Annotated in this window: 45 protein-coding genes, 2 tRNA genes and 1 pseudogene (2 of these 48 cut by a window edge); 24 read left to right on the top strand and 24 right to left on the bottom strand. The window is 66.9% G+C overall.

The window, feature by feature from the left end:
• Nucleotides 1-382, bottom strand: partial view of a GAF domain-containing protein gene (locus MLJ35_RS14630; protein ID WP_243384936.1) — the start only. It extends 965 nt beyond the left edge of the window; only the first 382 of its 1,347 coding nucleotides appear in the window; it begins with the start codon at nt 380-382; the stop codon falls past the left edge of the window.
• A complete protein-coding gene (locus MLJ35_RS14635) occupies nt 379-903 on the bottom strand; it encodes a hypothetical protein (protein WP_243384937.1) in 525 nt (174 codons plus the stop codon). Before MLJ35_RS14635 ends, MLJ35_RS14630 begins: the two co-directional genes overlap by 4 nt.
• Before the next feature lie 84 nt (nt 904-987).
• Here MLJ35_RS14635 and MLJ35_RS14640 point away from each other — a divergent pair, with 84 nt between their 5' ends.
• Nucleotides 988-1,443 carry a bacteriohemerythrin gene (locus tag MLJ35_RS14640; RefSeq protein ID WP_243384938.1) on the top strand — a complete coding sequence of 152 codons (456 nt, stop codon included), beginning with the start codon at nt 988-990 and terminating at the stop codon, nt 1,441-1,443.
• Nucleotides 1,444-1,642: 199 nt separating this feature from the next.
• Here the strand turns inward: MLJ35_RS14640 and MLJ35_RS14645 are convergent.
• From MLJ35_RS14645 to MLJ35_RS14665, 5 genes are all read right to left on the bottom strand, one after another.
• Nucleotides 1,643-1,719 (bottom strand) — tRNA-Arg (locus tag MLJ35_RS14645).
• A 21-nt stretch (nt 1,720-1,740) separates the two neighbouring features.
• Complete coding sequence (locus tag MLJ35_RS14650) at nt 1,741-2,574, bottom strand: hypothetical protein (RefSeq protein ID WP_243384939.1); 834 nt, start codon at nt 2,572-2,574, stop codon at nt 1,741-1,743.
• Between the two features lie 26 nt (nt 2,575-2,600).
• Complete coding sequence (locus tag MLJ35_RS14655) at nt 2,601-4,019, bottom strand: NCS2 family permease (RefSeq protein ID WP_243384940.1); 1,419 nt, start codon at nt 4,017-4,019, stop codon at nt 2,601-2,603.
• 28 nt (nt 4,020-4,047) lie between these two features.
• Entirely contained in the window at nt 4,048-5,328 is a 1,281-nt protein-coding gene (uraA, locus tag MLJ35_RS14660; protein WP_243384941.1) for a uracil permease, read from the bottom strand.
• Between the two features lie 208 nt (nt 5,329-5,536).
• Nucleotides 5,537-7,051: a putative bifunctional diguanylate cyclase/phosphodiesterase gene (locus MLJ35_RS14665; RefSeq protein WP_243384942.1), complete on the bottom strand. Its 1,515-nt coding sequence runs from the start codon at nt 7,049-7,051 to the stop codon at nt 5,537-5,539.
• A 212-nt stretch (nt 7,052-7,263) separates the two neighbouring features.
• Between MLJ35_RS14665 and MLJ35_RS14670 the strand changes: the two genes are divergently transcribed.
• Nucleotides 7,264-8,496, top strand: coding sequence for a CHRD domain-containing protein (locus MLJ35_RS14670; RefSeq protein ID WP_243384943.1), 1,233 nt, complete (start codon nt 7,264-7,266; stop codon nt 8,494-8,496).
• A gap of 258 nt (nt 8,497-8,754) precedes the next feature.
• Here the strand turns inward: MLJ35_RS14670 and MLJ35_RS14675 are convergent, their stop codons facing one another.
• Nucleotides 8,755-9,861: a right-handed parallel beta-helix repeat-containing protein gene (locus MLJ35_RS14675; RefSeq protein ID WP_243384944.1), complete on the bottom strand. Its 1,107-nt coding sequence runs from the start codon at nt 9,859-9,861 to the stop codon at nt 8,755-8,757.
• A 312-nt stretch (nt 9,862-10,173) separates the two neighbouring features.
• On the opposite strand from MLJ35_RS14675, the gene MLJ35_RS14680 reads away from it, so the two are divergent.
• From MLJ35_RS14680 to MLJ35_RS14690, 3 genes are read left to right on the top strand one after another with little or no spacing between them, the layout of a single operon-like run.
• On the top strand, nt 10,174-11,322 hold the full coding sequence (locus MLJ35_RS14680) for a polysaccharide biosynthesis/export family protein (protein WP_243384945.1): 1,149 nt from the start codon (nt 10,174-10,176) through the stop codon (nt 11,320-11,322).
• The gene (locus tag MLJ35_RS14685; protein ID WP_275976572.1) at nt 11,319-11,798 is read left to right on the top strand and encodes a low molecular weight protein-tyrosine-phosphatase; all 480 of its coding nucleotides are present in this window, start codon (nt 11,319-11,321) and stop codon (nt 11,796-11,798) included. The genes MLJ35_RS14680 and MLJ35_RS14685 overlap by 4 nt, the downstream gene beginning before the upstream one ends.
• Entirely contained in the window at nt 11,795-14,011 is a 2,217-nt protein-coding gene (locus MLJ35_RS14690) for a polysaccharide biosynthesis tyrosine autokinase (protein WP_243384947.1), read from the top strand. Before MLJ35_RS14685 ends, MLJ35_RS14690 begins: the two co-directional genes overlap by 4 nt.
• 96 nt (nt 14,012-14,107) lie before the next feature.
• Here the strand turns inward: MLJ35_RS14690 and MLJ35_RS14695 are convergent, their stop codons facing one another.
• Nucleotides 14,108-15,904 (bottom strand): non-ribosomal peptide synthetase, encoded by a 1,797-nt coding sequence (locus tag MLJ35_RS14695; RefSeq protein WP_243384948.1) that lies wholly within the window; start codon nt 15,902-15,904, stop codon nt 14,108-14,110.
• Nucleotides 15,905-15,966: 62 nt separating this feature from the next.
• A complete protein-coding gene (locus MLJ35_RS14700; protein WP_243384949.1) occupies nt 15,967-17,088 on the bottom strand; it encodes an acyl-CoA dehydrogenase family protein in 1,122 nt (373 codons plus the stop codon).
• 238 nt (nt 17,089-17,326) lie between these two features.
• Between MLJ35_RS14700 and MLJ35_RS14705 the strand changes: the two genes are divergently transcribed.
• A complete protein-coding gene (locus MLJ35_RS14705) occupies nt 17,327-18,457 on the top strand; it encodes a hypothetical protein (RefSeq protein WP_243384950.1) in 1,131 nt (376 codons plus the stop codon).
• A gap of 98 nt (nt 18,458-18,555) precedes the next feature.
• Here MLJ35_RS14705 and MLJ35_RS14710 read toward each other — a convergent pair whose 3' ends face one another.
• The 7 genes from MLJ35_RS14710 to MLJ35_RS14740 all read right to left on the bottom strand — a co-directional run bounded on the left by MLJ35_RS14710 (nt 18,556) and on the right by MLJ35_RS14740 (nt 27,430).
• The gene (locus MLJ35_RS14710; RefSeq protein WP_243384951.1) at nt 18,556-19,689 is read right to left on the bottom strand and encodes a glycosyltransferase family 4 protein; all 1,134 of its coding nucleotides are present in this window, start codon (nt 19,687-19,689) and stop codon (nt 18,556-18,558) included.
• Nucleotides 19,689-20,723: an SDR family oxidoreductase gene (locus MLJ35_RS14715; RefSeq protein WP_420843049.1), complete on the bottom strand. Its 1,035-nt coding sequence runs from the start codon at nt 20,721-20,723 to the stop codon at nt 19,689-19,691. Before MLJ35_RS14715 ends, MLJ35_RS14710 begins: the two co-directional genes overlap by 1 nt.
• Nucleotides 20,720-21,994 carry a nucleotide sugar dehydrogenase gene (locus tag MLJ35_RS14720; RefSeq protein WP_243384953.1) on the bottom strand — a complete coding sequence of 425 codons (1,275 nt, stop codon included), beginning with the start codon at nt 21,992-21,994 and terminating at the stop codon, nt 20,720-20,722. The genes MLJ35_RS14715 and MLJ35_RS14720 overlap by 4 nt, the downstream gene beginning before the upstream one ends.
• Nucleotides 21,995-22,216: 222 nt before the next feature.
• Nucleotides 22,217-24,373 carry a glycosyltransferase gene (locus MLJ35_RS14725; protein WP_275976574.1) on the bottom strand — a complete coding sequence of 719 codons (2,157 nt, stop codon included), beginning with the start codon at nt 24,371-24,373 and terminating at the stop codon, nt 22,217-22,219.
• Nucleotides 24,374-25,555: a glycosyltransferase gene (locus MLJ35_RS14730; protein WP_243384955.1), complete on the bottom strand. Its 1,182-nt coding sequence runs from the start codon at nt 25,553-25,555 to the stop codon at nt 24,374-24,376.
• Nucleotides 25,552-26,316: a DUF2334 domain-containing protein gene (locus MLJ35_RS14735; protein ID WP_243384956.1), complete on the bottom strand. Its 765-nt coding sequence runs from the start codon at nt 26,314-26,316 to the stop codon at nt 25,552-25,554. Before MLJ35_RS14735 ends, MLJ35_RS14730 begins: the two co-directional genes overlap by 4 nt.
• Nucleotides 26,317-26,641: 325 nt before the next feature.
• The gene (locus MLJ35_RS14740) at nt 26,642-27,430 is read right to left on the bottom strand and encodes a DUF2334 domain-containing protein (protein ID WP_243384957.1); all 789 of its coding nucleotides are present in this window, start codon (nt 27,428-27,430) and stop codon (nt 26,642-26,644) included.
• A 205-nt stretch (nt 27,431-27,635) separates the two neighbouring features.
• Here MLJ35_RS14740 and MLJ35_RS14745 point away from each other — a divergent pair, with 205 nt between their 5' ends.
• From MLJ35_RS14745 to MLJ35_RS14770, 6 genes are all read left to right on the top strand, one after another.
• On the top strand, nt 27,636-28,769 hold the full coding sequence (locus tag MLJ35_RS14745; RefSeq protein WP_243384958.1) for a glycosyltransferase family 4 protein: 1,134 nt from the start codon (nt 27,636-27,638) through the stop codon (nt 28,767-28,769).
• On the top strand, nt 28,757-30,472 hold the full coding sequence (locus MLJ35_RS14750) for an asparagine synthetase B family protein (RefSeq protein ID WP_243384959.1): 1,716 nt from the start codon (nt 28,757-28,759) through the stop codon (nt 30,470-30,472). The genes MLJ35_RS14745 and MLJ35_RS14750 overlap by 13 nt, the downstream gene beginning before the upstream one ends.
• Before the next feature lie 221 nt (nt 30,473-30,693).
• Complete coding sequence (murJ, locus tag MLJ35_RS14755; protein ID WP_243384960.1) at nt 30,694-32,070, top strand: murein biosynthesis integral membrane protein MurJ; 1,377 nt, start codon at nt 30,694-30,696, stop codon at nt 32,068-32,070.
• Nucleotides 32,063-33,235 carry a CapA family protein gene (locus MLJ35_RS14760; RefSeq protein WP_275976575.1) on the top strand — a complete coding sequence of 391 codons (1,173 nt, stop codon included), beginning with the start codon at nt 32,063-32,065 and terminating at the stop codon, nt 33,233-33,235. The genes murJ and MLJ35_RS14760 overlap by 8 nt, the downstream gene beginning before the upstream one ends.
• A 203-nt stretch (nt 33,236-33,438) precedes the next feature.
• Nucleotides 33,439-34,560: an O-antigen ligase family protein gene (locus MLJ35_RS14765; RefSeq protein WP_243384962.1), complete on the top strand. Its 1,122-nt coding sequence runs from the start codon at nt 33,439-33,441 to the stop codon at nt 34,558-34,560.
• A 20-nt stretch (nt 34,561-34,580) separates the two neighbouring features.
• Nucleotides 34,581-35,579: an ATP-grasp domain-containing protein gene (locus tag MLJ35_RS14770; RefSeq protein WP_243384963.1), complete on the top strand. Its 999-nt coding sequence runs from the start codon at nt 34,581-34,583 to the stop codon at nt 35,577-35,579.
• A 45-nt stretch (nt 35,580-35,624) separates the two neighbouring features.
• On the opposite strand, the gene MLJ35_RS14775 is transcribed toward MLJ35_RS14770, so the two are convergent.
• Together MLJ35_RS14775 and MLJ35_RS14780 are read right to left on the bottom strand one after the other, a co-directional pair.
• Entirely contained in the window at nt 35,625-36,221 is a 597-nt protein-coding gene (locus MLJ35_RS14775) for a sugar transferase (protein ID WP_243384964.1), read from the bottom strand.
• A gap of 339 nt (nt 36,222-36,560) precedes the next feature.
• Nucleotides 36,561-37,718: a DegT/DnrJ/EryC1/StrS family aminotransferase gene (locus MLJ35_RS14780; RefSeq protein WP_243384965.1), complete on the bottom strand. Its 1,158-nt coding sequence runs from the start codon at nt 37,716-37,718 to the stop codon at nt 36,561-36,563.
• Nucleotides 37,719-37,870: 152 nt separating this feature from the next.
• On the opposite strand from MLJ35_RS14780, the gene MLJ35_RS14785 reads away from it, so the two are divergent.
• Nucleotides 37,871-39,049 (top strand): right-handed parallel beta-helix repeat-containing protein, encoded by a 1,179-nt coding sequence (locus MLJ35_RS14785; RefSeq protein WP_243385022.1) that lies wholly within the window; start codon nt 37,871-37,873, stop codon nt 39,047-39,049.
• A 179-nt stretch (nt 39,050-39,228) separates the two neighbouring features.
• On the opposite strand, the gene MLJ35_RS14790 is transcribed toward MLJ35_RS14785, so the two are convergent.
• From MLJ35_RS14790 to MLJ35_RS14800, 3 genes are all read right to left on the bottom strand, one after another.
• Complete coding sequence (locus MLJ35_RS14790; RefSeq protein ID WP_243384966.1) at nt 39,229-41,184, bottom strand: immunoglobulin domain-containing protein; 1,956 nt, start codon at nt 41,182-41,184, stop codon at nt 39,229-39,231.
• Nucleotides 41,185-41,340: 156 nt separating this feature from the next.
• Nucleotides 41,341-42,696 carry a sigma-54-dependent transcriptional regulator gene (locus MLJ35_RS14795; protein WP_243384967.1) on the bottom strand — a complete coding sequence of 452 codons (1,356 nt, stop codon included), beginning with the start codon at nt 42,694-42,696 and terminating at the stop codon, nt 41,341-41,343.
• A 7-nt stretch (nt 42,697-42,703) separates the two neighbouring features.
• Nucleotides 42,704-43,864, bottom strand: coding sequence for a sensor histidine kinase (locus MLJ35_RS14800; RefSeq protein WP_243384968.1), 1,161 nt, complete (start codon nt 43,862-43,864; stop codon nt 42,704-42,706).
• On the opposite strand from MLJ35_RS14800, the pseudogene MLJ35_RS16270 reads away from it, so the two are divergent.
• Nucleotides 43,824-44,153, top strand: a pseudogene (locus tag MLJ35_RS16270) (formyltransferase family protein); the annotation flags it as partial. The gene MLJ35_RS14800 and the pseudogene MLJ35_RS16270 overlap by 41 nt on opposite strands.
• 78 nt (nt 44,154-44,231) lie before the next feature.
• On the opposite strand, the gene MLJ35_RS14805 reads toward MLJ35_RS16270, so the two are convergent.
• Nucleotides 44,232-46,244 carry a polysaccharide biosynthesis protein gene (locus MLJ35_RS14805; RefSeq protein WP_243384969.1) on the bottom strand — a complete coding sequence of 671 codons (2,013 nt, stop codon included), beginning with the start codon at nt 46,242-46,244 and terminating at the stop codon, nt 44,232-44,234.
• 499 nt (nt 46,245-46,743) lie between these two features.
• Nucleotides 46,744-46,820, bottom strand: a tRNA-His gene (locus MLJ35_RS14810).
• Nucleotides 46,821-46,941: 121 nt separating this feature from the next.
• On the opposite strand from MLJ35_RS14810, the gene MLJ35_RS14815 reads away from it, so the two are divergent.
• From MLJ35_RS14815 to MLJ35_RS14860, 10 genes are all read left to right on the top strand, one after another.
• Nucleotides 46,942-48,435, top strand: coding sequence for a Do family serine endopeptidase (locus tag MLJ35_RS14815; RefSeq protein WP_243384970.1), 1,494 nt, complete (start codon nt 46,942-46,944; stop codon nt 48,433-48,435).
• Nucleotides 48,436-48,527: 92 nt separating this feature from the next.
• Nucleotides 48,528-49,790: a response regulator gene (locus tag MLJ35_RS14820; protein ID WP_243384971.1), complete on the top strand. Its 1,263-nt coding sequence runs from the start codon at nt 48,528-48,530 to the stop codon at nt 49,788-49,790.
• Nucleotides 49,791-49,798: 8 nt separating this feature from the next.
• Nucleotides 49,799-51,121, top strand: coding sequence for a hemolysin family protein (locus MLJ35_RS14825; protein WP_243384972.1), 1,323 nt, complete (start codon nt 49,799-49,801; stop codon nt 51,119-51,121).
• Nucleotides 51,114-51,959, top strand: coding sequence for an NTP transferase domain-containing protein (locus MLJ35_RS14830; protein WP_243384973.1), 846 nt, complete (start codon nt 51,114-51,116; stop codon nt 51,957-51,959). The genes MLJ35_RS14825 and MLJ35_RS14830 overlap by 8 nt, the downstream gene beginning before the upstream one ends.
• A gap of 4 nt (nt 51,960-51,963) precedes the next feature.
• Nucleotides 51,964-52,947 (top strand): phosphotransferase, encoded by a 984-nt coding sequence (locus MLJ35_RS14835; RefSeq protein WP_243384974.1) that lies wholly within the window; start codon nt 51,964-51,966, stop codon nt 52,945-52,947.
• A 45-nt stretch (nt 52,948-52,992) separates the two neighbouring features.
• Nucleotides 52,993-54,969 (top strand): hypothetical protein, encoded by a 1,977-nt coding sequence (locus tag MLJ35_RS14840; RefSeq protein WP_243384975.1) that lies wholly within the window; start codon nt 52,993-52,995, stop codon nt 54,967-54,969.
• A 249-nt stretch (nt 54,970-55,218) separates the two neighbouring features.
• Complete coding sequence (locus MLJ35_RS14845) at nt 55,219-55,593, top strand: response regulator (RefSeq protein ID WP_243288580.1); 375 nt, start codon at nt 55,219-55,221, stop codon at nt 55,591-55,593.
• A 53-nt stretch (nt 55,594-55,646) separates the two neighbouring features.
• Nucleotides 55,647-56,405, top strand: a complete 759-nt coding sequence (locus MLJ35_RS14850; protein WP_243325193.1) for a coiled-coil domain-containing protein — start codon at nt 55,647-55,649, stop codon at nt 56,403-56,405.
• 35 nt (nt 56,406-56,440) lie between these two features.
• Nucleotides 56,441-56,941 carry a chemotaxis protein CheD gene (locus tag MLJ35_RS14855; RefSeq protein WP_243325195.1) on the top strand — a complete coding sequence of 167 codons (501 nt, stop codon included), beginning with the start codon at nt 56,441-56,443 and terminating at the stop codon, nt 56,939-56,941.
• Between the two features lie 8 nt (nt 56,942-56,949).
• Nucleotides 56,950-57,485, top strand: partial view of a chemotaxis protein CheA gene (locus MLJ35_RS14860; protein WP_243384976.1) — the 5' end (the start) only. It continues 1,108 nt past the right edge of the window; 536 of the gene's 1,644 nt are visible here — the first part of the coding sequence; its start codon is at nt 56,950-56,952; its stop codon lies beyond the right edge, outside the window.

The following is a 57,485-nucleotide window of genomic DNA, read 5'->3' on the forward strand; positions in this document are numbered from 1 at the left end:
CCTCCGCCCCTTCGATGCGGTAGATGTCGGAGCCCAGGAGGCGGAACACGCCGCTCATGCCAGTGTGGGACGCGATGCCCGCCAGCTTGGCCTTCATGGACTCGAAGACGGGGCCCCGGGTCTCCGTGCGCTCGTAGACGAGGTGCAGCCGGTACTGCTGTGCGGTCTGGGGATGGATGAGGCCCAGGGTGACCCGCGGGTTCGCGAGCAGGTTCTGATGGGTGCGGTTGAAGAACTGGTAGGAGAGGGCCAGGTGCCCGTCGTCCAGGTACTGGCCCTGGGACATGTAGGCCACATTGGGGGTGCCGTCCGCGGCGCAGGTGGAGACCACGCCGGGGATGACGCCATCCAGGCAGTCGCGGAGGGCGCGGACGGGGATCATGGGCCCCCCGGAGCCCGAGGCGGGGTCGGGGCCGAGGTCAGCGGCGTCCCGGCCTGAGCCCCCGGCGTCGAGTTGAAGAGCACCGAGGGCGTGAAGCTCAGGCCCACCAGCGCCTCGTCGGGGCAGTCGAGCAGGGTCCGGACCATGCCTTCCGTGAAACCGAGGAAGACCAGGCACTGGGCGAAGGCCGCCCGGTAAGCCGTGACGCAGGCCAAGTCGGTGTCGACGAGGGGCTCGAGCCGGGCGTCCTGCCCCTTGATCTGGATGGTGCGGTGCGTGGGGGGCTCGCTGAAGACCACGGCCAGGGCCCCGCTCCGCGTGGCGTCCCGGACGAGGTCCACGGCCTGGGGTCCGGCGAAGAACAGCCGGAGGCGGCCCGGGCCCGGATCCACCCGGCAGCCGAAGGCGCGGCAGAGACTGGGGACGCCCGCGGCACTCGCCGAACCCGCATTGATGGAGAGGCCTCCCGTGAGGAAGCGAGTCAACTCCGGATCGAGGAGGAGGGAGGGAGCGGTCGGCATGGGCGGATGATTTTATCCAATCTCCTTCGGCCGGTGGGGCCGACCAACAGAGGCTGGATTCGCACCCTGCCGCGAGGCTTCCCGATGCTCTGGTATTCTTTGCCCGTGCATCCCGCCCCTGCCACCCGGACGGCGCCCCCCATTGCGCGCTGGCGCCCGCAGCTCGAAACCGGGCTGGAGGCCATCGACCAGCAGCACCGGGAGCTCTTGCAGGACCTGGCCCGGCTGGCCGTTGCCCTCGGGGCCGGATCGTCGGGCGACCTCCCGGACGAGCCCCTGGCCACCCTGGCCCGGCACCTCATCAAGCACTGCCAGACCGAAGAGAGCCTCATGAAGGAGGCGGGGTTCCCTGAACGCGTCGCCCACGCGAACCAGCACCAGGAGGTGGTCCTCCGGGTGCGCGACATCCAGTACCGGCGGATGAAGGGCCAGCCCGTCGGCCGGGAGGCGCTGGCCGACCTGGGGGCCTGGCTCGAGCAGCACATCAGCCAAGCGGATCGGGCCATGGCGGCGTACCTGAAGTCCCTTCACGCGGTCTGAGTCCAGCTAGGCGCACTTGGTGGGCGCCGACCCACTTCACGCTGGACTCGAACTGCCATCGGCTGGCCCCGGCCATGACGGCGCCGGGCCGACATCAAGTCGGCCCTCTGCCTATGGCCTACCGGGCCGCCGATGTTTCTCGACGCTGGACCCCGGCCACGTCTGCGTGGCCGGGGCTGGCCCGAGTCCAGCTAGGCGCTGGTGCGCCTAGCTGGACTCGAACCAGCGACCTGCGGCTTAGAAGGCCGCTGCTCTATCCACCTGAGCTATAGGCGCGCTGGGATAGTCTAGCGGGTCTCAGAAGTGGATCTGCAGCTGGGCCATGGGCGCGGTGACGCGCTTGTTGGTGGCGGGGGCGGGGCCGTCGTTGTTCGGGCCGCCGAACTTGTTGTTCCAGTACTCGAAGCCGGGGCCCACGTAGACCTTCTTCTTGGTGCCGAAGAGGGGGCTGATGTCGAAGAGCAGCGAGAGGTTCGCCAGGGTCTCGGGCTTGGTCTCCACGCCGAAGCCGTCCTTGCCCTTGGCGCCCTCGTAGTTGGCGTAGCCCTTGAACTCGGCACCCACCTGGCCCATCTGGAAGGGGATGCCCCAGGCGGCGGTGATGTAGTAGGTGGTGTCGTAGTCCACGGACCGGCCCACGATGCCGTTGTAGTTCTGCTCGTGGCAGGCCAGGAGGCCCAGGTCGAAGAAGCCGTCCGTCACCTTGAAGTTGAAGGTGGCCCCGGCGACGAGGAAGCGCTTCTTGGAGGCGAAGGCGTTGTCCTTGGCATTGAAGTCGAAGCCGGCGGTGAGGGAGATGTCGCGCACGGGGCCGAAGCTCAGGTCGGTCTTGGTGAGCTTGCCCAGGCTCAGGGAGCCGCGGTAGAGGGCGTAGACCTCGTTGGCCCCGCTGTTCCCGCTGGCGGTGGGGTCGTTCCGGTCGGACATGAGCATGTCCACGTTGAAGAAGTTCGTGCCGTAGGCCCAGCCGCTGACGTGGCCCAGCTGGAGGATGTTCTTCTTCACGGTGCCGTCGATGCCGGGCTCGCGGAACTGGGTGCCGGTGCGGTAGCCGATGAAGGTGTCGCTCCAGTCGGCGGCGCCGAGAGGCAGGGCGGCCGCCACGAGGAGGGCGAGGGCGAGCTTGGTCATGGAGTCTCCGGGGTGGGGCTGAGGTCCTAGGCGGACAGGAAGAGAAGCTTGAGGAGGAAGATGGCCGAGAGCACGAGGATGATCGGGTTGATTTCCTTGAAGCGCCCGGTGGCGGCCTTCAGCACGGTGTAGGCGATCATGCCGAGGGCGATGCCGTTGACGATGGAGAAGGTGAAGGGCATGACCACCACGGCCAGGTAGGCGGGGATGGCATCGGTGACGTCGTCGAAGCGGATCTCCTTGATCTCCGACAGCATGAAGAAGCCGATCATCATGAGCGCCGGGGCCGTGGCCTGGAGCGGCACCATGAGGAAGAGGGGCGAGAGGAAGAGGGCCAGGGCCAGCCAGCCCGCCACCACCAGGGCCGTGAGGCCCGTCTTGCCGCCCTCGGCCACGCCCGAGGCGCTCTCGATGTAGGCGGTGATGGCCGTGGTGCCGAACATGGAGGCGAAGGTGGTGCCCACGGCGTCGGCCATGAAGGCCTTCGACGCACCCGGGAACTTGCCCTCCTTGTCCAGCAGCTTGCCCTGGGCGCCGATGCCCATGAGGGTGCCGATGGTGTCGAACATGTCCACGAAGAGCAGGGTGAACAGGATGATGAAGATGTTGATCATGCCGCCCAGGGATTTGGTCCAGCTCCAGTCGTACTGGAACATCTTCGGCCAGCTGGGGATCTGGAAGAGCGTGCCCTTGGGCAGGTGGGTGAAGCCGCCGCCGAAGGATACGGGCAGCAGGCCCGCCAGGGTGATGGCCAGGATGCCCAGGAGGATGGCGCCCTTCACGCGCTTGGCCACCAGCACAGCGATGAGGAAGAGGCCCACCACGGACCAGAAAGCGGGGGTGAGGTGGCCGTGGTCCCAGAACTTCGCGATGAAGAGGTTGTTCACGTCGTGCAGGCCGAAGAGGGCCGAGGGATCGTTCTTCAGCACCGGGAAGATCGTGTCGGGCTCGAACTTCAGGCCCACCTGGGTGACGCCGGAATCTACGAAGCCGATGATGGCGATGAAGAGGCCGATCCCCACGGAGATGCCCTTCTTCAGCGAGAAGGGGATGGCGTCCATGAACGCCTCACGGACCTTCATGGCGCTGAGGGCGATGAAGACCAGGCCCTCCAGCAGCAGGGCCGTGAGGGCCACCTGGATGGTGTAGCCCATGCCGCCCTGGTTGGCCGGCGCGCAGACGGTGAAGGCGAAGAAGGCCGAGAGGCCGATGCCCGAGGCGAAGGCGATGGGCAGGTTCGCGTAGAAGGCGCCGATGAGCGTCGAGAGGATGGCGCAGATCACGAAGGCCGTGAAGCCCTGCGCTGGCGCGATGCCCGCCACCTTGAGGAAGGCGTTGGGGATCAGGGAGATCACGTAGGCCATCGAGATGAAGGTGGTGGTGCCCGCGAGCACCTCCGTGGCCACCGTGGTGCCCTTGGCCTTCAGGCCAAAAAACCGTTCCATGCGGTACTCCTCGAAAGGGGTGGAGGGATCAGGATTGCGTTTCGGTGTCGTTGCTGAGGCCGAGGTGGTCGAGGCCCCAGAAGAGCAGGCTGAGGATGATGGCCACCACCGTCCCGAGGGCCATGCCCTTGAGCTCCACGGTGCCCAGCTTCACGGCCGCGCCGCTGATGCCACTGATGAGCACCACGGACGTGAGGATCAGGTTGCGGGACTGGGTGTAGTCCACCTGCTTCTCGATGAGCATGCGGATGCCCGCGGCGGCGATGACGCCGAAGAGCAGGATGCAGACGCCGCCCATGACGGGCACGGGGATGCTCCGGATGAGGGCCGCCAGCTTGCCAGAGAAGGAGACCAGGATGGCGATGACGGCTGTGCCGCCGATGACCCACACGCTGTAGACCTTGGTGATGGCCATGACGCCGATGTTCTCGCCGTAGGTGGTGTTGGGCGTGGCCCCCACGAGGCCCGACAGCACGTTCGAAATGCCATCGCCCAGGAGGGAGCGGTGCAGGCCGGGATCCTTCATCAGGTCCTTGCCCACGATGTTCCCGGTCACGACGAGGTGCCCCACGTGCTCCGCCAGCACCACCAGCGCGGCGGGCAGGATGATGAGGATGGCCTGGAGGTTGTAGGTGGGCGCGTAAAGCGTGGGCACCTGGAACCAGGGCGCCAGGCGCACGGACTGGAGGTCCACCACGCCTAGCCCCAGCGAGATCAGGTAGCCCGCGATGACGCCCAGCAGCACGGGGATCACCGCCAGGAACCCGCGCAGGAGGATGGAGGCCAGGATGGTCACCGCCAGGGTGGACAGCGAGACCACCAGGGCCAGCCGAAGCGGCATGCCCAGCACGGCGGGACCGGCCGTGAGCCCGGCCATGTTGGTGGCCACGGGGGCCAGTTCCAGGCCGATGATGGCCACGATGGCGCCCATGGCGGCCGGGGGGAAGATGATGTCGATCCACCGGGTGCCCGCCACGCGCACCACCTGGGAGAGCAGCATGAAGATGAGGCCGAAGACGATGAAGCCGCCCTGTGCGGCGGAGTAGCTGAGGCCCGCCGCCAGCACGGCGAAGACCGGCGAGAGGAACGCGAAGCTCGAGCCCAGGTAGGCGGGGATGCGGCCCTTGGCCACGGCCAGGTAGATCAGCGTGCCCACGCCGTTCATCAGCAGGCAGGTGGCCGGGTTCACCTTGAAGAGGAAGGGCACCAGCACCGTGGCGCCGAACATGGCGAACAGGTGCTGGAGGCTCAGGGGCGCGGTCTGCAGCAGGGGCAGGCGTTCGTCGACGTCGATGGTGCGGCGCTGCATGGGGGCCTCGGCGGGTGTGGACCTTGTGAAGGCACCGCGGGGTGGCGCCTGGCTCCGGGGCCCGGGGAGGGTCCCTTCGGTCCGGAGGCACAAGGACCGGTCGATTGTCCCCTGCCAGGGCGTTTGCAGCCGTCACATTATGTTTTTTCCAGGCGCCGTGCGCGATGGGCCCCGTGCGGTGGCCCGCGGAGACGGGAGCAGGGCGGCCCTAGCGGGAGCCCCGTCCGCGGCCGGTCGGGGCCCCCTGAGGAACCTTTGCTTCCTCCCGGGGCCGCCCGGCGGCCTTCCTCAGGAATTGCTTCGTGGACATGAACTCCAGCATGGCCTCGAAGGCGTCCGCCGGCTGGGGCCGCCCCAGCAGGAAGCCCTGGAGGCAGTCGCAGCCGAGCAGCTCCAGCGCGTCGCGCTGGACCTCGGTCTCCACGCCCTCGGCCACCACCGTGAGGTTGAGGCTGTGGGCGAGCTGGATCACCGCGCGCACGATGGCGTCGGAGGAGAGGGCCGGATCCTCGGATTGCAGCGCGGCGATGAAGGACTGGTCCAGCTTCAGGGTGGTGATGGGCAGGCGCTGGAGGTAGCCCAGGGAGCTGTAGCCCGTGCCGAAATCATCGATGGCGATCCGCGTGCCGATCTCCCGCAGCCGGTGGAGCGGCGCCAGGTCCTCGTGGCCCTGCCGCATGACGAGGCTCTCGGTGAGTTCCAGCTCGAGGCAGCCCGGTTCGAGGCCCGTATCCGCCAGCGCACGGGCCACGCAGGCATCCCAATCTCCGTTGGCGAACTGGAGGACGGAGACGTTCACGGCGAGGATCAGCGGAGAGGGGCTGATGGCCTGCCACCGGGCCATCTGGCCGCAGGCCTCGCGGAGCGCCCACTCGCCGATGGGCAGGATGAGGCGGCTCTCCTCGGCCAGGGGGATGAACTTCACGGGGGGCACGGCGCCCAGCAGCGGGTGGTTCCAGCGCATCAGCGCCTCGGCGCCCGCGAGGCGGCCGTCCATGAAGAACTGGGGCTGGTAGTACATCTGCAGCTCGCCGTTCTGCAGGGCGCTCCGCAGGCAGCTCTCCAGCTCCTGCCGCTCGAGGGAGACCTCGTTGAGCGTGCTGGTGAAGCACTCGATGCGGTTGCCGCCGCGCTCCTTGGCGCGGACCAGGGCGGATTCCGCGTGGGCCTCCAGGATGTGGGCGTCCATGCCGTCGTTGGGGAAGACGCAGACGCCGATGCTGGCGGTGAGGTCGATCTCCCGGGATCCGGCGTGGAAGGGCACCTGGAGGGCCTCCAGGAGCTTCTGGCCCACCCGGGCCGCGGCCACCACATCCTTGATCTCCTGGAGCAGGACCAGGAACCGGTCGCCACCCATGCAGGCGAGCGTGTCGCCCTGGCGCAGGGCTTCCTGGAGGCGCTGGCCGAGGAGCCGCAGCACCTCATCGCCCCCCGGGTGCCCCAGCAGGTCGTTCACGCGCTTGAAGCGGTCCACGTCCAGGAGGAGGACGGCGACGATGTGCCCGTGCCGCTGGGCCACCAGCAGGGCCTGGGACAGCCGGTCCGCGAAGTGCCGATGGTTAGGCAGGCCGGTGACCCCGTCCAGCAGACTCAGCTCAGACACACGCTGCTCCAGGGCCTGGATGCGCCGTTCGGCGTTCCGGAGGCGGCCGATCGCATCGAGACGGTCGATCTTGAGCATGAAGCCCTTGAGATCCAGACCGTGGGAACGCTCGTTCGGCAAATGCACTCCGGATGGCATTCAAATCCTAAGGCACCCGTTCGGATGGCGCCATGGAGAAAGGCTTTTCCGAGGAAAAAAGCGTCGATGAGATCAGGGAAAGATGTGCCGGCCCGGCACCTCCGGAGGGGTCGCTTTCCTCGAACCGGATCTGACCCTCCGGTCGCGGGCGGCCCATGGTGGGGTCCGCGGGAGACCCCGCGGAGGAGTTGCCCATGCGAACCCCCGACCCGGAAGGCCGGTCCCGGCCTTTCACCCTCCTGGCCCTTTCCGCCCTGCTCCTCCTGGCCGCGGCCTGCGGCGGCGGCGGGGGCGGTGGGGGTGGCGCTGCGGCGATGCCACCGCCCCCGCCGCCCTATGTCCGGTACGCCGCGCTGTCCGGGGCCGACGAGGTGCCCGCCAACGCCTCCACGGCCACGGGTGCGGCCGCCTTCTCCGTGAACCCCACCACGAAGGTCCTTACGGGCACCGTGACCACCTCGGGGATTGCCGGGGTGGCCGCCCACATCCACGAGGGCGCCCCCGGCGTGGCGGGCCCCATCATCATCCCGCTCAGCGGCGGGGCCGCCGGCGTCTGGACCGTCCCCGCCAACACGGTGCTGACGGACGCGCAGTACGCCAAGCTCCAGACCAACGGCTACTACGTGAACGTCCATAGCGCGGCCTTCGCCGCCGGGGAGATCCGCGGCCAGATCGAACTCCAGGTGAGCTTCGCCGCCCTCACGGGCGGCCAGGAGACTCCCACCAACACCAGCACCGCCACGGGCTTCGCCTCCCTGGCCGTGAACGCGACGACCGGGGCCATCCAAGGCTCCGTGGTCACGGCGGGGATCACCGGGACCGGCGCCCACATCCACGAGGCGGCCGCCGGCACCGCGGGGCCCATCCTCATTCCCCTGACGGACGCGGGCGGCGGCGTCTGGACCGTGCCGGCGGGGGCCTCCCTCACCAGCGCCCAGGTCGCCAGCTGGCAGGCGGGCAACCTCTACGTGAACGTCCATTCGGCGGCCTTCCCCAGCGGCGAGATCCGCGGTCAGCTGAACGTGGCCGCCCCCGTGACGCAAACGGCCACCCTCTCCGGCGCCAGCGAAACCCCGGCCAACGCCTCGACCGCCACGGGCACCGGGGCCTTCAGCCTCAACCCCGCCACCCTGGAGCTGATCGGCGGCGTGGCCACGACCGGGATCACGGGAACCGGGGCCCACATCCACGAGGCACCGGCGGGGACCGCCGGGCCCATCATCGTGCCCCTGACGGATGCGGGCGGCGGCATCTGGACCGTGCCGGCGGGGACCCGCCTCACCAGCAGCCAGTTCACCAGCTGGCGGACGGGGAACCTCTACGTGAACGTCCACAGTACCGCTTATCCCAGCGGCGAGATCCGGGGCCAGCTGGGCGGTTCCTCCGGCGGAGGGACCGGGGGAGGCACCGGAGGCGGAGGGTACTGAGCGCCCTCCGGTGGGGCCCGGCGTCGCAGAGGGACGCCGGGCCTTTTTCGCTCGGACGGAGCAACCGCCCACCAGGGGGCCGACCCAGGGATGGACGTGGATGCTGAGACGTTGCGCGGGGCCACCTGGTAGCCGAACTGCCGCTCGCAGCGATCGACCCCATCATGGGGCGGGATCGAGGTCATGCCGCTCCCGCGGCTCTCCGAACCGGACGAAGGTCCCACCGCCCTCCAGGGGCCTGGCTGGGGTCGGGGCGGATCATGGGGGCACCCCGTTGCCGGAGAGGGTGTTGTCCGTGATGCTGTTGCCCGAGGACAGGTACTCGAGAATGCCGTTCCGACCGTTGCTGGTCACGGTGTTGCGGGTGACGGTGGTGCCCGCGACGCCGTTCCTCAGGTAGATGCCGTACCCCACGTTGCTCTGGACGGTGTTGTTCTTCACGGCATGGCCGCCGGTGTTGGAGGCCTCGAGGCCGCTGCGGGGGCCCGAGCTGAGGCTGCCCGCGCCATTGCCGCTCATGGTGTTGCCGTCGATCACCACGCTGTAGATGAAGGCCAGGCCGGAATAGGCGATGGGGACCCCCACCTCGATGCCGTCGCCCGCGTTGTTCGTGAAGACGCAACCCGTGATCAGCACGTTGTTGACCGTCTGGCCGCTGTTCGGCTCGATGTCGAGGCCGTCCTCGGGAAGGGTGCCTCCGGTGTTGGCGAAGCGGGAATCCCGGACGACGATGCCGCTCCCCCCGGTGATGGAGAGCCCTTGGCGGCGGTTGTGGTCCGCGGTGACGCGGCAGAGGGTCACGTCGCTGGCATCGGTCACCGTGAACCCGTCGCCCCAGCATTCCCTCGCGGTGACCCCGACCACGGCGATGTGCTGGGCGCCGCCCGTGATCCGGAGTCCCATGCCCTGCTCGCCGGTGGTGCCCGTGTGGGCGCTGCGCTCGCCCAGGAGGGTGCCACCCAGGATGTTCACGTTCGAGACCCCGGACACCCGCAGGATGGTGTAGTTGTCCGCGCTGTTCGGGATGGCCGCCAGGACGGCGCCGCTGTCGAGGGAGAGGGTCATGCCGCTCCGCAGGAGCAGGGAGGTGAGGGCATTCACTCGGTAGGTTCCCGCCGGGACCGAGACCGTGCCCCCGGTGCCGCCGACGGCATCGATGGCCTTCTGCAGGGCGGCCGTGTCATCCGTGGTCCCGTCGCCCTTGGCGCCGTAGGGCGCATCCTTGACGTTCACGACCCGGGAGGAGGTGGGCGTGGGGGCGCAGTTCGCCGTCGGGGGCTCGACCCCTCCCACCGGTCCGGAGGATCCACTTCCGTGGCAGGTGCACAGGAGGAGTCCCCCGCCGACCGCCAGGCCCCCGAACATCCCCTTCCACCCAGGTGGCAGGTCGACCTCTCGGAGAGAGAATCCGGCTAGGCGGCGCCGTCGGATCCCGGGGCCTGGGGGGGGAAGGGGGAGGGGCGGCATGGAGGGTCTCCGGACGGGAACCATATCATCCACAAGCTTGCGCAAGCATGCTGATTTTCCTTGCGAGCTTGTGGTAAATAGCGATATATCTATCAGCTCCTCTCGGAGACTGCCGTGTGTCCACAAGACCCGTCTAGTGCTCGGATTCAAACCGCCGGTTCTGCACTCTCCGCGCCGCGCCAGTCCGCGATTCCAGGCCGAGAGATGGGGATGCGTCCCCGGGCCAAAGCCGCTCCGAAGGTCGCCCCGACCCTCGCTCTGGGGGCCGCCCTTGGCGCGGTCCTGCTGCTCGGCGCGTGCAGGGCGCCGGGCATGAAGCTGCGGGAGCAGCCCTCCCGGCCGGAAACCACCCGGGTCGACGGGCTGACGGTCTCCTTGCAGCCGCTGAACCTCACGACCGTCCAGGCCCAGGAGCGGCCGGCTGGCGAAACGTTCTCACTGGAAGGCCTGCTCGCACAGAATCCTCCGGTCTACCTGGTCGGCCCCCAGGACATCCTGCTGGTCACCGTCTGGGACCACCCCGAGATCACCCTGCCCCTGGGCCAGTACCGGCAGGACACCGCCGCCGGCACCGTGGTGGACGAGCACGGCGATCTGTTCTTCCCCTACGTCGGCAAGTTCCATGTCGCGGGACTTTCCGTGGGCCAGGTCCGGGACAAGCTCGCCGCGCTTCTGAACAAGGTGCTGCAGAATCCGCAAGTGGACGTGAAGGTGATCGCCTACCGGTCGCAGAAGGTCTATCTGGGCGGGGAGGTCCGGAACCCGGGCGTCTATCCCGTCAACGATGTGCCGCTCTCCCTGACCGAGGCCCTGAACCGCGCCGGCGGGCTGCTCCCGACGGCCGACGACAGCCGCATCCTCCTCTCGCGGGGCCAGAAGACCTGGACCCTGAATTTCCAGGCCCTGCTTTCCCAGGGCAACCGGGTGGGTCAGATCCTGCTTCAGAACGGGGATTCACTCCAGGTTCCGCACCTGAACGACGCCCCCATCTACATGATGGGCGAGCTTCTGAGGCCCGGGACGACGCCCCTGGTCCACGGCCAGCTCTCTCTGGCGAAGGCCATCCAGGACTCCGGCGGCATCCAGGGGCAGACCGCGGACCCCAGGTGCATCTACGTGATCCGCCAGGGCTCCTCGCTCAATGCCGTGGATGTCTTCCACCTCGACGCCCGCAACCCGACGGCCATGATCCTCGCCGACCGGTTCCCGCTGCGGCCCCGGGACATCGTCTACGTGGACAAGGGCACGGTGGTGCGCTGGGGCCAGGTCGTGAACCTCGTCCTGCCGGCCTACAGCGGCCTGCTGCAGACTGCCGTCAGCGCCAAGTACCTGGGCTCCTCGTCGAACTCAAGACCATGAAGACTGGCTGTACCCCCGCCATTCACCGCATCCTCGTCATTTGTGAAGGCAACCACTGCCGAGGCCCCATGGCCGAGGCGATGCTGCGCGCCGCCCTGCCTCCCGGCATCCAGGTGGCGTCCGCCGGGCTGAACGCCCTGGAGGGCCTCCCGGTGGATCCCGAGGTGTCCCGGTTGATGGCGGAGGCCGGCCTGGACGTCTCCGGGCACGCGGGCCGGCAGCTGACCGAGGAGATGCTCCTGGCGGCCGACCTCGTCCTGGTGATGGATCTTCCCCAGAAAGCCTGGTGCGAGGCGGCGACCCCCAGCCTCCTGGGTCGGATCTTCCTCCTCGGGCACTGGCGCCCGGAGGGGGCCCGGGAGATTCCAGATCCCTTCCGCCAGGGGGCCGAGGCCTTCCGCACAGCCTTCGAGAACATCCACCTATCCGTGTCAGACTGGCTGCCCCGCTTGGCACACGAGCAGAGGTCTGCATGAACAGCCCCCTCGCCACCGGCATTCGACCCTCCCGGCTGGATCCGGAGGAACCCCGCCCCCGCCCCATGAAGCGGTTTCACGAGCCCGAGGAGATCGGGCTCACCGAATGGCTTGCCAACCTCTGGGAGGGGAAGCACCTCATCCTCGCGGCGCTCGTCGTGTTCGTCGGGCTGGGTGGCCTGTACGTCTGGCAGGCTTCCCCGGTCTACCAGGTCCAGGCCCTGCTGCAGGTCCAGGCCAAGCGAACCGGCCCGTCGGACCCGGCCTTCGCGAAGATGGAGGGCCTGCTCTCGGCGCCTTCGGATACGCCGAGCGAGGTCGAGATCCTCCAGAGCAACCTGGTGCTGGGCCGGACGGTGGAGGCGCTCAGCCTCGATCTTCGCGCCCGCCCGAAGCTGTTCCCCGTCTTCGGCGCCGCCCTGAACCGCGGGAACCCGGAGGCGCCCAAGGTCGACCTGGAGTCGTTCGAGGTGCCGGACGATCTGCGCGGGACGGTGTTCAACCTCCGCGCCCTGGGGGGCGGAGCCTTCCAGCTGGATTCCCCGAAGGGCGCCCCCCTTGGCAAGGGCGAGGTGGGCCAGCCTCTGTCCGTGTCCTACGTGGGGGAACCCCTCAAGCTGGTCGTCCGCTACATGCAGGCCAAGCCCGGGCAGGTCTTCACGGTCGAGCGGAGCTCGGTGACCGACGGGATCGCCTCGCTGCGCGCCAACCTCGACGTGGCGGAAAAGGGCAAGCTCACGAACGTGCTGGGGCTGACCCTCACCAGCACCAATCCGGCTCTCGGCGCGAAGATCTTGAACGAGATCATCGACCAGTACATCCACCACAAGGTCGAGGGGAAGAACTCCACGACCATGAAAACCCTGGAGATCCTCAAGGAGCAGCTGCCCCAGGTGAAGGCCAAGCTGGACGAGTCGGAGAACCGGCTCAACCAGTTCCGGACCCGGACCGGATCCGTGGATCTTGCCCGGGAGGCGGACTCCTACCTCCAGCAGAGCACCAACCTCAAGACGCAGATGTCCTCCCTCCAGCAGAGGCGCCAGGAGCTCCTTCGGACCTATCGGGAGGACGCCGACGTGGTGGCCACCCTCGACAAGCAGATCGCCCAGCTCAAAGCCGAGAACGGGCGGATCGAATCGAAGGTCCGCACCCTGCCGGGGGCCCAGCAGGAAGTGGTGCGCCTGTCCCGCGAGGTGGCGGTCAACACGGAGCTCTACACCGCGATCTTGAACAACATCCAGCAGCTCCGTATCGCCAGTGCGGGCGAGGTGGGAGGCATCACGGTGGTGGATTCCGCCACGGCGGATCCCAAGCCCGTGGCGCCCCGGAAGACGCTGCTCATGGGCCTGTTCACCTTCCTCGGCCTCTTGGTCGGCATCGGCCTCGCCATCCTCCGCAAGGCCCTCAATCCGCGCATCGAGGATCATCGTCTCCTCGAATCCAAGCTCGGGTTGCCGGTGCTGGTGACCATCCCCCACAGCAAGGCCCAGGAGGCCCACAGCCAGGCCATCCGGAACGGCGAGGACGGCCTGCACCTGCTGGCGACTCTCAACCCGGACGACCTCGCCACGGAGAGCCTCCGCAGCCTTCGTACCAGCCTCCATTTCTCCAGGAAGCACGCGGCCGTGAGGACGATCATGGTGACCGGGCCCTCGCCGAACATCGGGAAATCCTTCGTGGCGGGGAACCTCGCCGCGGTGCTGGCCCGGTCCGGAAGCCGGGTGCTGGTGGTGGATGCCGACCTCCGGAAGGGGTCGCTACACCGCCACTTCTGGTCGAAGGACCGGACAGGCGGGCTGTCGGACGTCCTGGCCGGGATGGCGGAATGGGAGACGGTGGTCCACAAGACGCCCGTGCCAAGGCTCTCCCTGATGATGTCCGGCTCCATCCCCATGAACCCGTCCGAGCTGCTGATGACGCAGGCCTTCGACACGTTCCTGGCCCAGGCCTCGAAGGCCTACGACTGCGTGATTCTGGACGCCCCGCCCGTGTTGGCGGTCACCGACTCCCTCCTCATTGGGGCCAAGGTCGACGGCGTCCTGCTCGTGGTGAAGTACGGTGCCCACTCCCTCGACGAGTTGCGGGCCTGCCTCACCCAGCTCGATCGCGCGGATCTTCCGTTGATGGGGTGCGTCTTCAACGATGTCGAGCCTCTCGGCGTCGTGGGCAACTACACGCACTACCGGTACGCCTACCACTACCGGTACGAGTGACGAACCCCGACGGGGCCGTCGCTCGCCGGCCGGGGCCGCGCGGGCCGCGCCATGCGGCGGGCATTCTCCGTGAACCAGGTCGCATGGACCAAGGCGCTACGGGTAATTCGAAGGTTCCCAGTCAGATGACCCATCTCCCGAGCCTGATGGGATCTTCTCGAGCGCTAGGGTATCGATGGCCGTGGCGAGAGTGGATAGCCGAAGATGGTCGAACAGGCCCGCGAGCTCGAGGTCCACGCCAAACGTGCTCTTGATCTGGATGAGCAATCCAATGCCACTCATCGAGTCGCCCCCCAGGTCGAAGAAGTCATCGTCAACGCCGACCGTATCCCGCTTCAGCAGATCGCACCATATCGCCGCGAGGGCCTGCTCGGTCCGGGTGCGGGGCTTTCCGCCTTTTTCGGCGCCAGCGGTCTCGCCGGTCCAGGGTGGCAGGGCTTTCCGGTCGACCTTTCCGTTTGGCGTGAGCGGGAGGGCGTCCATGAAGATGAAATGGGCCGGAACCATGTATCCCGGAATCCGCTCCTTGAGGAACGACCGCAGCTCCCCGGCATCCGGCCTAGCGTCGTCGCGTGCGACCACATATGCGAGGAGTTGCTTGGCCCCGGATTCGTCCGCGCGCGCGAGGACCGCGCAAGACCAGACCTTCGGTTGTGCCGCGAGGGCCGCTTCAATCTCGCCAAGCTCGACCCGGTAGCCGCGGATTTTGACTTGGTCGTCGATCCGGCCCAGGTATTCCAGGATTCCATCCGCCCGGTACCTTGAGAGGTCTCCCGTCTTATACATGGTGGCGCCTGGAACGTCACTGAAGGGATCGGGCAGGAAACGCTCGGCCGTGAGCTCCGGCCGGTTCAGGTAACCGCGGGCCACGCCAGCGCCACCAATGTAGAGCTCGCCCATCTCGCCGGGCGGAACCGGCCGAAGGCTGGGATCGAGCACATACAGGGAGGTGTTCGCGATCGGTCGCCCGATGGGCACGGGTCCGCTGGTCGGATCCTCTGGCCGCACTTCGTGGACACAGCAACCGACGACCGTCTCGGTGGGGCCGTATTCGTTGATGATCCGCGTGTCAGGCGCCAGATCGCGCCAGAGCTGGAGGCTTTCGGCCAACAGATTCTCGCCCCCGACCACGAAGACCCTCGCCATGCCCGGCACATGGATCGGGTTGACCTGCTTGCTCAGCAGCTCCAGGTGCGACGGCGTGATCTTGACGAGACCGTGCCCCCCGGTTCGCTGCAACGCCGCCACCAGGTTCTGCGCGCCGGCATCCTCCGGCAGGAGCTCGACCGTGCCGCCCGCCATCAGCGGCGTGTACAGGCTGGTCACCGTGAGGTCGAACGACACGGAGGAATGAACCGGAACCCTGTGGCCGGGCCCGACGGCATAGGCCTGAATCGCCCACCACAAATAATTGACCAGGCCGCTATGGACGATCATCGCCCCTTTGGGTCGGCCGGTCGATCCAGAGGTGTACATGACATAGGCCAGATGGGACGGATGGGCGACCGGCGCAGGATTGTCCTGGGCTTGGTGTTCGATCAGCGGCCAGCCGCTGTCCAGGTAAATCGCCTCGGCGCTCAGAGAGCCGAGCACCGGACGGCACTTCTCCTCGGTCAGCAGCCACCGTGTTCCGGCATCGCCGATCATGAAGGACAGCCGCTCCGGTGGGTAGGTCGGATCCAGAGGGACATAGGCGCCTCCTGCCTTCCACACCCCCAGCAACGCCACGACCATCTCCGGGGAGCGCTCAAGACAGACGCCTACGAGCACGTCCGGACCCACGCCGCGTTCGCGGAGGTGGTGCGCCACCTTGTTCGCGCGCTCATTCAATTCCCGGTAGCTGACCTGTCGCGCTCCGAATGAGAGGGCGACGGCGTCGGGGGTCCGGGCCACCTGGCGCTCGAACAGCTCGTGTGTGCAAACAGGTGGGAATTCGGCGCGCGTACCGCTGATTGTCATAAGGACCGCCCCACGATTTCTTTCATGACCTCATTGGTGCCGCCGAAAATCCGCTGTGCCCGGCTATCGCGCCACATGCGCGCGATCGGGTATTCCTCCATGTACCCGTATCCCCCATGGAGCTGGACGCACTCGTCGATGACCCGGCATTGGCAGTCGGTCAGCCAGTACTTGGCCATCGCCGCGCTCACCGGGTCCAGCCGCCCGGCGATGTGCTGTTGGATGCAGTTGTCCACGAACACGCGCCCGACGTGCGCCTCGGTCTTGCACTCCGCCAGCTTGAACCGCGTGTTCTGCAGGTCGATGAGCGGGTTGCCGTAAATCCGCCGCTCCTTCGCGTAGCGTGTCGTCATCTCCACCGCGCTTTCCGCGGAGGCGACGGCGGCGAGCCCGATCGACAGCCGCTCGTAGGTGAGCTGCTCCATGAGCTGCAACAGTCCGCGGCCCTCGCCGGCGCCAAGCAGGTTCTCGGCGGGGACCCGCACGCCGTCGAAGAACAGCTCGCACGTGTCCAGAGGGTGCCGACCGACTTTTTGCAGGATCTGGCCGATCCGGTAGCCGGGCAGGTTTTCGGTCTCGACAACCAGCAGGGACAGCGCCTTCATGCCGGTGGCCTTGGGGTCCGTCCGCACGGCGAGACACACGAGACCCGCATGCCATCCATTGGTGATGAAGGTCTTGGAACCGTCGATGACGTAGTCATCGCCCTCCCTGCGGGCGAGGGTCCTGAGGGACGCCAGATCGGACCCAGCGTCGGGTTCCGTCATCCCGATCGCACCGACGAGGGTTCCGTTGGCCATGCGGGGGAGCCAAGCTCGTTTCTGCGCCTCGCTGCCATAGGCCAGAATGTAGTGGGCCACGATGCTCTGGACCCCAGCGCCGAACGGAATCCCCGCGCGCGCCAACTCTTCCACGACGACGGCTTCATGCGCGAAAGTCCCGCCGCCCCCGCCGTAGGCTTCAGGCACGTCTGGCAGCAGCAATCCGGCTTGGCCGGCTTTGATCCACGCGTCGGAATCCGGGCGGCCCTGCGCCGCCCAGAGGGCCTGGTGCGGGGCGAGGTCGTGCTCGACGAAGTGCCGGACCGTCCGCCGGAAGATTCGGGTATCGTCGGTCATCCACGGGGACTCGTAACCGAGTGCTGTCATCGAATGGGATCGCCTCAGAAGAATAAATGTCATATCATGTTCGACAACGGATTGCTACAAGCTTGTCGACCGTCGGTGGGCCTTACCGGGAGCCCATGACGTGCGGGCTCCGTTCCTGACCTTTCGAGATGCCGCCTCCGCTCCGGAACAGCCACCCGGTGAAATCACCCCCGGAATCAACTCATTCATTCAAACCATCAGGTGTGGCATGCACATTGAAATCACCCCCTATACGGCTGCACACGAAGAGGCCGTGCGGGCGTTCAACACACGACTCGCCGCGGCGAACCTCGACCCCAACCTGTATACCTTTCATTTCACGGAATCTCATGTTCCCAAGTGGCTGCCCAGGCGGGAGGGATTCGATCTGTACCAGGAATATTTCGTGGCTGTCGATGAACAAGGAGGCATGCACGGCGGTTACGGTTTGAAACATCAACCCTTTCTGGTGAAGGGGGAATATCTGGTCATGCAGGATTACCAGAACCCGATTTCCGAAGGCATTGCCGACCGAACCTACGCCATGATCGGGGCGAAATTGTACTGGGATGCCCTTCGCAGGCATCCTCACATGTGGGGGCTGGGCATTGGAGGCCTCCACATTCCCATGGCGAAATTCCTGCTTTCAGCCGGATGGCAGACGACCCCGGTCCCGTTCTGGTTCAGGGTCATCCATCCGGATGCCTTCCTGCGCAACATCACCATCTTGCGGAACACCCCCCTTCGGCGGATCGTCTTCGACGTCCTCAGGTTCAGTGGCCTGGGCTGGCTGGGCATCAAGATGCTCTTCGGCCTGAGACGCGGCCATCGTCCCTCGGCTGATGTGTCCTACGAGATGGTTCCCGAGTTCTCTGAATGGGCCGACGCCGTCTGGGACAGCTGTAAAAACGACTATTCACTGATCGCGGTGCGCGACCACCGGATCTTGAATGCCCTGTACCCAGCCACCAATCCGCGGTTCATACGCCTGAAGGTCATGCGGGACCGGCAGGTCGTGGGCTGGGCGGTACTGCTCAATACCCAGATGTCCGGGCACAAGCAATTTGGCGATATGCGCGTGGGCACCCTGGTCGATTGCCTCGCCAAGCCCGCCGATGCCCGGGATGTCGTCGCCTGCGCCAGGAAGGTCCTCGAAGATGGCGGGTCAGACCTGGTCATCTCGAACCAGGCCAGCCAGGCCTGGTGCCTGGCGTTGCGGACCACGGGCTTCCTGGAAGGCCCCTCGAACTTCCCGTTTTTCATGTCCCCCAAGCTGGCTGCCCTGCTTCAACCCCTTGAGGAGAGCGCCGCAAGCTTCCACCTCAATCGCGGCGACGGTGATGGACCTGTGCACCTCTAGAATGGACGATCAAGTCTCGGATCCCTCCGCGGGCCACGGGTGAGGGGCGCGAACCAGCAACCGCTGGTTGGCGGGAAGGACCAGGGGCTCTGGACGCGTCATGGGTGAACCGGGGCCAGTTCCATGAACGCCAGGATGTCCGCCGTCACCCGGCGGACATCGTAGGTCTCCTCGGCGATCCGCCGGCCCTCCGCCCCGAAGCGGGCGATCAAACTTCGGTCCGTGGCCAGCTTCGCCATGGCCTCGGCGAGCGCATCGCTGTTCCGCACCGGGACGAGGAAACCGTTGCTTCCATCCCGGACGGTGGCCCGGCATCCGGGGGCGTCCGTGGTGACGACGGCTCGTCCCATGGACATGGCCTCGAGCACGGAGCGGGGCGTCCCCTCCCCATAGGAAGGCAGCACCAGGACGTGGGCGGCGGCCAGGGCCGGGCGGACATCCCCGGTCTCGCCGAGGTACTCCACGATGCCTTCGCGGGTCCAGCCCTCCACCTGCCCGGCCTTGATCGCGTTCGGATTGCTGTCCAGGGGACCCAGGATCTGGAAGCGCGCCCCCAGGTGCCGGTCCGAGAGGGTCCGGCAAGCCTGGACGTACTCGTTCAGGCCCTTGTCCCGCAGCAGCCGTCCCACGAAGAGGAAGGTCACGGAGCCGGGGGGGAGCGGCGACTGGACATAGTGGTCCAGGTCCACGCCGGAGCCGTTGATGATCCGCCAGGGATGGCCCTCCGGCAGCATCCCCTCGTTCCGGAAGAAGGCGAGGTCGTCCTCGTTCTGGAACAGGACCCCCCGGCACTGGCGCAGGGCCCGCCGGTAGAAGGCCTTCACCAAGCGCCGGACCGCCCGCTCGCGGAGTCCCGTGGGGGTGCCCTGGAGCGTGGTTCCCCGGCCGGTGATCATGGCAAAGCGCTGGCGGACCCCCGCCTGGCGGGCGGCCAGCGTCCCGAAGGCCACGGCCTTCACCTCGTAGGCCAGGAGGGCCTCGAGGCGCAGGTGGCGGAACAGGTTCCGCAGGCGGACGAGGCTGGCCAGGTCCCGGAGGGGGTTCAGGCCGGTGCGGTCGAGGGTGATGGGAACGTAGGTGGCGCCGAGCGCCTCCAGGCTCGCCTGGATCCCGGCGGTGCCGCCGGGGGCGATGCCGTAGACCTCATGCCCCGCCCGGGCCATCTCCGAGATGAGGTGGCCGCGGAAGTTCACCAGGTCCCTCGCCTCGCCGCCCAGCACTCCGATCCGCATCAGAGCCGGGCCGCTTGGGCCGCGAACCAGGGGACCAGCTCATCCAGCCCCTGGGCCACGGAGTGGGTGGGCTCGTAGCCCAGGTGGGCCCGGATCTTGGAGAGGTCCGCCTGGGAATGCCGGATGTCGCCCTCGCGGGGCGGGCCGTACAGGGGGTCGCGCCGCTCGAACCCGGGATGCACGGCGGCGAGGCGCTCCACGATCATCCAGTAGAGGTTCGTCAGGGACGTGGTGCCGCCGTAGGAGACGTTGAAGACTTCGCCCAGGGCGCTCTCGGGGGCCACGCTGGCCAGGAGGTTGGCCTGGACGGCGTTGGCCACGAAGCAGAAGTCTCGGCTGGTGTCGCCGTCGCCGTGAATGGTGCAGGTCTCTCCGTCGGCCAGGGCCTGGAGCCACTTGGGCATGACCGCCGCGTAGGGCCCGTTGGGATTCTGGCGGGGACCGAAGACGTTGAAGTAGCGGAAGCCGAGGGTCTTGAATCCGTAGGTCCGGGCGAAGATGGCCGCGTACTGCTCCCCGATGACCTTGGTGAGGGCGTAGGGGGAAAGGGGATGCCCGGTGCGTTCCTCGACCTTCGGAAGCCCGGCATCATCCCCGTAGACGGAGCTGGAGGAGGCGTAGGCCATCCGCCGGACACCGGCGTCCCGGGCGGCCACGAGCATGTTCAGGAGGCCGTCCACGTTGGACTGGTGGCTGGCGATGGGATCCTTGATGGAGCGGGGCACGGAACCGAGCGCCGCCTGGTGGAGCACGACCTCGCTGCCTTCGCAGGCCTGCCGGCAGGTATCCAGATCCCGGGTGTCACCTTCGATGAAGGTGAACCGCGCCCACGAAGCCGGGGAAACCCCCTGGCGCACGTTCTCCAGGTTCCAGGGCCGCCCTGTGGAGAAGTTGTCGAGCCCGACCACGGTCTGGTCCAGCTCCAGGAGCTTCTGGAGGACGGATGAGCCGATGAACCCGGCCACGCCGGTCACGAGCCACCGCTTCGGGCGGGCCCGGAGGTCCTCGCAGAGCGCCAGGTACAGGCTCATCACAGGCTCCAGTAGGAGATGGGGTCGGGGAAGTCCGACGGCTGGAAGCAGGACTTCACGTCCACGACCACCGAAGTCGGCTTGAGGCAGGCGCGGAGGGAGGCGGGCCCGCCGTCGAGGAAGGCCTGGTGGCTGACGGCGAAGACCAGGGCATCGAGGTCATGGAAGGTGTCGAAGGGCGAGAGGCGGATCCCGTACTCCTCGTGGGTCGCCTCGTGGTCGGCCAGTGGATCATGCACCAGGGGATGGACCCCGAACTGGCGGAGCTCCTCGACGATGTCGGGCACCTTGCTGTTCCGGATGTCGTGCACGTTCTCCTTGAAGGTGAGGCCGAGGATGCCGACCTTCGCAGTCTTCACCGGGATCTGCTGCTGGATGAGCAGCTTCACGAGCTTCTGGGCCACGTAGGCGCCCATGGTGTCGTTGATGCGCCGGCCTGCGAGGATGACCTGCGGCTGATAGCCCAGCTCCTCGGCCTTGGTGGTGAGGTAGTAGGGATCCACGCCGATGCAGTGGCCGCCCACGAGGCCGGGGCTGAAGGGGAGGAAGTTCCACTTGGTGCGGGCCGCGGCCAGCACCTCCGCGGTGCGGATGCCCACCTTCTCGCAGATGATGGCCAGCTCGTTCATGAGCGCGATGTTGATGTCCCGCTGGGTGTTCTCGATGACCTTGGCGGTCTCGGCCACCTTGATGGAGCTGGCCTGGTGGATGCCCGCGCGGATGACGGCCCCGTAGACGCCGGCGATGGTCCGGAGGGAGGCCTCGTCCTGGCCGGACACCACCTTCACGATCTGGTCCACGGTGTGGACCTTGTCACCTGGGTTGATGCGCTCCGGCGAGTAGCCCAGCTTGAAGTCCACGCCGCTCTTGAGCCCCGAGTGTTTCTCCAGCACGGGGCCGCAGATCTCCTCCGTCACGCCGGGGAAGACCGTGGATTCGTACACCACGATGGCACCCGGACCGATCACCTTGCCCACGGTCTCGCTGGCCTTGAGCATGGGCGTGAGATCGGGGCGGTTCCAGCCGTCGATGGGCGTGGGCACGGCCACGATGATGAAGTCGCAGCCCCGCATGTCCTCGGGGTCCGCCGTCATCTTCAGCGTTGTGCCGCGGAGGGCTGCCGGGTCCGCCTCCTTGGTGCGGTCCACGCCGCCCTTGAGTTCCGCGACCTTCTCGGCGTGGATGTCGAACCCCACTGTGCCGGGGAACTTCTTCGCCAGCTCCAATGCGAGGGGAAGTCCGACATATCCGAGACCCACGACTGCGATGCGCATGATGCTCCACTCCCGGTGAGCTAGATGGTTGATCTTTCGAGGCGTCCAATGGTCGGTGCGACGAGGCGATTATTTCTCAATCGGATGCTGGTGGCTAATGGATTTTTGATGAGCTCTTGGATAATCAGGTCCCCTGTCCGTGGATCTCCTGGCTCCGGCCGGAGCAGTAGGCGTACGTCCCGTCCGAGAGGTCCGTGCATTCGCGGGTGCGAGGGACCAGTGTCATCCGCGACCTCCCCCGACGACTTCGTGGAAGGGTGGGTGCGGCAGGCCGGTGCGGGTCCGGGCCGCCAGCTCGCCCATGGTCATGGGCACCACGCCGTAGCGGTCCCGGAGTGCCACATGGCACCGCAGCAGCTCTTCGAGGTTGGCCAGGTTTTCCTGAAGCCGGATTCCGAAATTGTGGGGGTGCCACCAGAGGTGGAAGCTCTCCCCGGCCCGGGCCGCCGCGGTCATGGCCGTCTTGATGCGCCGGAGACGCAGGCCCTCCAGGTGTTCCAGGCGGGGGTGGATGGGGCGCAGGAAGCGGCTGGAGGGGCAGTTGACCAGGCCGGCCTCTTCCCCGGGGATGAACCCGTTGGAGCCCGAGAGATTGACATAGTGGTCCACCAGGCGCGCCATGCGCCGGGGGGCGGAGTTCCCCTCGTCCTGTGACCCTCGGTACATCCAGGCCTTCTCGTTGCCGCGGAAGCAGGTGAATCCGGCCTCGGCGCAAACGGGCAGGTAGTCCGAGTTGTACTGGTTCCGGGGGAACACGAAGCTGACGGGTTGGACCGTGAGGCGCTGGATGGCGGCGATGGATGCCTCCAGGTCTGCCCGGAACTGGGCCTTGGTCTGCCCCTTCTCGAGACAGTAGAAATGGGAGAACGTGTGGCTGCCGAGCTCCTGGCCCTCGCAGTCGAGGATCTGGCGGGCCATGGAGAGACCGTAGTGGTAGGGGTCGGAGCGCTCATCCGCTCCGATCTCATCCAGGGCCAGGTAGGGGTTCAATCCCTCGCGGTCGTAGGTGGGTCGCAGGTCGGGCAAGTACTCGAGGAGCTCCTCGCGGCGATCGAAGAGCGACATGCCCACCGCTGCCCAGGTGGCCTTGATGCCATACCGCCTGAACAATCCCAGCATGGCCGGGATGGCTTCGCGTTCCCCCAGGATGTGGTCCCCGTAGGTCTGGATGGATTGCTTGTCGCGGAGGCCCCAGAGGAGCTCGAAGTCCAAGGAGATGACAAAGGCGGGTGCCTGCTTGGGCAGGAGCTTCCGGGTCGTCGCCGAGGTATGGCGGACCAGGTCCTCCCACCGCTCGATGATGCGTTCCTGGTCGTAGCGGGTGACCATGTGTTCCCGGCCGACCTCACCCATCCGGTCACGCACGGGGGCATCCAGGACCATCACGGCCAGCATCTGGTTCGCCAGCGCCTCCGGATCGCGCGGGGGAACGATCCACCCAGAGCGGCCCGGGGCGACCAGTTCCCGGACTCCACCGACATCCGTCGCCACGACAGGAAGGCCTGATGCCAGTGCCTCCATCACGGCATTGGGAAGGCCTTCCCAGGCCGAAGAAAGCACGAAGGCATCCGCCGCCTTCATGAGCCTCGCCACGTCGGCGCGCTTCCCGAGGAAGCGCACGACCTGTCCCACCCCGCGCCTCTCCGCCTCCGCCCGGAGGGCGTCGATCTGCTCACCCCCTCCCGCGATGTGCAGGCGGAACCGGGGGTTGGCCGCTGCGCACAGCGCCGCCGCCTCGAGCATGGTGGGGTAGTCCTTCGCCGGATTGAGGGTTCCGACGGCGAGCCACAGAAAGGCCTCCGGAGCGACTCCGAGGTCGGCCCTCACCTCTTCCCGGGGAACGGGTGAGGGATAATCCGAGGTGAACATCCCATTCGGAATCACCAGAGTCTTCCTCGGCGTGAGGACCTTCCGCGAGACCATGTAATTGATTCCCGCCTGGGAGTTCGAGACGGTCAGATCAATCAGCGGTTCCGTGAACCGGTAGACCTTCTCGCGAAGCGAGGTCTTGGTGAAGGCGGTCCGGAGGGAGCCGATGATGACCGGGACGCCCGCCAATCGGCCGCACACGCGGCCCATGACGTCGGAATGGTAGCTGAAGCAGATCAGCACCGAAGGCTTCCAGGCGCGCAGGTGCCGGAGGAGCCGCAGCGTCATGCGAATCGGAATGAGTGGATGGTCCTTGGGCATTCGGTGGAGCTCGCAGGACAGGTGGGGGATGCCATCGGCCTGGAGCTCCTCCTCGAAATCACCGCCGGGAAAGAGAGAGAGGATGCCCACCTTCCACCCCCTTCGGTGAAGGGATGTGCAGATCCGGACCAGTTGGGTTTCGGCTCCCCCACGGCCCAATTGATCGGTGAGAAACACGATGTCGTACATTCAGGCACCGGCGGGGAAAGGACGGGTCGATGGGACGCGGCGCAGGGAGGCCAGCGCGGCCTCCGTGCGGCGGACGAGAATCTCGGTGCTGAACTCCGAGCACATTCGCGCGCGCTGGGCCATGCCCTTCTCGGTTCGGGATGCTGGGGGTTCCCCCAGGAGGCGGGAGATGGCCGCTGCCAGCGCCTGATCATCGCCAGGGTCCACCACAGCCTCAGGGTCGCCCACCAGGCGCTCGGAATCGCCCGCCCGCGTCGAGACACAGGGGATGCCGCAAGCCATGGCCTCTCCCAGGACGTTGGGAAAGCCCTCGTCGGTCGAGGACAGGGCGAGAACCGTCAGGGCGTTGTAGACGGCGGGCATGTCTGTGCATGCACCTGGCCACAGGACGCTGTCGCGGAGGCCGAGGGACTCAGCCTGCCGCTTCAGGGTCTCCGAATAGGCCGACGGCCCGCTTCCCACACAGACGAAGCGGGCTTCAGGCCAATCCTGGACGATCCGCGCAGCCGCCCGCAGGAAGGTTGGGTGGTCCTTCACCGGCTCCAGACGGCCCACGATGCCGATGAGCGGCGCCTCCGCGGACAGGTTCCAGGCCCGGCGTTGCTCCAGGCCGCTGGGCAGGGCCGGCGCGAACCGGATGACATCGAATCCGTTGGGGATGACCAACATCCGGGGCCCCCGCATGCCCATGGCTTGGTGACTGGCCTGCCCCGCCTCAGAGTTGAAGATGATCAGATCCGTGAACCGGGACAGGCGCGCCGAGATCCTGAGCAGCCACCGGGAGCGGCCATCCAACAGCGAAACGTCGCTGCTGGTGCGGCGGATGCCCCAGGCCACGGGCCTGCCGAGCAGGCGCCCCAGCAGCAGGGCCGGCAGATTGGCGTCCATGTACCCATGGAGAACGTCCGGCTGGATCCGCCTCAGCAGGGCCAGCAGGCGGGGAAGCGCGGTCAGGTATCCGGCACCGCCCCTCCGTTTGTGGAGGCAATGCCAGGTGCTCTCCGGGATCCCCTCCGTCTCGCCCCACAGGTGGTTCTCGCCGTGTGCCTCGGGGCCATAGAACACCACGACGTGGACCTCGAACCGGCGCTTGTCCATCCCCCGCACTAGCTCGCACAGCTGACGCTCGGCCCCGTGCGCGATCAGGGAAGGGATGAGGAACGCGACGCGGGTCCGGATCACGACGCCCCCCTCGTCCGTGGCCTCCGGGCCATGGTGAGGATCTTCCGCGAGAGGCCCACCATCCGGTCCAGCGGGGAGAGGCGGCGGCCGCCAAGGGCCCTCGCCTCGTCGAGGGAGATCATTCTCGGTCCCAGCTGCTCTACCCGCTTCTCGAAGCGGGTCATCTCTCCGCCAGAGAGAAGACCGAGGTGGTAGCAGAAGGTCCACACCCCCCAGGGCATGGGCCGCATCATCGCGTACTGCTGGGGAATCCACACGGTCCCCTGGTTGTCCTGATAGGGACCGAAGGCCATGCCATCGCTGATGGTCCAGACCCCGAGCTCCCTCAGCGCGGCCACGGTGACCAGATCGAAGGAATGGGAAGGCGCGATCCATGCGTCTGGCCGGACCCCTTCGCGGGCGAAGATCTCCAGGCCGAGTTTCAGCTTGCGAAGCTGTTCCTCGTAGGGAAGGCCGGCGAATTCGCTCTTCGACGGGAAACCCAGGATGCCCGACTCGGAATTCACACTGAGGTGCTGGTACCCGTGGAGGCCAATGGCCCATCCCCGCGCCTGCCAGCCACGCACCCGATCCCAGAAGTCGGGCGCCGGCGGATCGACCATCAGCTTCGGATCCTGATTGTCGGGAACCACCGCCAGGATCGGCTTCACCCCCTGTGCGACCAGGATCTCTTCGACGGCATTCCAGGTCGACCAATCCATGGTCGGGCAGATGTCGTCGAAGCGGAGCAGGTAGCGTGGGCCGTCGAAGTGGATGCTCATCGAGGGAGCTCCGGCAGGCTGGATGGGGAGGAAGTCCCTTGGGGGGAGGCCAGGCCAGGCCTGTTCGGCATCCCGGGGCAGGGATTGGCCGCTGAACCGTGTCGAGATTCAGGCCCGGCTGGCTGCCCGGCGGGCCGAGCGAGATTCCGGGGCCTCTCGGAGGAGGTCCAAGACCGCCGAGGCCCGGGCCTTCCGTCGCATAAGCCCCGCCTGGGATCCGGGTTGAACCGGGAGACGTCCCAGCCGTTCGGGATGATCTGCCTGCGCCGCGCGGCGCCGCAGGCCGCCAGAGCATTGATGAGAAACAGCACACGGGGTTTCCGGCTCATTGGGCCATTGCCCTTCGTTCCCGCAGGCGCCGCCGGGCGGTCCAGAGAGGCCCCATGATGCGGTGAGTCCAGAAGAACTCTGAAAACCCGCGCCAACGGTCGGACAGAGAGAGCCTCCGCCCCGCGTAGTCCTGGAGCACGGAGGGGACATCCGTCAGGCGAGATGCATAGGTTCGGAGGGATTCGACAAACATCTCCAGCCGCTGCGGGGTCCAGTGGTTGTGGTGGTTGCACACGGTCCAGATGCCCGCGGACCTGGGCTGGAAATCCCAAAGCTGCTGGGGTATCCAGGTGATGCCGTTGGCCTCGGTGAAAGGCCGTGGCCAAAGGCCGTCACTGATGCGGGTCAAGCCGAGGTCCGCGAGGATCTCCACGGTGGTGCGGTCGAAGGAATGGGAAGGCGCCACCCAGGCTTCGGCGCGGACGCCCTGCTGATCGAAGATCGCCAGCCCGGATCTCAGCTTGGCCTCCTGTTCCGCTCGCGGAAGACCGGCAAACTCGCTCTGAGGGGTCAGCTTCAACATCCCAGGGTTCCTGTTCACGTAGACGTGCTGGTACCCGTGGATCGCGATGGTGTAGCCCATGGCTTGCCAGCGGCGGACACGGGCCCAGAAGTCCGCCCGGGGGGGGTCGACCATCAGTTTGCGATCGCGGTTATCGGGCACCACCGCCAGGATGGGCTTCACCCCGAACTGCACCAGACGAGCCTCGATGGCCTCCCACATGGCCCAGTTCATGGTCGGACAGATGTCGTCGAAACGCACCAAGTAGCGGCTATCGGTCATGCGGATCGTCTCCTTCACCACGGATTCGATGGCCAAGACGGAAGCGGCAATCGGTTGGGAAGGCTGCCGATGTCCATAGAACAGGATTCTCCAACAAGACTTCATCTACAATACATTCAGATGTCAAAAATCGATAGAATGTCGTTTCATGATCGTGTCTATCCCTGGCACTCCCCCATCACCCCCCGCGCGAGGTAAGGAACCCATGAAGATCTGCTTTTTCATCTGGGGCCTTCGAGCCGCCGGTGCGGAGCGGGTGCTCTCCTTTCTCGCGAATGACTGGTCGGCGGGGGGAAGGCGGGTCGTGGTCCTGACCATGGAGGATGAGGGGAAGGCGCCTTTCTACCACCTGGGCCGCGCCATCGAGGTGCGGCCCCTGAACCTCCTGGGAGAAAGCCACAACCTGCTCTCCGGGCTCGTCAACAACCTCCGCCGGCTCCGCAGCATTCGCAAGGCGATCCGCGAGGAACAGCCCGACGTGCTGATCGCCTTCATCGACAAGGCCAACATCCTGGCGGTCCTGGCGTCTCGAGGCCTGGGCATCCCCGTCATCATCTCGGAGCGCACCGATCCCTCCAGGCGATCGCTCGGATGGCGCTGGGGTCTCCTGCGCGATCTGGCCTACCCCCGAGCCGACACCGTCGTCTTCCAGTCGCAAGCCGTGCTGGAGTGGTTTCCCGCCGGGGTCCGCCGAAAAGGAGTGGTCATTCCCAACCCGGTGCCCCCGCCACCACCCATTCAGGGGGGAGATCCCGGGAACGCGTCACCCCACCGCCTTGTGGCCATCGGAAGGTTGTTCCCCGTCAAGGGGTTCGATCTCCTCCTGCGGGCTTTCGCCCTGATCCGGGAGCGGGCGCCTGGGTGGACGCTGGAGATCTGGGGCGAGGGGCCTGAACGAAAGGCGCTGGAGGCCCAGGTCCTGAGCCTGGGCCTGTCCGGGTGCATCCGCCTTCCGGGCCTGACCGAGGATCCCTACGCGGTCCTGCGCGGGGCGGACCTGTTTGTCATGCCCTCCCGCGCCGAAGGGTTCCCGAATGCCCTGGCGGAGGCGATGGCCTGCGGCCTTCCTGTGGTGTGCACGGATTTCGGGGGCGCTGCGCGGGAGATCATTCTGGACGGCGTGAATGGGCGCCTGGTGCCGCCCGAGGATCCCTCGGCCCTGGCCGAGGCCCTGGTCGCCCTGATGTCGGACCCCGCGGGCCGGGCACGCCTCTCGGCACGAGCCGGCGAGGTGGTGCAGCGGTTTTCGGGCGAGCGGGTCCTGGCCCTGTGGGAGAGCGCCATCCAGCAGGCCAGAGGCCGGAAGGTCGCCGCGGGAGGTATCGCATGTCCAATGTGATCTTTGCCTGTTGGCGTGGCCCCCAGGGCGCGCTCAGCGAGGGTGACCTGAGGCGTGTGGCGGACCGGATCACGCCCTCCAACGTGGCCGGCCACCCCCATCAGGTGGCGATGGGGACCCTGGAGGGACTGTGCCTCACGGGCCCGGTGGGGGCGGCCACGGCGAGGGAAACCTCGGCTCATCTGGGAGCCTTCGCGGGTTCGTGGCCGGCTTGGCACGAGCCCGGGTCCCCGGTGCCGGATGGAACCTTCGCTCTGGTCCGATCCGATGGCGGGCGGGTGGAGCTGTGCAGCGATTTCGCGGGATCCAGGACGCTCTGGTACGTCCTCACGGAGACCCGCTTTCTCGCCTCGACGTCCCAGCGTGCGCTGGTCGCTCTCATGGAAGGCCTGGAGTTCAACCGGGTGGCCTTCGCGTGGTTCCTGTCGTCGAGCACGCTCGGCCCTTCGGACGGCTGGGACCGGCGCATTCACCGCCTGCCCCAGAACGCCCGCCTGGTGCTGGACCGCCAGCGGTGGACCCTGGACCTTCGCACCACCCCAATCGAGTTCAGCCCCAGGCCGATGAACGCCGCGGCCTGCCGGGAGGAGCTGCTGGGGATCATGCGGGCGGCCATCCAGCGATTCGACTTCACCTCCGCGCGCTGGGCCCTGCCCCTGTCGGGAGGGTATGACAGCCGGTTCATCCTAGGGGTCCTGGTGGAAGCCGGGGTTCGGCCTCCCACCATGACCTGGGGACTTGCGTCCTCCCTCCACCAGCCAGGCAACGATGCCTTCATCGCCCGGAGGATCGCCTCGCACTATGGCCTCGCCCACGACTACCTGCTCTCGGAGCGATCGGAGGATCCGCCTGCGGCGGTCGTGGATCAGTTCCTGGCCGCCAGCGGGGGTGCCACCGACCAGCTCTTTCCCTACCTGGATGGCCTGCGCATGTGGGCTTCCTTCGCGGCGAGCGGAATCTCAGGGGTGATCCGGGGTGATGAGGGCTTCGGCTGGATCCCTGTGAGGACTGTGCAGCACGCGAGAACCTCCGTGGGCCTGACCATGCTGAGGGATTTCCTGACGGAAGCCGAGGCCGAGGAACTCGCGGATGGCGCGCAGCGCCTCCCGGAGCCGCTGGAACACCGGGCCGGCGAGTCCATCCCCGCCTACCGGGACCGCCTCTACCATGGCCACCGGATTCCCGTTGGCCTCGCCGCATTGAATGACGTGAAGGCGCCCTTCGTGGAGATCGCGAGCCCGCTCCTGTCTCGCGAGGTGCTCTCCTTCGTCCGCCAGATGCCCGACGACCTGCGCACCAGCAAGGCGGCATTCAGCCAGATCGCGAAGGCCGCAGGCCCGCCGGTGCCCTATGCGACCATGGGTGCCGACGACGACCGCAGCGACTTCATCCATTCGGAACCCTACCTGCGCTGGCTCCGTGAGGAACTCGAAAGCGGGACCGTCGAAGGCCTCCTGCCAGCTTTCTGGAGGGCCCGCCTCCTGGGCCATCTTTCGGAGACTGCCTTTACGCCGACCTCCAGCCGGACGGTGAGGGCTGCCTTCAAGCGGGTCATCCCTACCTCCTGGATCCGGGCCGTCAAAGCGCGGATGGGGCCTGAGCTTCCGTCGTGGGGGTTCCTCGCGCTTCGCACGGGGCTCGCCAGCCGCCTGGTGCGCCTGCTCGAATCGGATGCCAAGGCGATGAGAGAGGCCTCTCGATGAACCTTCGGGCCAGATGGGAAACGTTTTTGGGGAAAAACATGTAAATAATCGAATTGTAAAATGTTATTAACACGCGGATGCCTTGACAGGAAACGAGAACATGGAACCATGACGAAAACCAGTGGAACTGGTCAGCTGGCTGAGCATTCGACGGGGTTCGTCACCCTGCCGAATCAGAACCTGAGATCCCTGAGACGCCCAATCTAGAGGTGGATTCCTACATGGTGGTGGTCGCATTGCGACGAGTCTGGGCCCGCCTCCCCTTGATCGCGGCCAACCGGGGTGTGTTGCGGGCGGTGCTGACCGTCGGGTTCTTCGCGGTGGGCGTCAAGGTGGTGTCCGTCGTGAAGGAATCGGTGGTCGCGGCCGCCTTCGGAACGTCTAACGCCCTCGACGCCTTCGTGATCGCCACCCTGGCGCCCTCGGTGGCCGTCAGCCTCATCTCCAATTCCCTCAATGCCGCCCTGATCCCCACCTACATCGAGGTCCGGACCAAGGAGGGGTCCGCCTCGGCCGGGCGTCTCTATGCCACGGTGCTGCTGCTCAATCTCGCGCTGCTGACAGTGCTCTCCCTGGGGGTGGCCCTGACCTCCCCCCGGTGGCTGCCCGTCATCGCCTCGGGGTACTCCCCCGAGAAGCTGGCCCTGGCTCAGCAGCTGGTCTACTGGTCCATGCCCATGGTGGTGGCAACGGGGTTGTCCACGACTTGGGGGGCGATCCTCAATGCGCACGAGAAGTTCGGCGTCGTGGCCATGGCTCCGGCGCTGAATCCGCTCGCGATCCTGGTCGCCCTGGCGGTGGCCTACAAGGCCTGGGGCATTGGCGCCCTGGTGGCCGGAACCCTTCTCGGAGCCGCCTTGGAGGCGGGAGTGGTCGGCGCCAGCCTGTTTCGGAGAGGGCACTCCCTCCTACCCCACTGGCATGGGATGACAGGGCATGTCAGGACTGTCCTCGCGCAGTATGGGGCCACCATCAGCGGGGCCTTCTTGATCACCTCCATGTCGCTGGTGGACCAGGGCATGGCTTCGATGCTCGGCCCCGGGAGCAACAGCGCACTGAGCTATGGGATGAAGATCCCCACGGCCTTCGCCGGCCTGGGCATGGCGGCCCTGGGAACCGCGGTGCTTCCGCGGTTCTCGCAGTTCGCGAGCGAGGAAAACTGGCTGGAATTCCGGCGGACCCTCTGGAAGTACCTGCTCATCGTGGGGGCCCTGAGCATCCTCGGGGCCTGCCTGCTCGCGGCCGGGTCCACCCTGATCACGACCATCCTGTACGAGCGGGGCAGGTTCTCGGCCCAAGATACCGGACTCGTGTCCCGTATCCAGTTGTTCTACCTGCTGCGCCTGCCGATCCCGATCACCGCGACCTTGCTGGTGCGGGCCCTCAATGCCATGCGCGCCAACCAGATCCTGGCCGCGATCGCGGTCCTGCAGGCGATCCTGAACGCGGTCCTCGACTGGGTCTTCATGCAGCGGATGGGTGCTCCGGGGATCGCAGCCTCCTCCCTGGGGGTCTCCCTGGTGGCCTTCACCTGTGTCTCGGTGTCCGTCTGGTGGCTGCTGGACAAGCGGTGCAAAGGAGTCGCGAGCCATGGCTGAAGGGGGCGTACGGATCTTCGTCGGCGGTGACATCTGCCCGATCGGGCGCATGTCCGGTCCCTTTGGCAGGGGCGAATCCGAGCTCATCTTCGGGGATGTACTCGACCTCATCCGCGGATGCGACTTCGCGGTGGCGAACCTGGAGTGTCCGCTCGCCGAGGGGGGCCGTCGGCCGGTGCCGAAATCCGGACCCAACCTCCGCGCGCTTCCCGAGTCGGCGGAGACCCTGCGTCGGAGCGGGTTCGGCGCCGTAGGACTCGCCAACAACCACATCATGGATTTCGGGGCGGCCGGCCTGAAGGACACCCTGACCGCCTGTGCTTCGGCGGATCTCGACATCTTCGGAGCCGGCATGACCTTGTCGGAGGCCCGCAAGCCCCTCATCGTCACGCGGAAGGGTCTCCGCATCGCCTTCCTGGCCGTGGCGGAGGATGAACGCTGCCTGGCGACGAGCTCGCGTCCGGGGGCGAACCCGGCGGACCCGATCTGGGTGGTCCGCACCCTGGCCGAGCATCGGCATCAATTCGATCGGCTGGTGGTCCTCCTGCATGGGGGAAACGAAGGCTTCCCGTACCCGGCGCCCTGGTTGAGGGAGGCCTGCCGGTTCATGGTGGAGCAGGGGGCCGATGTCGTGGTCTGCCAGCACTCCCACTGTGTCGGCTCCATGGAGGTCCATCAAGGCGGAACGATCCTCTATGGCCAGGGAAACTTCATCTTCGATTACGCCGATCATGGTCCGCTGGGCGGCCAGGGGCTGGGGTTGGTCATCACCTTCCACGAGGGACAACCCGCGCAGGTGTCACTGCATCCGATCGAGCAGGTTGCCGGTGGGGGTGGCATCCGGCGGCCCTCCGAACGGGAGGCCCAGGCCCTCCTTGAGACGTTGCGGATCCAATCAGACGTGCTGGGGGACCCGGAACGGTACAGCCAGGTGTGGAACGCCTTCTGTGACCAGCGGCGCGCTGGGTTCCTGACGCGGCTATTCGGGTTTGGAAGATGGCTCCAGCGATTGAACCGTCGCGGTTGGCTGTTCCGCCACTTGACCCAGGCTGATCTGCTCAGGATCTACAACCTGGTCAGCTGCGAAAGCCACCGGAGCGCCCTTCGGACCTCCCTCGATCACCTGATTGATCGGACGATTCCGCCGGAGGAGGGCCGAGGATGACGGAACGCCGCGCGACCGGGTTCCCAGAACCGGGCCCAGCCCGATCCTGGGCCACAGAGCTGCTCCAGGATGGGGGGGAGCAGAACTATGAATTGCGCGGGACCTGGGCCTTCGTGACCTGGGGGACGATGGTTACCATCGCCCTCGTTCCCTTCACGAACGTATTCGTTCCGATGACGAGCCGTCAGTATTCGATGATGAGCGTGACCCAGCTGTTCTTCTGGGTCTGTCTCCTGCTCTCGCCGAGGGTCCTCAGGCGGGGGTTTTCACCCGTGCTCGCCTGGTTGGGGGTCCTGTTCGGCACCCGGTACGTCTACGGTTCACTGCTTTCGACCCTCCCGGCGCAGATGACCGATTCGACCCGCAACATGATTCGGCCCCTGCTCTGGGCCTGGATCCTGGCAGCCGTCATGAGGGATGACCGGCTGAGGAAGCGGGCCTGCGACGTCTTCGTTCTGGGTTGTGCCCTGGCGGGAATCCTCCATCTGATGGGCATCGGGACCGCGGCCCCGATCGTCGAAGCGCTCGGGGAGCAGCGCATCTCAGCCTTCGAGCAGAACGCGAACGTGCTTGGCGTCATCTACGCAACGGCCTTCGTCATCGCCATCGCCCGGGTGATCCAACCCCGCACGGGCTACGGATGGGCGACGCGGCTGCTGTTCCTCGGGGCGGGAATCATCGTGGTCCTGGGCCTTCTCCTGACAGGTTCGCGCACGGCGGCCCTCTTCGCCGCCATCGGAGTCGTGACGGTAGTGGCCATCGAGACGCGGCGTGCGCGATGGTCCCTGCCCGCGGTTCTGGTGTCGATGATCTTCATGGGCCTGGTCGTGGGCGGAGGCCTGGCCAAATCGATCATCGAGAAGCGGTCTGAACGCGTGGTGAGCGCCGACATCAGCGGCGAGGACCGAGCCCGGATGGCGCCGGTGCTCATCGAGCAGTTCCTCCGCTCCCCGCTGTATGGCTTGGGTCCCGAGAATTACCGTGTGGAACTTGGGCATCGGTCCAGGACCGGGGACTCCGACGTCGGCATCGTGGCCCACAATCAGATGGCCATGTTCGCGGTGGAAATGGGACTCTTCGGCCTCATTCCGTTCCTGATCATGTGCGGCCTGCTCCTCAGCCAGGCCTGGCGTGTCCGTGCGATGGAGGGGGGCCTGCCCTTCGCCCTGGCCCTTCCCTGCGTCATCACGGCCTGCACCACCGCGAACATCGTCTTTCATTGGCATTTCTACTTCATCGTGGGGCTGGTGTCGGGTGCCCATGGCGCTCACCGGATGCTCCAGGCCTCACGCCAGGAATCCCCTGCCATGGAGGGCGAGCCATGATCGTCGGATTGAGTGGTCGGATGCGCCGGACTCCCGCGAATTGGCGAGGGGAGTTCGAAAAAGCCTGCGCTGCGCTAGGCCTGGAGGCGCGCGACGTGCCGGTGGATGGCCATGCCTGGATGGAGGCGGTGAAAGGCGTGGATCTCTTCGTATGGCGCCCGACCATGGCCGACCCGAGCGAAATGGCGGAGATCCGGACCAAGATCCCACTCATCGAGGCGATGGGAATCCCCTGTTTCCCCAATTCCCTCATGCTCTGGCTCTACGACGACAAGATCCGGGAGACGTTGTTCCTGAAGGCCCACGGCCATCCGGTACCGGAGACCTTCATCAGCTTCAACGAGGAGGAAGCACGAAGGTTTTTGGAGGAGGCGATCTACCCGTTGATCACCAAGACGCACATGGGCGCCTCGGCGAGCGGTGTGGTCTGCCTGCGGAATCGTGCGGAGGCCCAGGCGCTGCTGAAGGGCATCTTCCGGCCCCAGAGCCTCATGGAAAAGGCGATGGCGAAGTACCATTACATGCCGCGCCTGGAGAAAGGGGACCTCCTGCTGGCGAGGAAGCTCCGGTACCAGGACGCCTGTCCCAGGTACATCTACGCCCAGGAATTCATCAAGGCCGATTCGGACTGGCGCATCACGACCCTGGGCAGCGATCTCCTGTCGGTCTTCGTCCGGAGGAACCGGCCCGATGATTTCCGGGCCAGCGGAAGCGGCTTGTGGGAGATGGTCGAGCCTGAGGACCTGCCCGCGGAGGCCTGCGATCTCGCCCTGGAGATCAGCAACCGGCATGGTTTCACCTCCATGGCCTACGACTTCATGCGGGGGCCGAAGGGCTGGGTCATCGGAGAGATCTCCATGACCTTCGTGTTGAACGATGTCTACACCACCACGCTGTTCCGCCGAACTCCGTCGGGGTATGCCAGGCAGGCGCCGATCCCCATCGGAGTCATGCACCTGTCCGCCCTGATGGAAGCCAGGGAGCGGGGAACGGCGATCCCGCATTGGCCCATGACCTGAGGGGACGATCCGGGGCGCATCAATCCGGTTGGATGCGAACCGAAGTCAGACCCGCTTGGGGGCGAGGAGGCCGAGGGTGGCCAGGATCACCTTGAGGTTTCGCCAGACGCCCGCCTTCGCGGCATAGTCGAGGTTGATCCGGATCTTGTCGGGAAGGATCGTCCCGATGTAGTGGGCTTCCGGATCCTCGTGGCCCTCCAGCAGATCGCTTTCGTTCCGGTAGGCGATCGAGGCCAGGTCGGTGATGCCTGGCCGGAGGTCCAGCACCCGCCGCTGGGCTTCGGTGTAGAGCGCGACGAACCGCGGGACTTCGGGCCGGGGGCCCACGAAGCCCATCTCACCGGTGACCACGTTGATCAGCTGCGGGAGCTCGTCGAGTTTCCAGCGCCGCAGCCACGCGCCCGTCCGCGTCACCCGGGGGTCTCCGCTCACGGTGAGGGGGCGCCCGATGCGATCCGCGCCGACGACCATCGTGCGAAATTTCCAGATCCGGAACAGACGCCCCTTCCGCCCCACCCGCACCTGCCGGTAGAAGACCGGGGGGCCATCCACGAGCCTGATGAGGGCTGCGAGGAGGAGCAGTCCGGGAGAGAGGAGGATCAGCCCGAGGATCGCGCCCAGGAAGTCGAAAAGCCGTGTCATGGTCAGGGCCTGTCTTCAAAGTGGATGCGAGCCGCGATGGGTCCAGCCGCGTGATCCAGGAAGGCGGCGGCCGCAGGGCGATGCGGGACATCGTTCAAGGCCACCAACGCACCTGGGCGCGCGGCTGGGCCCGTCCCCCTCTCCCTATCGCAGGCCCCAGGCGGGGCCTGCTCCTGCCCGGCGTTCCGCCGGGCAGAGGGCGGAACCGGCGAGGGGCGGCGCCCGGCGCGATACTGCGTCAAGCTCCTCGTCAATAGTGCCGCTATTGCCATCGTCGCTTTCCTTGTCTCGCTTGGGCGGCGCCCCTCGCGCGGCCACACCCCACTTTGAAGACAGGCCCTAGGCCTGGTTCGAACCGAGGAGGTCCTCCAGGGCCTCGCAGACGTCTGAGACATCCTGATCAGTCATCCCTGGATGCAGGGGGAGGCTCAGCATCCGGCTGAAGGCGTCCGCGGCCACGGGGCAATCCTCGGCCCGGTAGCCGTACTTCTCCCGGTAGTACGGGTGCATGTGCACCGGGAGGTAGTGCACCGAGGTCCCGATGTTGCGTGCCTTGAGGCCTTCGATGAGGGCGTTCCGGTCGATCCTGAGCTGATCCGGCCGCAGGCGGAGCACGTAGAGGTGCCAGCTCGACTCCACCTCCGGGCGCTCGACGGGGAGCTCCAGGCAGGCGAGCCGCCCAAGCCGATCCCCGTAGGCGGCCACCACCTCCCGCCGCCGCCGCTGGAACCCCTGCAGCCGGTCCAGCTGATGGAGGCCGAGCGCCGCCTGGATATCCGTCATGTTGTACTTGAACCCCGGAAGGACAACCTCGTAGTACCAGGAGCCGCTCCGGTCGAAGCGCTTCCACGCGTCGCGGTTCATCCCGTGATGGCCGTAGACGCGTGCCTTCTCGACCAGCACCACGTCCCCCGTCAGGCAGCCGCCCTCCGAGGTGGTGATGTTCTTGGTGGCGTAGAAGCTGAAGGCCGCGAGATTCGACCGGGAGCCCACCAGGCGGCCCCGGTAGCGGGCGGAGATGGCGTGGGCGGCGTCCTCCAAGACCTGGAGGCCATGGCGGTCGGCCAGCGCGAAGATGGCGTCCAGATCCGCTGGGTGCCCGGCGTAATGGACCGGGAGGATGGCCTTCGTCCGGGGCGTGACGGCCCGGGCCGCAGCCTCCGGGTCCAGGTTGAGGGTGTCCGGAGACACGTCCACGAGGATCGGCTTCGCCCCGACGTGTTCGACCACGTTCGCCGTGGCGCAGAAGGTCATGGAGGGGACGAGCACCTCGTCCCCGGGCCCGACACCCAGGGCCAGCAGGCCCACATGGAGGCCCGCCGTGCAGGAATTGAGGCCCACCACGGCCGGCGCGCCGAAGTAGCCCTTCAGCTTGCTCTCGAACGCCTTGGTCTTCGGACCCGTGGTGATCCAGTCGGACCTCAGCGTGTCCATCACCTCGTCGCGCTCTTCGTTCCCGATGGCAGGCGGGCTGAAGGGCAGGAATACATCCCTCATAAAATCCCCATAGAATGCGGTTTAAGTATCGGATTATTCTGGCTCCGTGCATAGATAAATAAGGCAATCTAGACCAGGAACCAGACTTGATGGGTTCCCGGGGCGGAGCTACCATGCGCACAGACACGCCACAGGTCGCCGCCGTGCATGCGATGAACGTTCCTTCTCTCCTGCTCCGAGTCCTGCTGGCTGGGCTTCTAGGTGCCAGCAGCGCCACTGCGGGCGAACCCAGTCGACGAACCGCAGGCCCCCCTGGCCAAGGGTGTGCGCCCCCCCCGAGATCCGCCCAGGTCATCAACGTCCGGGGTGGTCGGGGAGGGGCCCGGGGCGACGGGATCACCGACGATACCCAGGCCATCCAACGGGCCGTGGACGTGGTGGCCGGCACGGGTGGGACCGTGAGCATCCCGAAGGGGACCTACCTTGTCAACGCGCTGGTGTCGGTGCGCCTGAGGAGCGACATGACGCTGGCCCTTGCGCCCGGGGCCGTGCTGAAGGCCATCCCGAATGGTTCGGCGCATTCCGCCATCCTCCTGGTCTCCAGGGCGGAACGGGTGACCATCACCGGCGGCACGCTCCTGGGAGAACGGGCGGGCCACACCGGCCAGGGGGGTGAGTGGGGCCACGGGCTGTCCCTCGCGCAGGCCCGGCAGGTGGTGGTGGCGGGAGTCACTGCCAAGGAGTGCTGGGGAGACGGTTTTTATGTGTCCTCCAGCCGTGAGGTGACTTTCTGCGGCGTGATCGCGGACCACAACCGGCGCCAGGGGATGTCGATCACCAGTGGGAAGGGCATCGTGGTCCGGGACTCCACCTTCAAGAACACCGCCGGCACCCTTCCGGAGGACGGCCTGGACATCGAGCCCAACGCCGGCGACACGGTGGACGACGTCCTCATCACGGGTTGCACGTTCGCGGACAACGCCGGGTACGGACTCGAGATCGGCGTGCCCCAGGCGCACACGGGCCGGGCCTGGATCTCTCACGTCGTGGTGGATGGCAGTACCAGCACGGGCAATGGGGCGCACACGCTCAGCCCCTCGCCACGCGCCGGCATCGAGGTCTCCAATTGTGCCGAAGTGCGGATCACCAACAATCGGGTGGTGAAGAACGGCCTTGGCATCCTCCTGCGGAATGGGGCGGACCGCTGCACCGTGACCGGGAACGCCATCACGGGCAATGCCGGGGACGGCATCCTCCAGTACCTTTGCAAGGGGAACACCATCAGCGGAAACACCGTGACGGGCAACCTGGGCCGGGGGATCAACTCTTCCGACTCGTCCGTGGAGGGCGTCTCTCGCAACACCTTGTCGGGGAACGGACAGCCGCCCTGACCGTGCCCAGGGCGGACCTGGGGCCCTGCTGCTCCCTGCGGTGCGGCAAATGGAAGGCCGCCGCATCTGCGCCCGCCGCGATCCGCAACACTGGAACGTCTTTCCGTACGCAGCAACTCCTTGGTCATCTGGCGGAACAACTGCACCGCGATGACCAAGGAGGCTGGCTCCCGACTTGCCTAGAAACTCAAGTCGTTGATGAGGGCCTGATCATAGGCATCAAGCCCACCCACGCGACATCCGGCGTTCGCCTTCACGTAGTTGGCTCCATCCAGGGCGCTGGTCGCCGTGATCCGGGCCGCGGTGGGAACGGGGAAAGGAGAGGACATGTTGTTGCCGATGCTGGACCCATCCTTTGAGAAGTTTCCGCTCGAGTAGCACTGGGCCGGAGCGCCACTGCTCGTGTCGACGTGAACGGCGGCCGTATTGCCCGGATTGACCGCGTTATACATGTAGTTCCCGAGCACATTGGCCTTCGCGCCCCAGTAGATTTCAATGCCGTAGTTGGATGAGTACTTCCATCCGACGTTGTTGATGACTTCCGCGCAGACCCCAGGAGCGGCGGTTCCATTGGCGTCGTCCCAACCGATGGCAGGGATGCGGTAGTAGCCGTTCGAAATCAGGTTGTGGTAGAAGGTGATGTTGTAATTCCCACCACCGATCAGGCAGGGATAGTTGGGACTCCCGGGCATCCCCGCTCCGATGATGCAGTTCTGGATCGTGAAGTCATGGTTCCCGTGCCAGATGTCGATCCCTTCATCGCCGTAGTTCGAGAAGGAGCAGTGATCGATCACCACGTTGTAGTTGTTTGGCTGGAATTGGATGCCCTCACCATTGCTTCCGGCGATTCCGCAGCGATTCCGTATCCCCTTGACAATAATATTGTTGCAGCTGGAGAACACCATCTGGTAACCGGTGAAGGTGATGCCCGGAGCTGGGGCTGAAGTCCCGTCAACAGTGACATTGGAGCAGGAATTGAAGTTGATGGGACTCGATACGGGAAGCGTCCCCGCCACGTCGAACACGATGGTCCGGTTTGAACCTGCCGCGGCGCGGAAGCTTCCAGGCCCCGAGTCGTTGAGGTTGGTGACGTGGACCACCTGCTGCCCAGCGCCACCGGTGGTGGCGTAGCCGAACCCGGCCCACCCCGTCTGGACACCATTCACGGCGTTCACCGTGAGCGTCGCCGCGCTGGAGGTCACGCTGCCAGAGGCGTTGGTCACCACCACGGTGAACGCTGCGCCGCTGTCCGCCGTGCTGGTGGCCGGCGTGGTGTAGCTGGCGGAGGTGGCGCCGCTGATCGCGGTCCCATTCTTGCTCCACTGATAGCTCAGAGTGGCGGTGCCGGTGGCGACCACGCTGAAGGTGGCCGTTTGGCCCGCGTTCACGGCAATGCTCAGGGGCTGGGTCGTGATGGAGGGCGGCGCGGAAGGCGTGAGGGTTCCCTGCACCGTGACGGTGGTGGATCCGCTTACGCTGGCGTTGGATGTGTTGGTGGCCACAGCCTTGATCGTGTGCGTGCCGCCGGTTGCCGGGGCCGTGTAGAGCATGTGGGCCCCGTCACCGTTGGGCGTGAGGGCGCCAACCGTGGCATTGCCGTTGGAGACGTTATCCACGAACCAGGTGATCGTCTGGCTTTCGGAGCCAGACACCGCGGCGTAGTAGGCCTGGGTGGCACCGGTGCTGATGGTCGCGCCGGCAGGGCTCAGCGTCACGGTGGCGGTATTGGTGGCTTTGCGGACATGCACCTGGGTCTTGGCAGACTTGGTGGTGTCCATGACGCTGGTGGCGGCCAGCACGTAGTTGCCTTCGGTCGTGGGGGCCGTGTAAGTGACGGTGTTTCCACTGCCGGCGATCGTACCCACATCGCTGCTGCCGTTCGGGATGCCGTCTACCGTCCAGGTCACGGCCATGTTGGTGGCGCCCTTGACCTGGGCCGTGACGGGCACGGTGTCGCTGGCAGTGATATCGGCTGGGACACCGACCAGGGCGACAGTCACGGCATCCGCCGGGGCAGTCGCGCCTGCATTTCCTGAACCATTGCTGCCACCACCTCCGGAGCAGGCAGCCGTCAGAATCAGCATTCCGACAATGGCCGTCCCCTGAAGCGCGGTGAAAAATTTTCTGACCTGCATTAGAACCTCCGCAGCTAACGAACAGCAACGGAGGTGCCACCCCGAACCACCCGGATCACAACTTGTTAAATCGCGTGTTGCAAGGATTAATAACAACAAACCAACGCAGGCGCGATCCCCCTGGAAAGGGTCAAGTCTGAACGTTGGATCTGGATTCTAGAATCTGGACGGTTCATGCCCGTAAGTCTTGAGTTTTTGGTAGAGGGTGCTTCGAGGGATATTGAGTCGCTTGGCAGCCCGGTCCACATGGCCCCCCTCTTCATGGAGGATCTGGATGATGTAGTGCTGCTCCATCTCCTTCAGGGTCAAGTTGGTGGGCCCCACGGATCCCTTGCCGTCCGGGCTGGAGGCGAAATCCAGGTCCAGCGCTTCGATCGTGGAAGACTTGGCGCCCATCAAGGCCCTCTCCAAGACGTTGCGCAGCTCGCGGATGTTCCCCGGCCAGGCATGATGCTTGAGCTTCATCAGCGCGCCCTGGGAGAGACGCATCTGCTCCCGGCCGCAATCATGGGTCAGCCGGTTCAGGAGGATCTGACCGAAGGCGGGGATGTCCTCGGCACGCTCGCGCAATGGGGGCACGTGGATCTGAATGGCGCTGATGCGGTAGAAGAGGTCCGAGCGGAAGAGCTGCTCCTGGACGAGCCGATCCAGCGGCTGATGGGTGGCAGCGATCAAGCGGAAATCCACTTTCCGGTCCTGGAGCCCTCCCAGTCGGCGGAAGCGTTTTTCTTCCAGTGCTTTAAGAACTTTCGGCTGGATCTGCAGGTCCATGTCCCCGATTTCATCCAGGAACACAGTCCCGCGGTGGGCGGCTTCAAGCAGGCCGACCTTGACCCCGACCGCCCCCGTGAAGGCCCCCTTCTCGTGCCCAAAGAGCTCTGACTCCAGGAAATCCTTGCTGAGTCCTCCACAATTGAGCTCCAGCATCGGCTCTGAAGCCCTGGAACTGTTCCGGTGGATCCACCGGGCCAGCTCGCTCTTTCCCGTGCCCGTCTCGCCCAGGATGAGGATGGGGCTCTCGGTCGCAGCCGCGAGGCGGGAATGCCCCTCCAGCTCATGGATGGCAGGACTCTCCCCGATGAAGGGATCGACCGCGCGCTGGGGTTGGTCCGCCGAGTCGCGAGCCAGCTGCTTTCGGCGGTTCTTCTGGTTTTCAAGCGCCCGCTCGATCACCACAAGAAGCGCAGGAAGATCCAGGGGCTTCACCAGGAATTGCTCGGCGCCAAGCTGGATGGCCCGAACGGCGAGTTCGATGCTCGCATACCCGGTGAGAAGGATGATGGGGACTCCGGCATCGATGGCCTTGAGCTTCGGAAGCAGCTCGATGGCGTTCCCGTCCGGCAGCGAGTAATCCAGCGTGACGGCATCGTAAACGTCCGCGCGGTACCTGATCTCCGCTTCAGCGCAGGTCTCCGCCTCATCCACCGTGAAGCCGCGGAGCTCCAGGTAATCCCGAATCGCAAAGACAATGACTTCGTCATCGTCCACGACCAGAATCTTCGCCTTCGCCATGGAACCCTCAAGGTGGAATGGCCGCTCGCAAAGGATAGGACAATTCCGATGGCAGCATGAAGCTGATCCTCATCCTTCCTTCGGCTCCGGGCCCCGCGGTCAGGGTCCCTCCGTGTGCCTCGAAAACCCGCCGGGCTCCCGGCAGCGTGAGCCGGCCCATTCCAGAAACCCGGAAGTAGAAGGGTTCGAACAGGCGGACCATATCGACATTTTTCATCTTGGCGTCTGAGAAATCCAGGTGCCCGGAGACCGCGCTCCTGCCTTTCGGATGGCTGCTTGCGACATCGAGCACCACGTGGCCGCCCGGCTCCTCCTGCTGCAGCGCGAGGCCAATCATGCGGGTAAAGGCCGACTGCAGACCCTGCTTGTCGGCATTGACCGCCGGCAAGGACCCTTCGATGTGGAGTTGAAGATCAAGGCCGTTTTTCGCGGCCAAGGGAAGGTTGTGCTCGATGGCTTCCCGCAGCAAGGGCTCGAGCGCGAGCATGGTCCAGGAGAGTCCCTGAGGGTATCCGTATTCCCTCAACTCCACGATGAAGGAGCTCATCCGGTCCAGGCTTCTCCGGATGTTGGCTCCGTACTTGCTCATCCCGCCCACGTCCGCGAACCGCGCCTCAAAGGCATCCAGGCTCGCCGAGATCCCGAAGATGAAGCTGCCGAGTTCGTGGACGAGTCCCGGCACAAACGACGCGGCCAAAGGTGAGCGTGGCGTGGCGCGCGATTCGGACCTTTGACGATCCATGCTCACGATGATCCGGATATGTGCACCCAGCAATCTCAGCCCTTCCCGTTGAGCCTCGGAAAGGGTGAGCGGGTCCGGTGACAGCACGCAGAGGGTTCCAACGACCAGGTGCCGATCATCGACCAGGGGCAGGGCCTCGGCGACCAGAAGCCCGTGTTTCTCCAGCAGTCGGGCCCTCGATTCGGGGTCGGGTCCCTGGGCCAGGGTTGGTTCGAGATCCGCAAGCTGTTCGCTCGTGAGACCGCTGCCATCACGGTACCAAGCGCCGATGTCGTCCTGCATGACCAGAGCCACCTGCGCGCCCGTGAAGGCCGCCCCGATGAGCAGCGAATCCCGCAGCAGGTTCTCGGTATGGGATTCGGTGAAACCATGCCGAGGCGGGGTAATGGACCGGGATTGGATCGGAAATGGACCGCCGGAATTCACACGGCCTCCCTTCGGGATCGCTTCAGGGGACAGATTGGCACCCCTCGATCATGTTTGGAATGCTCTGAGTGGGTTTCAAGGGGTGGATCCAGGGCCGCAGGCAAAGGAGACCCTCGGCGCCATCCGCGTGCCCGTGATGGACCCCCACTCCGGGATCACGCCCAAGTACCGCGGACAGGCCGGCGGACACTGGGCCCTCGTCAACGGAGATCCCGACCACGCCGGCGTGACGGTCCATCTCGCGGACGCGGGTGTCGACACGGGCGATGTGGTCTCCCAGGCCCGGATTGAGCCCGACCGCCGGAACACCTTCGCGACCTGCTTCTACCTGCAGGCGCCCGTCGGGGCGGAAGGGGATGCCAGAGGGTCAGTTGAACAGGGGGACTTCCTCGAGCACGGGCGGGGAGGGGCCCGAGGCGGCCTCGGCATACCGCCCGAGGCCCTGCGAGGAGGGCTGGTAGCTGGGCACGAGCTGCTTGAAGCAGCGGAGCATTTCCCGCTGGCGCTGGCCCTCGGGCAGGTGGATGGCCTCCCGGAGCTTGTGCAGAGAGACATCCAGGAGCCAAGGGTCTGGAGGGGGTTGCATGGCCTCGAACACCTTGGCCTGGGGGTCCCCATTCCCGTGTTCACTATCCATGAAGAGCTCTTCATAGAGCTTCTCCCCGGGCCGCATGCCGGTGAACTGGATGTCGATGTCGATGCCCGGGTTCAGGCCGGAGAGGCGGGCCATGTCCATGGCCATGTCCACGATCCGCACGGGCTCGCCCATGTTGAGGACGAAGACCTTCCCCGTCTCCCCGAGGACGCCCGCCTGGAGGACCAGCTGGCTGGCTTCGGGGATGGTCATGAAATACCTCGTCATGTCCGGGTGGGTCACCGTGAGGGGCCCGCCGGTCCGGATCTGGTCGCGGAAGAGCGGGATCACGCTGCCCCGGCTGCCGAGGACGTTCCCGAAACGGACGCTCACGAACCGGCGGTCCGCCGGGGCTTCGTCCGCCGCCTGCATGACCAGGGACTCTGCGATCCGCTTGGACACGCCCAGCACGTTCGTGGGGTTCACCGCCTTGTCCGTGGAGATGTTGACGAAGATCCGGACGTTGCCGGCGAGCGCGGCCTTCAGGACGTTGAGGGTGCCGAAGATGTTGTTCTCGATGGCTTCTTCGGGATTCCGCTCGAGGAAGGGGACATGCTTGTGGGCCGCCGCGTGGAAGACGATGGCCGGGTTGCACGACTCGAAGGCGCGCTGGAGCCTGAGGGAGTTCCGAATGTCGCAGAGCTCCACGGCGAGGTTCATGCCGGGGAACTGCCTGCGCAGATCCCGCTCCACCTCCCAGAGGCTGTTCTCCCCCCGTCCCAGGAGCACCAGGCGCCCGGGCCGGAAGGGGGCCACCTGCCGGGCCAGCTCGCTGCCGATGGAGCCGCCCGCGCCCGTGATGAGCACCACGGAACCCTCCACCTCCTGGCTGATGGCCGTGAGGTCCAGGGTCACGGGCTCCCGCCGGAGCAGATCCTCGATGGCGATATCCCGCAGCTCGGGCTTCCAGGGGCGGTCCCCGATGAGGTTCGAGATGCCGGGGACGGTCTTCACCCGCACGCCCTGGATCTGGAGCAGCTCGCTCAGCTGCTTCAGCTTGGCCCCGGGCACGCGGGGCATGGCCAGGATCACCTGGGTGGCCTGGCACTCCTTGATGAAGATCGGCAGGAGGTGGCTGTGGCCGAGGACGGGGATGCCGTGGATCCGGACCCCCTGCTTTTCGAGGGCGTCGTCCACGAAGCCGACCACCTCGCACTGGAGCTGGGGATTCGCGCGAAGCTCCTGGCAGAGCAGGGCGCCCGCCCGGCCCGCCCCGACGATGAGGGTCCGGTGGACGGACTGACCGTGGTTCCCGACCGGGTTCAGCCGATCCCGCGTGGCGAACCTGCGCTGTGACAGGCGATGGTAGCCGGCCACGAAGACGAGCCGGAGGGCGAGCCACATGGGGCAGGTGATGAGCCCCGCCACCAGGAGCAGGTTGCGCGAATCAAGGTCGAGGCCCAGGCGATCCTGGAAGACGGAGGCCAACAGGAGGATGGACACCATGACGATGGTGCCGAAGATGAAGGATTCGGCCTCCTCGATGCCCAGCAGGCGGAAGTGCTGGCTGGTGTACCGGAAGACGAGGTTCACGGACATGGCGAAGGCCACCCACGAGGCGACGCCGTACAGAGTCGGCAGTTCCTGGCGCACCAGGCTGGTCGCCACGACCCAGGAGAGCGCCGCCACCCCGGTGTCCAGGACCAGCTTGCAGGCCTGCCGGATGGCGGGTCGCTTCAGGAGACCAAGGGGTCCAAGCGCCTCGTTGGCCTCGTTGTCAGGGGACTGCAGAGCGTTTTCATGCATGAGGCACTCTGAATGAAGGAATTTAACAATAATACCTCTTGAGCCGTAAGCAATAGGCTAAAAAAAATGTTTATACCTTCCCCTCCAAGCTGGGGCTTCGAGCAGGCGCGGCCAGCGGGGGCAACCAACGGGGCGGATCCGGGCCAGGCAGGCCCGGGGCCTGGCTTCAGGCGGCCCAGTCCGGGCCGGGTCCCATCAGGCGCCTCGCCCGGGCCTTCGACCCACCGGAGCGGACTCGAACCGCATCCCGCTTTGCGGTTTGCCGGTCCCGTTGACGGTGGACTCCGGCCATACGTGTGTGGCTGGGGTGGGTCTGAGTCTCACCACGCAACCCGCCGGGGGCTTCGACCCACTCGGTCGGACTCGAACCGCACCCCGCTGCGCGGTCTGCCGGTCCCGCTCCCGACAGCCCACCGGGCTGTCTCCGCGGTCCCATTCGCGGGTCCGAGTCCCATCAGCCACCCGATATGAAGGCGCCCCGCTTCGCGGGGCGCTGATCTGGGGCGGCTGATGGGACTCGAACCCACGACACCTGGAATCACAATCCAGTACTCTAACCAACTGAGCTACAGCCGCCGTCGGACCATTCAGATTATCCGGGGCGGTCCCGGATGGCCAGCGGGAACCTTCGGGGGAGTGCGGTCATCGAAAGAAGCAGGCCGGAATTCGGCAAAGCGAGGAGTCTATGAATCGTCAGATGAAGCAGGTCCTGGGGTTGTCCGCGTTCGCGGCCGGCTGCATGGCCCTGGGGATGGGCCTCAGCTACGGTTGGCAGGCCCAGGCGCAGGAGGAAAAGCCGGTGACGGTGGAAGCGCGGGGTGCGGATCGCCTCCCGCCCATCGCGGAGGTGGCCGAGAAGCTGAACCCCACCGTGGTGGCCATCACCAACACCAGTTTCGTGAAGAATCAGCGCTTCCAGCACCCCCAGATCGGGGGCGATGACTTCTTCGACTTCTTCTTCGGCCCCGGCGGGCCGCAGCAGCGGCGGTCCCCGCGGGGCGGCGAGGACGAGCAGCGTGCCGTTTCCGGCGGCTCAGGCGTGATCATCAGCCCCCAGGGCGAGATCCTCACCAACTACCACGTCATCGCCAGCATGGGCGGCGCCGCGGACAATTCCCTGGAGGTGAAGACCAGCGACGGGAAGAGCTACAAGGCCACGGTCCTGGGCAAGGACAAGGAGCTGGACATCGCCCTCATCAAGATCGACGCGGCCCACCTGCCCTTCGCCAAGCTGGGCGAATCGGATTCCCTCAAGATCGGCGAGTGGGTGGTGGCCATCGGCAACCCCTTCGGCCTCGAGCACACCGTCACCCAGGGCATCATCAGCGCCAAGGGCCGCAAGCTCGACACCGGCGTCAGCTCCTTCCTCCAGACCGACGCCGCCATCAACCGCGGCAACTCCGGCGGGCCCCTGCTGAATCTCAAGGGCGAGGTCATCGGCATCAACACCGCCATCAACCCCGCGGGCCAGAACATCGGCTTCGCCGTGCCCATCAGCCAGGTGAACCGCATCATCAAGGACCTCCGCAGCGGCAAGCCGGTGAGCCGGGGCTACCTTGGCGTGGGGCCGCAGGATCTGGACCAGGCCTACCAGGACGCCCTGGGCGCCAAGGAAGGCGTGGTGGTGAGCACCGTGGAGAAGGGCCAGGCGGCGGACAAGGCGGGCGTTCAGCGCCTGGATGTCATCACCGCGGTGGACGGCCAGCCCGTGCGCAGTCAGGACGAGCTGGTGAGCGCGATCTCCAGCCGCCGGGCGGGCGATACCGTGAAGCTCAGCATCTGGCGTGACGGCAAGACCCTCACCCTGACCGCCACGCTGGGGGATCGGAAGGCCCTGGAAGAGCAGCGCCGTCGCGATTCCGGCGAGGAATCCGACGAGGAAGGCGGCCAGGGCGCCCAGGGTGAGGTGAAGGGCGTGAACCTGGAGAAGCTCTACGGGTTCACCGTCGAGCCCCTCGACGTGAAGCGACGGCTCAAGGGCGTGGTGGTGACCTCCGTGGACCCCCGTTCCCCGGCGGCCGAGCGCGGCCTGGCCCCCGGCCTGGTCATTACCGAGGTGGGCCGGCAGCCCGTGAACAACCTGGCCGAGTTCAACGCCCAGGTGAAGAAGGCCGGCGGCAAGACCCTGCTGCTCTTCATCCAGAGCCCCAACGGGGCCCAGAAGATCACCCTGGCCATTCCGCCCCGCTGAACCTGGCCATGACCCGATCCGGAGCCCCGGTCCACCCGGGGCTCCGGCCGTTCAGGGTAAACTCGAAGGTTCAACCAGGGTAAGGATCAATCATGGGCCTGCGCCTCCTTCTTGTGGACAGCGACCGGAGCTTCCTCAAGGAGCACAAGGTCAGCCTGGAGGCGGCCTTCGATCTGGAGGTGGCCAGCTCGCCGGACGGCGTGGTGGAGCGCCTGGAGCGGGGCGACTACGCGGCCGCGCTCATCTGCGTCGAGGTGGCGGACAACAAGGGCTACGCGCTCTGCTCGACCCTCCGGAGGCAGCCGGCCCTGGCCGCGCTGAAGATCGCCCTCATCAGCGCCAAGGCCACGGAAGAGGAGTACCGCAGGCACCAGAGCCTCAAGGGCCGGGCGGACCTCTATCTGCGAAAGCCCATCGCCCCCAGCGCCCTGGTGGCGGCCCTCTCGCCCCTGGTGCCCGCCCGCGCGGTGGATCCGGATAATCCCCTGGGCGACCTGGCGGACGTGGAGGGGGGTGACGACTGGCTGGACAACCTGCGGGGCGCGATGGCCCCGCCCTCCCCGGCGCCAACCCCGGCAACGACGTCTGTGTCGACGCCCAGCCCCGAACCGCCGCCTACCTCTCCCGTCCCCGCCGCCGCGAAACAAGGCCGGTCCACGCGGCCGCCGGACACCACCCGTGCCCATCTGCTGGAGGAGCAGGTCGTCGCCCTCCGGGAGGAACTGCGGGTGAGGGACCAGCAGCTCCGGGAGGCCGAGGATTATCTCCACGAGCGCATCGGGGCCGCCACCCTGAACCTCGATGAAATCGCGGCCAGGGATCGCGATCTCGCCGCGGCCCGGCAGGAGGCCGAGGATGCCCGGGCGGCTTCGGACCGGCTCGAGAAGGACCTGGCAGCGCTGAAGTCCGCCATGCAGGTCCAGGAACGGGAACAGGCTGATCTCAAGGCCCGGCTGAAGCAGGCGGAGGCCAAGCTCGCCGCCAGCGTCGCCGGCGCCCAGGAACGGGAGCAGGAGCTGCAGTCCAGCCAGGAGGCGCTCCAGCAGCGCGAGAAAGAGGCCCTCCGCCTCACGTCCCAGGTGGCGGGGCTGCGTCAGCAGCTCGACGAGGCCCTCGTCCAGCACGATGGCGAGCGGTTGGAACTGATGAACGGGATGGACCAGAAGGAGACGGAGCTGGCCCGCCTGAAGCAGGAACTGGCGGAACAGCGGGAGGCCCACGCGGTGCTCGAACGCGAGAAGCAGGCCGCCTATGGGCAGCTCTCCGAGCACCGGGACCGCCTCCGGAACCTGGATAACCTCCTCCGGGAGGTCCAGGATCACCTGCGGCGGGGATCCGACCTCGCCAAGGGCTGAGGATCCCGATGTCCCTCCTCGCAGCCCTCGTCTGCGCCGCCCTCCTCCTGCTCAGCGCGTTTTTCGTGATGGCGGAGTTCGCGGCTGTGCGCGTGCGCCCCACCCAGCTGGAGGCCCTGGCGGACACCGACTCCCGCGCCGCCTCCGCACTGGAGGTCCATCGCGCGCTGGGCCACCACCTTTCCTCGATCCAGGCTGGCATCGTGCTTTGCGCTTTGGCCCTGGGCGCCGTCGGGGAGGAACTGTTCAGCCACCTCTTCCGCGCCTTGTTCGGCCACCTGCCGTGGCCCGCGCTGGTGGCGCCCGTGAGTTCCGGTTTCGCCCTGCTGGTGATGACCACCCTGGACGTGGTGCTGGCGGAGCTGGTGCCCCGGAGCCTGGCCATCCGCGCCGCCCTGCCCTGGGCCCTCCGCACCGCCGCCCCCCTGCTGGCCTGGTCGCGCCTGGTGCGCCCCCTGACCTGGGTCCTCATCCGCCTGAGCCACCTGGTGCTGCGGGCTGTGGGCCTCCATCCCGAATCCAGCGCGGAGGACCTGGTGCCTTCCGAGGCCGAGTTCCGGCGCATGCTCGAGCGCAGCCAGGCGGAAGGCCGCCTGGACCTCGACCGCAAGGAGCTGATCGAGAACCTCTTCGACTTCAGCCGCCGCACCGTGAAGGAGATCGCCGTGCCCCGGGCGCAGGTCGTGTCCTTCGACCTCCACCAGGACCTGGAGGCCAACCTGGCCCTGGCCCGCACCACCGTCCACACCCGCATCCCGCTGGTGGAGGGCGACCTGGATCGGGTGGTGGGCGTCGTGCACCTCAAGGAGCTGCTCTGGGCCATGCAGGACGGCCCGGCGCCCGTGGATCTGCGGGCCCTGGCGCGGCCCGCCTTCTTCGTGCCGGAGATGAAGCCCATCCAGGGTCTGCTGCTGGAGTTCCAGCAGCGCAAGCAGCACCTGGCCCTGGTGGTGAACGAGCACGGCGGCGTGGACGGCCTGGTGACGCTGGAGGACGTGCTGGAGGAGCTGGTGGGCGAGATCCAGGACGAGTTCGACCGCGAGGCGATCCAGCTTCGGAAGACCCGGGGCGGGGCCTGGCTGGCCCAGGGCGACGTCATGCTGGAGCAGCTGGTGGATCACCTGGGGCTGGACCTCCAGGCCGAGGCGGGCTCCGTGAGCCTGGGCGGCTACTTCCAGGAACGCCTGGGCCGGGTGCTGCGTCCGGGCGACGAGCTGCGGCTCGAGGGCTGGCGCATCCGCGTGCTGTCCATGCGCGGCCTGGCTCCCGGCCAGTTCCTCCTGAAGCCCCTGCCGGCGGAGTCCGGCGCCACGGAAGACACGGATGCCTGAGCCCCTTGATGGGTTCCTCCTGGCCGCAGGCCTGGGCACGCGCATGGGGCCCCTGAGCGCCTGCCTGCCCAAGCCGGCCTGGACCCTGCGGGGGAGGGCGCTCCTGCAATGGGGGGCTGAGGCCTTGCGCCGATCCGGGGCCGCCCGGATCGCCTGCAACGCCCACCTGCTCCCGGAACGCCTGCGCGCCGTGGCCGACGGGATCGAAGTCTGCGACGAGCCGGAGCTGCTGGGCAGCGCCGGCGGCCTGCGCCATGCCCTGGGGCGCGTGAAGGCGGAGCTGCTGGTGTGGAACGCCGACATCTGGGCCGATGAGGTGCCTTTCGACCTCTTGCGGACTCGGCATCGCGAAGCCAGGGCGACCCTCAGCTGGCTGCTGGTACCCCATCCTGGCGGCGCCTGGAACCCCGTATGGATGGACCACGAGGGCCGCGTATTGCCGAAGGGCGTGACCGGCCCCTGGGGTCCCTACCACTTCACGGGGGCCGCCGCCTGGTCGCCAGAGGCGCTGGACCTGCTGCCCGAGGGCCCCAGCGAGATGAACGACCTGCGCCCGCGCCTGGCCTTCCACCAGGGGGTGGTGGCGGAGCCCTTCCCCTGGCGGGAGGTGGGGACTCCCGGCGCCCTCATCGAGGCCGCAGCGGACCTGGCGCCCGCCCAGGAGGGCCGCCTCCCCGGCTGCTACCTCCATGCCACCGCCCGGGTCCCCACCCAGGCCGCAGGCCGGCTCGCCCGGTGCATCCTGGGTCCCGGCGCTGCCCCGCCCTCCTCCATCACCGATGCGGACGCCCTCTGGTTCGAGGAGGGCGGCAACCAGGTGCGGCTGGGATTACCCTGAAGGGATGGACCCTCGTCTCGCCCGCGCCCTGGCGCGCTGGAACCTGTCGGATCCGCACTCCTTGGCGGGGGACGCGGGCGCGCGGCAGTACACGCGCGTGGCCCATCCCCAGCTGGGCACGGCGCTGGTGGTGCTGCATCCCCTGGACACCCCCGACAAGCCCGACGACAGCTACTTCGAGTTCCGGGCCCTGCAGGCCTACCTGGATCCGGTGCTGCGGGTGCCCACCATCCTCCAGTGCGACGACGGGGACCGCTGCCTGCTGGTGGAGGACCTGGGCGACACCTCCCTGGAGCGCCGCCTGGTGGAGCATCCCGAGGAGGAGCTGCGCTGGGCCGGGCAGGCGGGCTGGCTGCTGGCCACCCTGGCGGGGCCTCTCACCCTGGGTGCGCCGGCCCACGCCTTCTTCATGGGGCGCTCCTTCGATCAGGCCAAGTTCGCCTTCGAGTGGGAGTACTGCCGGGTCAACTTCTTCCGCGACTTCCTCCAGAAGGATCCCCCCCGCTGGCTGGACCGCATGATGGAGGAGGCCCACGCCAGCCTGGAGACCCGGGCCCACTTCTTCGCCCACCGCGACTTCCACGTGCGCAACCTCATGGTCCACGGGGACCGGCTGGTGGTCATCGACTTCCAGGACGCTCGCCGGGGCGCCGCTACCTACGACCTGGCCAGCATCCTCTACGACGGCTACTGGGACTGGTCCCGGGAGGCCGGACGCGCCCTGGTGGGGCCCCTCCAGACCGAGCTGGGCTGGAACCACGAGGCCCTTCTGGAGGAGCTGAACCTCAGCGCCCTCCAGCGGAACCTCAAGGCCCTGGGCACCTTCGGCCACCAGCTCGTGCACCGCCACAAGTGCCACTTCGCCCCGGCCATCCCGCGCACGCTGCGCCACCTGCGCGGCCACTTCCAGCGCATGAACCACCAGGATGGCGTCCTGGCCGCCGAACACATGCTGCGCCTGGCCGAGGACCGGCTGCTGAAGGGTTAGGTCACAAGCCGCCGCCAGTGCGCTGGGAGGCTGGTGAAGCGGGTTATGCTCTTGGCCATGTCCTCCGTGGAGCGCGAGTCCAACCCCCTGCTGCAGGCCCGGAAACTGGTCAGGGGCAAGGCGCTTTCCCAGCAGGATCTCCAGCTGCTGAAGGAGATCCTCCAGTTCACCGAAGGGGAGCTCGGCCCCCTGCTCGACTCGGGGCCCAGCCAGGCGGCGCCCGCGCTGGCAGCGCCCCAGCAGGCGAAGCTCCAGCGCTCCTTGGGCCTGTTCCTGGTCTTCCTCAACCAGCTCTCCGGCCCGAAGCAGGCGAAGGATCGCGTGGCCATGGGGCTGGTCCTGTCCCATGCCCTGAACGAGCTGAAGGCCCTGGCTCAGGAGGCCCACCTCGAGGTCCTCCAGACCCACAAGGAACCGGGCTGGGTGGTCTACCTCCTGGACCTGGTCGCCTCCCTCCGGACCATGGCCACCTCCTTCGGGCCGGAGGATCCCTACCAGCTCCTGGATGACTGGGCCGCCTTCCTGCAGGAGCGCCGGGACAGCTTCAAGGAGCTGCTGGCGGTCCTCGTGGATGGGCCCGGGGGTGAGGAGCGGGTGTCCCAGCTCAACAGCCGCATGAAGGCCCTCAACCGGGCCCTCCAGGGTGCGGAGGGCCGGCCCATCGAGGCCATCCACCGGCTGGTGGACCTCCTGGAGACCTTCGTGCCGCAGGAGACCCTCTCGCGGGTCGAGCCCCTGCTGCTGGTCCAGCATGTGCTCGACACCCTCCGCCTGATCCTCCTGTGGCCCCTGGACCAGGGGATCAACTGGGGAGCCCTGGAGCAGATCCGCGGCAGCCTCACCTGGCTCTGGAACCACCTCGGCTGGTCGCTGCCCCGCTATGACAGCGGGCGGCTGGAATCCATGCTGACCCAGGAGGTTCGGGCCACCCTCAAGGGGGTGCGGGGTTCCCAGCCCAAGGCCTTCCGTGTGCTCGCCCACAGCCTGGCCTCCCATCTGACCATCCTGGGTCTCGTGGACCCGATCCCCCCCGCGGGGAACATGACGGAGCAGGAGCGCTACGCGGCAGTGCCCATCTATTTCGTCGTGGAACGGGAGCTGGCGCGGCTCGGCGATCAGCTTGGCCGGAGCAAGATCCTGGAGGGCCTCCCGAAGGGGACGGAAGAGACCCTGCTGCTGTCGGCCTTCCTCCAGCAGGCGGTGTTCACCCTGAGCCAGGACCTGACCAGCATCCACGAGCTGCTGCACGAGGCCCTGGCCCAGGCGGACGCCGACCACCTCGCGCTCACCCTGGACCACCTGAAGAGCGGGCTCATCAACCACCAGCGGCAGCTGATGGCCGACCTGGTGAGGACCTTCTCGGCGGAACTGCGGCAGAGCATGTTCCCGAATTCCCCCACGCTGAAGGACGAGGGCGACCAGCTGCGCCAGCGCCTCTACCGCTTGTGGGAGCAGCTCGCCCGGCTCCTGCCCAGGCTCCGGACCCAGGTCCGCGAGAAGGACTACCTGCGGCTTTCGCTCACCCTCTTCCAGGCCCACAACCACGTGAACGCCTTTCGCCGGAGCCCGGAGTTCTTCCTCATCCGGGCCCGCGACCGCTCGGAGATGGACCGGCTGACCGCGGCCTTCGGCCGCATCCTGGACGCCCAGAGCGACCTGGAGTTCGCCCTGGTGAGCGGGACCGAGCTGGTGGAGGAGCTGTTCGGCTACCTGGAGGAATTCCTGGGCCGGATCAACGCCCGGATGCCCCTCATCAGCCATGACCTCATGGTGGCGAAGGAGGCCTTCCGGCTCAGCCAGCAGCTGCAGGAATCCCAGGGAGCGGGCCCGGGCCGGACGCGGCTGACCAAGATCCTCATCCAGTCCACCAAGAAGCTGGGCGTCCGCGACCCCCAGACCCTGTCCCTGCTGCGACGCTGGGTGCGGTCGGAGCGGGGCCGGCGGGAGACGCCGGATCCCATCGACGCCCTCAGCTCCCACCTGGAGCGCCTGGTCACACGCCTGGAAGCGGCGATGGGCTGAATGCCTCCTCGGAAGCGATTGGGGCCAGGCTCCCTGACCGGTCAATCATTGACCGCCATGGACAGATTCTGATCTAAGGCCGGGGTTCCGGATTCGCCGACCCTTAATGTATAACTTCCATTATATGTGTTGATATATTTATGAGCCGGGATTGGCCGCCGATTTGCAATCCCGGCTGTAGTAGATGCCGGTTTTCGAACAGCACCGGGACGCGCTGACGCCCCGGTCCTTCTCGTGTTGAGGGCCCCCATGACCCAACGGAAAAAAATCCTGCTCGTCGACGACTCCAGCACGGTGCTCATGGTCGAGCAGATGATCCTCAAGAACAGCCCCTTCGACATCCTGATCGCGCGGGACGGGGAGGCCGGGTTCGAGACGGCGCTGAAGGAGCGCCCCGACCTGATCCTCATGGACGTGATGATGCCGCGCATGGACGGCTTCGACGCCCTGCGGGAGATCCGCGCCCATGAGGAGATCAAGGACATCCCCGTGATCATGGTGACCACCCGCGGCGAGGGCGTGAACATCGAGACCGGCTACACGGTCGGCTGCAACGACTATGTCACCAAGCCGATCAACGGATCCGAGCTGCTGAGCAAGATCAACAACCTCATCGGTTCCTGACGCCTGGAGCCTTCCCGGTCCCGAACAACCGCAGCCGATTGCTGGAGCCTTCCGTGGCCAACGAACCCAACCAAGAATCCTACGTCCGCCGCGTGCTGGAGGAGACGCGCGAGTACGAGCGCCGCCTCCGCGAGGACAACGAGGGGCTGAGGGAACTCGTCGCCACCCTCGAATGCGAGCGGGTGGCGCTCCAGAAGCGGGTCGAGGAGCTGGAGGCCGGCGCCAACCAGCAGATGAGCGAGCTGAGTGCCCTGCGGGAGCGGCTGACCGCCCAGGTGAACGCGAACCAGAAGTCCACCGAGCAGCAGCTGGCCATCGAGCAGCAGAACACCAACCTGGCGAACCTCTACGTGGCGAGCTACCGGCTCAACAGCGCCCTGGACCGGGCGGAGCTCGTGGACGCCATTCGGGAGATCGTCATCAACCTGGTGGGCTGCGAGGAGTTCGCGCTGCTCGAGCCGAACGGTGGCGGCGGATGGCAGGTCTGCGATTCCATGGGGCTGCCCGATGACTTCCTGGCCAGCATGACCCGTCCCGACGGGGTTCTGGCCGGCCACCTGAAGTCCCGGAAGATGCACGTGACGGATCCGGCGGTCCTCAGCATGGACGAACTGGACGTCTCCAGGCCCTCGGCCAGCATCGTGATGAGCGTCGGGGACGAGACGGTGGGCGCCGTCGCCATGTACCGCCTGCTGCCCCAGAAGTCCGGGCTCGAGCCCCTCGACCGGGAGCTCTTCGACCTGCTGGCCGCGAACGCGGCCATGGCCCTCTACCGGCTGAAGCTTCAGGAATTCGTGAAGGGCGGGAAGTAGCCACCCGCCGGCGCTTGACCGCATCAAGGAGACCCATGCCCCACTTGCCCGCCCCTGGCTGGATCCCGGCTGATGCCGCCAGCGGTGGTGTATCGGTCTACCTGCATCCCGGGCACCTGCACGTGTCTCTCGTGCCCTGCACCATGACCACGATCCTGGGTTCCTGCGTGGCGGTCTGCCTCTGGGACCCCGTCTCGCGGGTCGGAGGCATGAACCATTTCCTGCTCGCCCATCATCCGGCGGGAGAGCCCGATTCCGCGCGCTATGGCGATTCGGCTACGGACCTGCTGATCAGCGCCGCGGCGCGGGCGGGCGGGTCCCTCGGGCGCCTCCAGGCCAAGCTCTTCGGCGGTGCCTGCGTGCTGGGATCGGCGGCGCCCGGCGCCAACCACCTCGGGCTCAAGAACGTGCAGGTGGCCCGGGAACGGCTCGCCGCCCACGGCATTCGCGTGGTGAGCGAGGACGTGGAGGGTGCCCGTGGCCGGAAGATCCACTTCCAGACCCTGGATGGCGCGGTGCTGGTGAGGACGCTCTAGGAGGCCGCATGGACATCGATCTCAATGCCATCCGTGCGACGTTCTTCGCCGAGACCGGCGAGCACCTGAACGAGTTCGAGGGGGCTCTGATCGAGCTGGAGCGGCAACCCGGGGACAAGGCCCTGGCCAAGACCATCTTCCGGATCGCGCACACCATCAAAGGGGACGCCTCCATGGTGGGCTACACCGCCATGACGGAATTCGCCCATGGGCTGGAGAGCCTGCTGGAGAAAATCTCCGGGGGGGTGCAGCCCTTCACGCCCGCCCTGGCCACCATTCTCCTGCGCTCGGTGGACGCCCTTCGGGCCCTGGCGGGCGCGGAGGATCCGAGCCTGATGCCGGCCGGCATCCGGGAACTCCTGAACGAACTGGAAGGCGCCTCGCAGGGGAGCGGAACGGCGCAGCAGGAGCCCCAGGCCGGAGCCGAGCGGCGATCCCGGGCCCGCGACGCGGCCAAGACCCTCCGGGTGAAGGTGGCCAAGCTGGACCGGATGCTGGACCTGGTCGGGGAGCTGGCCATCAGCCGCGGCCGGCTGGACACCCA

This window comes from Geothrix alkalitolerans (assembly GCF_022808885.1).
Taxonomy (GTDB): Bacteria; Acidobacteriota; Holophagae; order Holophagales; family Holophagaceae; genus Geothrix; species Geothrix alkalitolerans.

What these genes read in the sequence shown, in the direction of transcription:
- MLJ35_RS14635 (WP_243384937.1), bottom strand. Translation starts at nt 903, where the DNA reads ATGCCGACCGCTCCCTCCCTCCTCCTCGATCCGGAGTTGACTCGCTTC.
- MLJ35_RS14640 (WP_243384938.1), top strand. Translation starts at nt 988, where the DNA reads ATGCTCTGGTATTCTTTGCCCGTGCATCCCGCCCCTGCCACCCGGACG.
- MLJ35_RS14650 (WP_243384939.1), bottom strand. Translation starts at nt 2,574, where the DNA reads ATGACCAAGCTCGCCCTCGCCCTCCTCGTGGCGGCCGCCCTGCCTCTC.
- MLJ35_RS14655 (WP_243384940.1), bottom strand. Translation starts at nt 4,019, where the DNA reads ATGGAACGGTTTTTTGGCCTGAAGGCCAAGGGCACCACGGTGGCCACG.
- uraA (WP_243384941.1), bottom strand. Translation starts at nt 5,328, where the DNA reads ATGCAGCGCCGCACCATCGACGTCGACGAACGCCTGCCCCTGCTGCAG.
- MLJ35_RS14670 (WP_243384943.1), top strand. Translation starts at nt 7,264, where the DNA reads ATGCGAACCCCCGACCCGGAAGGCCGGTCCCGGCCTTTCACCCTCCTG.
- MLJ35_RS14675 (WP_243384944.1), bottom strand. Translation starts at nt 9,861, where the DNA reads ATGTTCGGGGGCCTGGCGGTCGGCGGGGGACTCCTCCTGTGCACCTGC.
- MLJ35_RS14680 (WP_243384945.1), top strand. Translation starts at nt 10,174, where the DNA reads ATGCGTCCCCGGGCCAAAGCCGCTCCGAAGGTCGCCCCGACCCTCGCT.
- MLJ35_RS14685 (WP_275976572.1), top strand. Translation starts at nt 11,319, where the DNA reads ATGAAGACTGGCTGTACCCCCGCCATTCACCGCATCCTCGTCATTTGT.
- MLJ35_RS14690 (WP_243384947.1), top strand. Translation starts at nt 11,795, where the DNA reads ATGAACAGCCCCCTCGCCACCGGCATTCGACCCTCCCGGCTGGATCCG.
- MLJ35_RS14700 (WP_243384949.1), bottom strand. Translation starts at nt 17,088, where the DNA reads ATGACCGACGATACCCGAATCTTCCGGCGGACGGTCCGGCACTTCGTC.
- MLJ35_RS14705 (WP_243384950.1), top strand. Translation starts at nt 17,327, where the DNA reads ATGCACATTGAAATCACCCCCTATACGGCTGCACACGAAGAGGCCGTG.
- MLJ35_RS14710 (WP_243384951.1), bottom strand. Translation starts at nt 19,689, where the DNA reads ATGCGGATCGGAGTGCTGGGCGGCGAGGCGAGGGACCTGGTGAACTTC.
- MLJ35_RS14720 (WP_243384953.1), bottom strand. Translation starts at nt 21,994, where the DNA reads ATGCGCATCGCAGTCGTGGGTCTCGGATATGTCGGACTTCCCCTCGCA.
- MLJ35_RS14725 (WP_275976574.1), bottom strand. Translation starts at nt 24,373, where the DNA reads ATGTACGACATCGTGTTTCTCACCGATCAATTGGGCCGTGGGGGAGCC.
- MLJ35_RS14735 (WP_243384956.1), bottom strand. Translation starts at nt 26,316, where the DNA reads ATGAGCATCCACTTCGACGGCCCACGCTACCTGCTCCGCTTCGACGAC.
- MLJ35_RS14740 (WP_243384957.1), bottom strand. Translation starts at nt 27,430, where the DNA reads ATGACCGATAGCCGCTACTTGGTGCGTTTCGACGACATCTGTCCGACC.
- MLJ35_RS14745 (WP_243384958.1), top strand. Translation starts at nt 27,636, where the DNA reads ATGAAGATCTGCTTTTTCATCTGGGGCCTTCGAGCCGCCGGTGCGGAG.
- MLJ35_RS14750 (WP_243384959.1), top strand. Translation starts at nt 28,757, where the DNA reads ATGTCCAATGTGATCTTTGCCTGTTGGCGTGGCCCCCAGGGCGCGCTC.
- murJ (WP_243384960.1), top strand. Translation starts at nt 30,694, where the DNA reads ATGGTGGTGGTCGCATTGCGACGAGTCTGGGCCCGCCTCCCCTTGATC.
- MLJ35_RS14760 (WP_275976575.1), top strand. Translation starts at nt 32,063, where the DNA reads ATGGCTGAAGGGGGCGTACGGATCTTCGTCGGCGGTGACATCTGCCCG.
- MLJ35_RS14770 (WP_243384963.1), top strand. Translation starts at nt 34,581, where the DNA reads ATGCGCCGGACTCCCGCGAATTGGCGAGGGGAGTTCGAAAAAGCCTGC.
- MLJ35_RS14775 (WP_243384964.1), bottom strand. Translation starts at nt 36,221, where the DNA reads ATGACACGGCTTTTCGACTTCCTGGGCGCGATCCTCGGGCTGATCCTC.
- MLJ35_RS14780 (WP_243384965.1), bottom strand. Translation starts at nt 37,718, where the DNA reads ATGAGGGATGTATTCCTGCCCTTCAGCCCGCCTGCCATCGGGAACGAA.
- MLJ35_RS14785 (WP_243385022.1), top strand. Translation starts at nt 37,871, where the DNA reads ATGAACGTTCCTTCTCTCCTGCTCCGAGTCCTGCTGGCTGGGCTTCTA.
- MLJ35_RS14790 (WP_243384966.1), bottom strand. Translation starts at nt 41,184, where the DNA reads ATGCAGGTCAGAAAATTTTTCACCGCGCTTCAGGGGACGGCCATTGTC.
- MLJ35_RS14795 (WP_243384967.1), bottom strand. Translation starts at nt 42,696, where the DNA reads ATGGCGAAGGCGAAGATTCTGGTCGTGGACGATGACGAAGTCATTGTC.
- MLJ35_RS14805 (WP_243384969.1), bottom strand. Translation starts at nt 46,244, where the DNA reads ATGCATGAAAACGCTCTGCAGTCCCCTGACAACGAGGCCAACGAGGCG.
- MLJ35_RS14815 (WP_243384970.1), top strand. Translation starts at nt 46,942, where the DNA reads ATGAAGCAGGTCCTGGGGTTGTCCGCGTTCGCGGCCGGCTGCATGGCC.
- MLJ35_RS14820 (WP_243384971.1), top strand. Translation starts at nt 48,528, where the DNA reads ATGGGCCTGCGCCTCCTTCTTGTGGACAGCGACCGGAGCTTCCTCAAG.
- MLJ35_RS14825 (WP_243384972.1), top strand. Translation starts at nt 49,799, where the DNA reads ATGTCCCTCCTCGCAGCCCTCGTCTGCGCCGCCCTCCTCCTGCTCAGC.
- MLJ35_RS14830 (WP_243384973.1), top strand. Translation starts at nt 51,114, where the DNA reads ATGCCTGAGCCCCTTGATGGGTTCCTCCTGGCCGCAGGCCTGGGCACG.
- MLJ35_RS14835 (WP_243384974.1), top strand. Translation starts at nt 51,964, where the DNA reads ATGGACCCTCGTCTCGCCCGCGCCCTGGCGCGCTGGAACCTGTCGGAT.
- MLJ35_RS14840 (WP_243384975.1), top strand. Translation starts at nt 52,993, where the DNA reads ATGCTCTTGGCCATGTCCTCCGTGGAGCGCGAGTCCAACCCCCTGCTG.
- MLJ35_RS14845 (WP_243288580.1), top strand. Translation starts at nt 55,219, where the DNA reads ATGACCCAACGGAAAAAAATCCTGCTCGTCGACGACTCCAGCACGGTG.
- MLJ35_RS14855 (WP_243325195.1), top strand. Translation starts at nt 56,441, where the DNA reads ATGCCCCACTTGCCCGCCCCTGGCTGGATCCCGGCTGATGCCGCCAGC.